Below are 56,685 nucleotides of genomic sequence, written 5' to 3' on the forward strand. Positions count from 1 at the left end.
CGTCTATTCGTCTATTCGTCTATTCGTCTATTCGTCTATTCGTCTATTCGTCTATCCGTTCACATTTTTCATTGAGGCGCTGTTCGGCATCGGTGCCGCGCATTTGATGGGTGTGTGGGGCTATGCGAGGGGCTACGGTGGTGTATCCCCGGGCGTTTGGTCCCCTGCTTTTTGTTGTGCCTTCCAGGACGGTTTTGAGGTCGGCGATGTCGCCGCGCCAGGATAAGAGGGCGTGGCGCAGTTCGTTGCGGATTTCTCGATGGTCCGGTTGGTGGTAGAGGTCGTTTTGTTCCTGGGGGTCGTTGATGCGGTCAAATAGACGGCCTTCGTCTTCTTCAAAGAAGTAGGCGAGTTTCCAGCGTTTGGTGGCGACGGCGCAGGATTTGTAGAGGGTGGCAACGGCGCAGCGGCGGGGGGATTGTTCGCCTCTGGCGAGTGGGGTGAAGAGGTCGAATCCCTGCATGGAGGGGCATTCGGTGCCGGCAGCCGCGAGGAGGGTTGTGGTGATGTCGTTCCAGATGGCGAAGTCTCGCGTTTCTCCTTGCGGGAGGGTGCCGGGCATGCTCATGATAAAGGGGACGCGCCAGGATTCATCGTAGAAGTTGTGTTTGTCGTTAAAGCCGTGGTCGAAGAATTGCTGCCCGTGATCGGATGTGAAGATGATCAGGGTGTTTTCTCGGAGGTTATTCTGGTCGAGGTAGTCCAGGATGCGACCGAGGAGGGCGTCGCAATACGCGGCATACGCATAATAGGTTTTGCGGAGTTCCATGATGGTGTCGCGGTATTGCGGGTCGTAGATGCGGCCAATGGCTTCTCGCCAGTATTTGATGGTGTTTGGGTCTTCACCCGGATGGCATTCGTTTTCGGGTTTGATGCCGAGCAGGCGTTTGGTGTGTGTGGGCTGGTTTTGTTCTTCGCGGTGGGTGTAATTGAGGTCGGGCAGGTTGTCGCAGTTGTCGTAAAAGGTGAGCCAGTCGCCCGGTGGACATTCGGGTGGATGCGGCGCGGGTAATGAGCAGAAGGCAAAGAAGGGACCCGAATCGCGCTTGACGACCTGGTCGATTTGTTCGATGGTTTGTTTGGCGAAAAAGGTGTCGAGAAAGTGTTCTTCGGGTACGGGTGTGGGCTGTTTGTGGCAGTCCTGGGGTGTGAATCCGTGTTTTGGGATGTATTCTCTGTAGTCGTCCTGACCGATGATGATGTCGAAGGTGTCTGGGGTTTGTCCAAAGTGTTGTTTGCCGACCATGATGTTGGTGTAGCCCTGTTCTTTGAGGAGGTCGGGTAGGGTTGGGAAGTGGGTGAGGCGGGTCATGCCGTTTTCCCATACGCCGTGTATGGGGGTGTGCAGACCGGTGATGAGGCTGCTGCGCGAGGGGTTGCATACGGGTGAGGGCGTGTGTCCCTGTGCGAACATGACGCCTTCGGCTGCGAGGCGATCTGCGTGTGGTGAATGGGCAAACGAACTGCCCATGCAGTTGAGGGTGTCCCAGCGCTGGGTGTCTGTTGTGATGAGTAAGAGGTTGGGGCGTTCGGTCATGTGTGTTCCTTTAATGGAAGTTAGTACTGGCCCGAGAGGTCTGGAACGGTGAATTCGAAGCGTTCTTGGGCGTCTGAAAGCCGTTTTTGCATGTCGGCTACGCGATGGGCATAAGAGGGGTCGGCGATGGCGTTGGTGTATTCGTCGGGGTCGTTGACGAGGTCGTAATATTCGTCGCCTTCGCCTTCGCGGATGTAGTGGATGAGTTTTTCGGTTTGGGTTCTCAAGCAGACCATTGTTGGGAAATACGGATAGGGCGGGTCTTCGAAGTATTCGAAGAAGAGGTCTTGTCGAGGTATTTCGCCTGTGTTGGTCAGAAGTGGCCGCAGGGAGTGGCCGTGGTAGTGGTCGGGTACGCCGAGACCGGATACGTCCATGATGGTTGCCGGGATGTCGAGGCTGATTACGTCGGTTTGTTCTACGCGACCGGGGTTGGCGATGAGGTCGGGATAGCGCATGAGATAGGGTACGCGGATGGATGGGTCATACATCCAGCGTTTGTCGCCGAGGCCAAATTCGCCGTGGAAGTAGCCGTGGTCGCTGGTGTGTACGACGAGTGTGTTGTTGGTTTGTCCAATGGCGTCAATTTTGTCGAGTACCCGGCCCAGGGCATCATCTACGCCGCGCACGGTGCGCACGTAGTTGCGCATAAAGGTGTCGTAGCGTTCGTTGTCTCCGTAATTATACGGGCGTTCGCGAAGGGTTCTGGCTTTGCCATCGCGAGATGCGCCCAGGGCATTGGGTTTGGGTAGTTCGTCATCGGAATAGGCATTGGCATGACGCGGCGGTGGGGTGAAGGGTCCGTGAGGGGCTTTGTACCACAGGCAGATTGCCCAGGGGCGGTCGTCGTTTTGGTCGAGAAATTGTTCGACGTAGTCGGCGAGGAGGTCGGTGTTATATCCCTGATGTTTGACTTCTTCACCGTCGATGATAAAGATCGGGTCTTCGTAGTCTCCCTGGCCGCGAAAGCTGACCCAGCGCTCAAAGCCGGGTTTGGGGTCGCCGCCGGGCAGGTCAATGCCTTCGGTTCCGTAGTGTATTTTTCCAAAGAAGCCCGTGCGATATCCGGCTTTTTGTAATTGCTCGGGCCATGTTACGAGGTCGGGGCGAATCGGTGCGCGATTGTGTGCTGCCCGGTGGGTGTGAGGATAAACACCGGAAAGATGGCTGGCTCGGCTGGGCGCGCATAGGGGTATGGCGGTAAAGCCATTGGCAAAGCGGATGCCTTCACGGGCGAGGCGGTCCATAGCAGGTGTGTCGATGAAGGGATGTCCCGCACATCCCATGCAGTCGTGTCGCTGGTCGTCGCACATGGAAAAGAGGATGTTGGGTTGTCTGGTCATTATGAATCTCCGGAAGGGGTTGGTATGTCACTTTTAACAGCTAAAGATAAAGCTTTTTTTCAAGAAAATGGCTATCTCATTCGATACAATATGTTGAGTGAGGGTCAAATTCAAGGGGCGGTCGATACGCTTTGGCATTATATTGAAGCAGATCGCTATGATCCACAGACCTGGGTGGATGCAGGTCCGCGGAGTCCAGATTGTTGGGATCATCCCGCGATTCGCGCAACGCTTTACGAAACGGATTTGTTTGCGATGTGCAGGGAACTGGCTGGCGATTTGAGCGATGATGCAGATCCTTCGACCATTCTGGTGTATCCCAGTGGCAGCGATGAGTGGGCGATCAAGTTACCACATCTGGATGGTTATAATAAGAGCGAGCAGGCAACCGTGGGGTTTACGATTGGTGTGACGGTTTATCTGAGTGATGTGGCGCCGCGTGGCGGAGGTTTTACACTGTGGCCCGGTAGTCATAAGGCTGTTGCTGAATTTTTCAAGTCGCATTCCCTGCTGGGTCTCAATATGCATCATCCCGGCGGCATTGTCGAGCGCGATATGGGCCGCATTTTCGATCTGAATGAACCTGTTGAGCTGGTCGGGCAGGCGGGTACTGCGTGTATCTGGCACGGGTATATGGTTCACAGCGGTACGTCGAATTGCAGCGATCAGATACGGATGGCTCTGGTGAGTCGCATGAGTACAAAAAATTGGGATCTGTTGCAGTTTGAGACGCCGGATGATATGTGGGAATATTGGGAAGTGTGAAGGATGAAGTGTGAAGTATGAAGTGGAAAGGAAGACCGTCATTGCGGCAGGGTGTAAGCCGCAATCCAGTGGGGGTTGGGTAGTTGGGGAAGTGTGAAGGAGAATATTATTATGGATTTTGTAAAGTTGAGCGATGAGCAGCGGGAGTTTTTTGATGCGGAAGGGTATCTGGTGGTGGAGGATGTTCTGGGGGCTGAGGAAATCGCGCGGTTGACGGATGCGTGTGATGCGATGATGGCGTTTTATGATGATAGGGGAAGGGCGTATAAGCAGTTTCGAGATGGGATAGTGGAGGAGCCTGTATTTCGTTCTTTGATTGCCCATTCGGGGACGGTGCCTCTGGTGATTCAGCTTTTGAGTCCAGATATTCATTTGCAGAATACGGCGATTATTTACAAGGATCCAGAGGATGCCGAGACGACGGAGCCGATGCGTTCCTGGCATCGGGATATTGGGATTACGCAGGAGATCGGGCATGCGTATCAGCCGCGTGTTGGGATTAAGGTGTGTTATTGTTTGACGGATTTTCCGGGACCGGATTCGGGGATTACGCGGTTTGCGAGGAGGAGTCATGTGCTCAATGAACCGCTGGGTATTCCGAGAGGTGAAGTGGATCCGCCCGAGGTGGTACAGCCGGTGTGTAAGGCGGGGGATGCGCTGTTTTTTGAGAATCGCATTTTTCACACCAAGTCGCCGAATTTGAGCCATCGCACGTCCAGGGTGGTTATTTTTGGGTATAGTTATAGCTGGATTCGGAATGGTTTTTATTTGGGGAATTTAGATGATGACGTGATCGCAGATTTGAGCGATATTGAGAAGCAACTTCTGGATGTGCAGTTGAGCGATAATCCCAACTTGAGCGCGAGGCCAAATACGTATCCGCTTACCGATTGGGCAGAGGAGCACGGGGTGACGCCCGAGCAGGTTCCGTGGACGGTTGAAGTTTAGGAATAGGAGGAAGCAATGCGCGTTGGGAGATGGATTTTATGCTTCATTTTAATCGGGGCAACAGGTGTATATGCTCAGGAGGCTGAGAGAAAAGGGACGCCGCCCACGCTTGAGAATGTGGCGTATGGACCTTATGAGCGCAATGTGCTGGATTTTTGGAGGGCAGAGTCGGATGTACCAGCACCTGTTTTGATTTTTATTCACGGGGGTGGGTTTGTCGGTGGTAATAAAAGGGGTGTTCGCGGCAGTGTGGTTGTTGAGACTTGTTTGGAAAAGGGCGTTTCATTTGCGGCGATTAACTACAGGTTTAAAAATACTGCACCCATACAGGATATTTTGCGCGATGCGGCGCGGGCAGTGCAGTTTATCAGGTACAATGCCGAGGCGTGGCACGTCGATCCCAAACGCATCGCTTCTTATGGTGGCTCTGCCGGTGCGGGGACTTCGATGTGGCTGGCTTTTCACGATGATCTGGCCGATCCCGATAGTGAAGATCCCGTGCTTCGCCAGTCTTCGCGCATTGTGGCGGCGGGGTCTCGCAATGGTCAGTTTTCCTATGATATATTTCAATGGGAATCTGTGCTCGGTTTGCCTGCTGAGAATTTTTATTCCAGGGATGTCTCGTTTTACGGCCTGGCTACGTTTGATGAAGCTGAGACCGAAAAGGGCAAACAGATTCGGGCGGATGTGGATATGCGCGGGTTGATTACTAAAGACGATCCACCTGTGTTTTTGTTTTGTAGTCAAAGGGGTGGGGTGCCCCAAAATCGCGGTCATTATGTTCATCATCCCAAACATTCAATTGCGATCAAAGAGCGGTGCGATGAAGCAGGTGTGGAGGTGGAGATGTATTTGCCGAAGATGGGATCGCCACCGCCGGGGAATGCGAATCAGGCGATGTTGGCGTTCTTTTTTAAGCATTTGAAGGTTGAGTAAAGGAGGTTGATGTGGCGTTCAAGGTATTGACAGACGCGCAGGTAGCGCATTTTGTGGAGAAGGGGTATGTGAAGTTAGAGGGGTGTTTTGAGAAGGCGGAGATTCAGGATTGGCTCGATCTGGCATATCTGCGTTTGGGGTATGACAGGGATGATCCCACGACCTGGGTCGAAGATCGCATTCACATGCCGTCGATGAATCGGCGGGCAGTTGCCGATCTCGCGCCAAAAGCATGGGATGGGATATGCGATGTGATGGGCGGGGCAGAGCGCATTGAGGGTGAGCCTTCGTGGGGGGATGGGTTTATTATTAATTTTCACAAAGATGCCGATGATCCCTATGTTCCGTCGGCAAAGCATGGGGGATGGCACAAGGATGGCAATTTTTTTCGGCATTTTCTGGATAGTCCAGAGCAGGGTCTGTTGACGGTGGTGGTTTGGGATGATGTGTTGCCCAATAGCGGCGGTACGTATCTCGCGCCGGATTCGATTCCAAAAGTTGCGCGGTTTTTGTACGATCATCCCGAGGGTCTGGAACCGACGGGTTCGTTTGGGAAGATGATTGAGGGATGTGAGGAGTTTGTCGAGGCGACGGGTAATGCAGGCGATGTGTATCTGATTCATCCGTATATGTTGCATTCTGCTGCGCCAAATCCTTCGGGGCGTCCGCGGTTTATTACGAATCCTCCGGTTGCGTTTAAAGAGCCTATGAATTTCAATCGCGAGGATCCCGATGATTTTTCACTGGTGGAGAGAGTGGTGTTGAGGGCGCTGGGTGTCGAGCGATTGGATTACCGCATTACGGGCAAGCGAGAGCGGTATTATACGGAGTTCCGCCGCGAACGAGAGCGCATGCTGGTGGAGCAGAAGGCGCGTTTGGCAGAGCTTGAAAAGGAGGTTGTATGAGTTGATGCGCAGGTGTAGTATTCTGGTGATGGAATCGGGAGAGGGTTTTCCACTCACACGGAGTTTTGAAAAGAGGATTGTTATGGACGCGAGATGTCTGGATTATTGCGTGACCGAAGAGGAGCGGTTGAAGTTTGAACGCGATGGGTTTTTTATTCTTGAGAGCGTGTTGCCAGAGGATCTGGTGGATGAGTTGGTGCCGGTTGTAGATCGGGTGGATGGCGCGTATCGAGAGCGAGAGGGCATGGGGCCAGATCAGCGGTCGAATATGCTGGATTTTATTGGGCAGGATGATTTGTTTTTGGAATTGCTCGATTGGTATAAGACTTTTCCAAAGGTATGGGGGTTGCTGAATTGGAATATTCAGCTTTACCATTCCCACATGATTGTGACGCCTCCTGTTGGTCCTGGAAAGTCGCTTGAGAAAGATGGACCGGGGCTTGGGTTTCACCAGGATAGCGGGCGCCTCAATCTCGATATTGAGACGAATCCGCGTCCGAGGATTTCGCTGAAGGTGGCGTTCTTTTTGACGGATGCATCAGAGCCTGGTCGCGGAAATTTTGTTGTGGTTCCCGGTTCGCATCTGGGCAATGTGTTTCCGGGCGAGAGTCGCTCAGAAATGCCCGAGGGCGGTATGCAGGTGTGTGTGCCGAAAGGTAGTGCGGTTTTTTTTGATCGGCGTATCTGGCATTCGAGCAGTACCAATTATTGGAATTCGCCCAGGCGTACGCTGTTTTACGGCTATAGCTATCGCTGGTTGCGGCCCCGCGATAATATGACGGTGGATCACTTTATAGAGCGTAGTGATCCTATCCGCAGGCAGTTGTTGGGAGCGAGTCCTTCGGGTGGTTTTGGATATACGTCGCCCAAACCCGAAGATGTGCCTTTGAAGACGTGGATTGAGGAGCATTTGGGTGAGAAAGCCGTGGCGGCTTAGTGTTAGTATGTCTGCAGGATATCAGCGAGTGTATCGGTTGTCCATTGATTGATGCTTTTGCCACTGACTTCGGCAGCTGTGGCAATTGCTGCGTGAACTTCTGGGGGAAGGCGCAACATTAGATTGCCAGAATAGGGCTTTTGTGGAGAGCGATTTAATTTTTCACAGGTTTCGAGATAATCTTCCACTGCTTCTTCAAATGCAGTACGCAGTTGTGCAACCGAATCGCCGTGAAAACCCACGATGTCGTTGATGCCCGCTATGTGACCAATAAAGCAACGGTCTTCGTCGCTGTATTCAATACGAGCAGCATATCCTTTATGTGTCATTGTGTTCATGGTGCTATTCCCGCTTGTTGTAAAAAATGTTTGGCATCACGCACTTGATACGGCTTTGCCTCTTTCTGGGGATGAGGGCGATGAAAAGTAGCGACAATTTGATTCAGTTCAAATCTCACGCGCGAACCTCTGCCTTCAATAGTTCTGGCTCCAAGTGCTTTGAAAAGGGATTCGATACGTCTCCATTCCAATGTGGAGGGGACGGGCGTTCTGAAGATGTCGTTTAAGGTGTTCTGGTGTCGTCTGTTCATTGTTTTTATGATATCATAATATGATATCATTGGCAAGTGTTTTGTATAGAGGGAGTGTTTCATGGGATTGCTCACCCGTGATGAGAAACAATTTTTTAAAGACAATGGGTATCTTGTTAAGCGGGATGTTTTGCCCAGGGCATTATTAGAACGCGCTGTGGATGGCCTCTGGCACGGTGTTTGGGCAGACCGCTGCGATCCTCAGACGTGGGTGAATGCGGAGCCGAAAAAGCCCGAGAGCAAGACTCCGGCTTTGCATCGGTCTATTGTGTACGATTACGGTGTGTTTGATATGGCCGAAGAGATGGCGGGCAAAGGGCGGCTGACCGAGTGGGCTGAGCCGACGCCGTTGTTTCGCTATCCCACGGGTATGGATAAGTGGCCAACGCCTTCGGGCGGACATGTGGATGGCTACGGGCAAAAGGATTTGACGGTGGCTGGTTTTACGATTGCCGCAACCGTTTATCTCTGTGATATCAAGCCTCGCTCGGGTGGATTTTGCGTGTGGCCCGGTACACATGCAAAGATGGCGGATTATTTTATGTCGCATTCTTTGCTGAGTGTGAATCGCCAGTTTTTAGATCACAGCGAGCCAGCCACCCAGATTCACATGGGGACGATTATTGATTTGCCCGATCCGATGGAGATCACAGGTCCTGCAGGTACGGTGATTTTCTGGCACGGTTTGATGGTTCACAGCGCGAGTAAGAATTGCAGTCGCAATATCCGCATGGGGTTGTTTACGCGGTTTAAGTGGAAGAATTGGAATGAGTTGCAGTTTGAGACGCCGGACGATATGTGGGAGTATTGGGAGGGGATGTAGTGGGTACATTGGATACAAAGTTCAGATGAATTTCTCGGGAGATACGTCAAAGATGACGGCTAATTTGCGCGCATTTTTCAGACTGATTGTGCGTAGGCCCCGTTCCATGTTGGAAATATGCTGACGGGGTATATTGCCCAATTTTCGGCCCAATTCGGCCTGAGTCATATTGTGATTTTGGCGATAGATTCTAAGGTTGTCACCAGGGATGATTTTAGACTTTATATCTCGATACCAGTTGGTTTCAAAAATATCGACGGTGTCATTGTCGTCATCGGAAATCTGAACGTCATTCCCAAATTCTTCTTCCAAAATTGAAAGAAGTCGATCTGGTATTTCGCCTTTGATATTGATTTCAATACGGGGCGTTTTCACGACTGCCTGCATAATATACCTCAATTGTTATTGTATCCTTTTCCCAATACCAGCACGCAACCCAATGATAGGCAATATGACAATGATATCTTTCTGCACCGAGTTTGCCATAGTTGGGCCAATCGTTTCTGATGGGCCCCTTGTCACGCAAATCTTCAACGAGATTGGCCATCTTTTTTTGAATTTGCTCAGGCATTTTTCGAATATTTCTGAGCAATTTTCTCTTGATGATGACGTTATACATATTAAATTGTAACTATTTAATGGTTACAAGTCAAGTGGCAACCAATCCTGGAGCAATTTTATGATAGATTCTCCTAATATTATTTTTATTTTGACTGACCAGCATCGGCTGTCGGGCGTGGGAGCTTATGGCGAGACGCCTTGTCGTACGCCGAATATCGATCGCCTCGCAGCAGAGGGCATCTTGTTTGAGAATGCTTATACGGTTTATCCGGTGTGTAGTCCGGCTCGGGGGACGCTGCAAACGGGTGTGTATCCGCATACCCATGGCATTACGTCAAATATCCACGAGGTGGGGTGTAGTGTTCACGAGTTGGAGGATCGGCCCGAACTGTTGTCGCGGCGTTTGCAAGCGGTGGGGTATGGGACGGGATATACGGGAAAGTGGCATCTCGGCTCTGAGAAGACGCAGACATTTCAGGGGTCGAATAGGCCATCTTCACCTTCGCGTATCGGATATGAAGGGCAGGATTTTGCCGGGCACGGCGGGGCTGGTTCAAGTTATTCGGATTATCGGGCATGGGCGCGGGCTAAGGGTTATGAGCCGGGCGTGAAGCCCTGGGCTGAGGCGACTACGATGGTCCGCAATGGGGTGGGTGAGTTGACTGTACCAACTGAGGCGACGGTGCCAGCGTATCTGGTGGATAATGTGATTGAGATGAGCAGGTCGTTTCGGGAGCGCGATTTGCCGTATTTTATCAGTTTGAATTTTTGGGGACCGCACGGGCCGTATCACGCGACGGGAGAGTTTGTGGATTGGTATCGGGATGTGGAGATTCCGCCGTGGGGAAATTACGAGTGGCCCTCGCGGGAGATTCCCGGTCCGCATCATTTGAAGATTCACTGGGATAAGGAGAATTTGACGTGGGAAGATTGGGCGATGGCGGTGCGCTATTATTATGCGCGGGTGTCGATGATTGACAGTCAGATTGGTCGGTTGTACGATTATTTGAAGGCGAGTGGGGAATTGGACAATACGGTGCTGATTTTTACGGCGGATCACGGCGAGACGCTGGGCAGTCACGGGGGGTTGCTGGATAAAGGGTGGCATCATTTTGAAGAGACGCATCATGTTCCGATGATTATCCGGCTGCCGGATGGTTCGCATGCGGGAGCGCGCATTTCAGAGTTTGCTTCGCTGGCGGATATGTATCCCACGATTTTGGATCTAGCTGGTGGAGATTACGATGGGGATGCGATTCACGGTGCGTCGCTTTTGCCGCTTGTTCGCGGTGAGGCGACGGACTGGCGCGATGCTGTGGTGACGGAGTTTTTGGGTTTGGGCAATGTGGCTACGTCGATGAAGATGCTGCGTATGGGGGATTTGAAATACGGGTGTAATTTGACGGGGCAGGACGAGTTGTACGATCTGAAGAACGATCCCCATGAGATGAATAATGTGATTGATGATCCCGATTATGCCGATGATCTGGCGCGATTGAAGGCGCGGTTGCAGCAGTGGATGGTGGAGACCAGTGATCCGGCTTTGCGGATGTATCGCTGGCGCGAGCGTGAGGCGATTGGATAGGCGCTCTGGATGGAGGTGTTATGTCAGAAAATAAGGATTGGCGAAATCAGGGGGTGCGGGTAGTGACGGGCGATCAGTTGGATTTTAATACGCCACAGACACCGGGGATGACCCGGGCGGCGGCGATTAATCGCGCGAGTGCAGGTGCTGAGAAGCTGTGGGCGGGGACGGTTGAGATTCATCCGAATGCAAAGACTGGCGCGCACCACCACGGGGCGCTGGAGAGTGTGATTTATGTGGTGAGCGGGAGGGCGCGTATGCGGTGGGGCGATCAGTTGGAGTATATGGCAGAAGCGGGTCCGGGTGATTTTATTTATGTGCCGCCTTATGTGCCGCACCAGGAGATCAATGCCAGTGTGGATGAGTCTCTGGAGTGCGTGCTGGTGCGCAGCGATCAGGAGCCTGTGGTTGTGAATCTGGATATTCCAGTTGTTGAAGAGCCTGAGAAGGTGTATTGGGTGGATCCGATCCATCCGGCTCCGAGAGATGATTAACATTTAGCATTTGAAGAGGTGAGATGGTGAAACGAAAATTGGGATATGTGGGGCTTGGGATGATGGGTGGTGGGATGGCGAGTCATTTGGTTGCGAGTGGCTATGATGTTGCGGTTCACGATTTGCGCGATGAAGCGGTTCAGGTTTTGCAGGAGAAGGGGGCAACGGGGGTGAATACGCCCCGGGCGGTTGCCGAGCAGTCGGAGGTTGTTATTTCTTCGCTGCCGACGCCACAGGCTGTTGAGCAAGTCGCTTTGGGACCGGATGGTATTGTTTCCGGGTTGTCGGAGGGGCAGGTTTATATTGATATGAGTTCGATTGACCCGGATACGACGCGCAAGGTTGGCAGGATTATAGCGGAAAAGGGCGGGTATATGCTGGATGTGCCCGTGGGCAAGGGGCCGGCAGATGCGGCACGGGGTGGATTGACGCTGATGATTGGCGGCGATGCCGATGTGGTGGCGTCCGTGCAAGATGTGCTGGATACTCTGGGCGATGAGCAGTTTTATTGTGGTGAGTTGGGCATGGGTGTGACGACTAAGCTGGTCAATAATCTGGTGTCGTGTTCGGTTGCTACGCTGTTGGGTGAGGCTTTTGCGATGGGTGCTGCCGCGGGATTGGATGTGGGTGTGTTGTGGAATGTGATGTCGAATACGGCTGCAAATTCGTCGCATTTGCAGGGGAGTTTTAAGCGCCGCGCCCTGGTGCGAAATTTTGATCCCTATTTTAAGCTGAGATTGTCGCATAAGGATCTCGGGTTGGCTGCACAGATGGCCGCTTCACTGGGGGCGACAAATTTGATGGGCGCAGCTGCGTATCAGATTCAGACTATAGCGATGGGGATGGGGTTGGGCGATGAAGATCAGACAGCGTCGATTAAGGTGGCGGAGAAGACTGCGGGGGCTGAAGTGAGAAGGGTGAAGTGAGAAGGGTGAAGGTGCGGGGAGTACTTCAAAGAAAAGGAGAACAAAGATGCCAGTTTTGAGCGAGAAGGATTGGGATTTTTGGCGGGAGAATGGGTATGTGGTGGTACACAATGCGGTGCCGCAGGAAAATTTGGATGCGATGGTGGATACGGTCTGGACATTTTTGGAGATGGATCGCGATAATCCGGAGGATTGGTACAAGTACAAACCCTATACGCGCGGGAATCCGTGTTCGATGATTGCGGCATCGGGGATGGTGGAGATTTACCAGCATCAGGCGTTGTGGGATAACCGGCAGTATCCCCGCTTGCATCAGGCGTTTTCCGAAATTTGGGGTACGGAGAAGTTGTGGGTGTCCCTGGATCGCGCGAATATGAAGCCGCCTTCGCGGGCGGATAAACCCGATTGGCAAAATGAGGGCATGATTCACTGGGATACGGATACGTCTGTGCCCAAAGTGCCTTTTGGGGTGCAGGGGGTGTTGTATTTGACGGATACTTCGGAGGATCAGGGCGGGTTTCAGTGTGTGCCTGGGTTTAATAATATTTTTGAGGAGTGGGTCAAGACGCAGCCAGAGGATCGCGATCCCAGGCGGCCCAATCTGGATGATCTGGAAGTGAAGTCGATTCCGGGCAGGGCGGGCGATCTTTTGATCTGGCATCGGTTGCTGGCACACGGCAATGGGCACAATCGCTCGGATAGGCCCCGTCTGGCGCAGTATATTACGATGTCGCCAGCAGAGGGTCGGGGAGAGGCAGAGCGGGAAGAGCGCATTCAGGCATGGCGAGCGTGCAGGCCCACGCCCCGCTGGCCGGGTGATCCGAGGGATTGGGAACACAAGACGCAGGAGCCAGCGAAGTTGACGGAATTGGGGAAGAAGTTGTTGGGTTTGACGTCGTGGAATTGAATGGCTAATGGAGGAATCCCATGGGTGTTTTGACGGAGGCGCAACGCGCGCAATACGAAAGAGATGGGTATCTTCTGGCGTCGGGTTTGATTCCAGAGGATGTGGCAGAACGAGCAGAAGCGGCGATGTGGCGGATTATGGGTATGGTGCCAGATGATCCAGAGACCTGGCATCGAGAACCCGAAGGTGTTGCTGGTTTTCAGGTTGCGCGGGGATTGTCTGTATTTAACGGTCTTCGAGATCGGGATTTGATGGCCTGTGTAACGCCGCACTATTTGAAGGCGACGGCTGAGTTGGTCGGCGAAGATGACGTGCATCCACCTGAAGCGGTTCACACGCAGAATAAAGTTCCGGTCAATGGGGAGTGGTCTTTGCCCAGGGCGCACGTTGATGGCATTCCCAGGGAACACATGCACGAGACGTTTCCCGGTCCTTATCGCATTGCGAGTCTGGTGTTTTTGAGCGATGTGAAACACAAGGGGGGTGGGACGGCGGTTTTTCCGGGATCGCATCGCAAGATTCTCGCGCTTGCAGAGTCGGATCGAGAAAAGTACAAATATCTGTTTCATCTGAACCGGGATATTCCCGGGCTGGAGTTGGGCGATCCGATTGAGTTGACGCCAAAACGCGGGGATGTGTTGTTTTTTACGTATTTATTTGGACACAATGGCACGGCAAATGTGGGTGGGCGTCCGCGCTGGATGATGCGGTATTTTTGCTCTTGCCAGGAATGTCAGACCCGCTGGAAGAAGACGGAAGATTGGGGTCTGTGGTCACCGTGAGGAGCATGTGATGGAATTGACGAAGTCTCAGAAGTTGGAATTTTACAGCGAAGGGTTTTTGAAAATTGAAGGTGCTGTGCCAGGCGTGATGGTGGAGGCGGCGCGGCAGACGATTAATGCGGAGATTGGGAAGGGCGACAGGCGCTCTTTTGGAGATATTCGCGCGATGCCGGTGATTACGGATATGTTTAATGAGACGCCGGCGTTTCCATTGCTCGAATCGGCTTTGGGCAAGGGGAATTTGCAACGCCAGGGCCACGGTGCTGTGAAGCTGAATTTTCCCGCGCCGGTTGGGACGCCGCAACGGGATCCCCAACTCGCGACTGCGGGTCCGCCATTGCGAACGGGTGGGCATCTGGATGGGATTGCAAAGGCGCGCGATTTTTTGAGGGGGACGGCTGAAGAGAGCGGGTATAGTCGGGATTTTACGGCTTTTGCTGTGGTGTATCTGGATGATGTGCCCGCGTCGTATTGCGGCAATTTTACGGTTTGGCCAAAGTCACACCATGTGATGGAGGATGTGTTTCGAGAAAGAGGGCATGAGATTTTGTTGAATTATATGCCCGATGTGACGGTGCCCGAGGGGCCGGTGCAGTTGACCGGCGAGCCTGGCGATCTTATTCTGGCGCATCATCAGATTATTCACACGGCGGCGATTAATGCGTGTCCAGATATCCGGTATGCCGTGATTTTCAGAGCAAGGCATGTAGACATAAAAAAGAATGGCAAGGATGTGTTTATGGATATTTGGCGGGAGTGGGATGGGATTAGAGCGGAGATTGGATAAACGGAGTGTGAGATGGATTTGGGATTGAGAGGAAAAAGGGCGGTTGTTACGGGTGGCAGTCAGGGGATTGGACGTTGCTGCGCGCTGGCGTTGGCGCGGGAAGGGGCGCGTGTGTGTATTGCGGCGCGCACACAGGAGACTTTGGATGCGGTGGTTGCCGAGATCGATGCAGCAGGTGGAGAAGGGCATGCGGTTGCGGTCGATTTGATGCGGGGAGAGAATTGCGAGGTGGTGGTGAATGAGGCTATAGGTGCGTTTGGGGGCGTGGATGTTCTGGTCAATAATGTGGGGGCTGCGCGCAATGCCGATATTTTGGATTTAGATGTGGCGCAGATTAGCGAGGCGTTGGAATTGAAGAGCTATAGTTATTTGCGGATGGCGCAACTGGTGATTCCGCTGATGCGGGAAAGTGGATGGGGGCGCATTGTCAATGTCGCGGGTGGCGCGGGTACGAGTCCTACGCGGGGCAATATTCCGACGGGGGCGGCCAATGCGGTCATTTTGAATATGACGCGCGCGCTGTCCGATGCGGTGTCTGGCGATGGTATTCTGGTGAATGCGGTTTGCCCGGGGTTGACCAATACGCCTCGGGCACGTTCGCAACAAAGGGCGCGGGCAGACCGCGAGGGGCGAGATGTCGAGGCGGTGCTCAAAGACCTGGGTGCGGAGTTGCCCGCCGGACGCATGGCCGAGCCTGAAGAGATCGCCAGTGTGGTTGCTTTTTTAGCGTCTGAGGCGTGTTCTTATGTGTTTGGTAGTTCGATTTATATGGATGGTGGTGGGAGAAGAGGGATGCCGTAGAGAAGTAGGAAGTGTGAAGGATGAAGGGTGAAATGGCGGATGGCAAGCGAGTGCAATAAGCAAAATATCGCTGGACAATGTAACCTTTATCGGGTAGTTTTTGCGAAGAGGCAATCAGATAGTCGAAGAGGTCACGCCTTAGAAGTGCTTAAATTTAAACTCGATCAAGAGGGTAAAAATGGCGATTGAAGCAGTTGAAAAAGAACAAGCTGAACTCAAAGGGCAATTTGATCAATTTGATAAGCGCGTTGAACGTATGCAAACCGATGTTGACAATACCAAAAGCGAATTGACACAAGCTATAAACCGCTTGTTTGACAAGATCGGCGACGTCAACAGTAGAATGGATGCGGGGTTTCGGGACTTACGGGATGAACTAAAACAAGAAATACAATCTGCAAAGCAAGAGTTTGGCAACACGCGCAATTGGCAAATTTCTTGTGTCATTGCTGCCGTTATTGCGGTCTGTGCTGTCGCCGGGCTGCTGATCAAATAATACTTGACATTTCTTGAAAACATGGGACTCGTATTTCTGGACATTGATATCGCCAATCCCGCTCGTTCAGAAGATTTTCAGACCGAGCATTTTTTGATTGACTCAGGTGCCGTCTATTCTGTGGTTCAGCGATCTGTTCTTGAGGCATTGGGCATTCGACCGCATTCTCGTCGAACTTTTACGCTGGCAAATGGCGATCAAATTGAACGCGATTTGGGCGATGCGCTGTTTCGCTACAAAGAACACCGGGGTGCAGCACCTGTTATTTTTGGTGAACCCGGCGATAGCAATCTTCTGGGTGTTGTTACTCTTGAAGCCCTGGGCTATGTTCTGGATCCTCTGAAACGAGAACTTCGGTCTTTGCCGATGCTCCTGGCCAGGCTTGATTATTCGCGGTGAGGTTTGTGATCTGAGGTACAGGACATTAAAAATTATTTAGGAATTCTACAATCCGCTTTGCGGATTTTTTTTTGCCCAAAAGAAAACCGGATGGTTCTGGGGTGTGTCTATATAGGTGAGAGGTGAGAGATGGGATACCATTCGGAGGATATAGATGGTTGAGAAGAATGAGAAGAGAACATCGCTTTTGCCCAGGATTTCGGTGACGAGGCCGGTGACCGTGACGATGTGTTTGGTGGGGTTGATGGTGATTGGGCTGGTGGCTTATTGGCGCATTCCCATTCAGGCATGGGCGTCGGGCAATGACTGGAATCGGTTTTGGGTGGATGTGGCCACAGAAAATGCGTCGGTTCAAGAGCGGTTTAACACCATTGCGCTGCCGATGGAACGACATATGCGTACGGTGAGAGAACTCAGCGATATTTACGCTTTTGCCGGCGATCCGTGGGCAGGGGTTGAGTTGAAATTTCACCGGGGCACGGATATGCGCGAGGCGTATGTTCGCGTGGCAGATCGGCTCGAGCACGCCAGGCTTGATTTGCCCGAGGAAGTGCGCGATCAGATCAAGGTGTATTCGTGGAATCAGGAAACCGATTCCGAGGTGATCTGGACGGGTCTGTCCATTCCGGAGGATATTGTCGATAAGGAGCAATGGGTTCAAACCCATGTTCTCGATCCTATTGAGCGGGTCGATGGTGTGGCAAAGACCAGCGTGTGGGGGTTTGAGAACAAGGAGGTTTTGATTCTGGTGGATCAAGAGCGGTTGCGGACGCACGGTATTGAAACCCACGAGCTTGTGGCGTCGTTGCAGCAGGACAATTTTTCCCTGTCTGGCGGTCAGGTGCAGGAGGGTGGTAAGCGGTTTTACGTGCGGTCTCTGGCGCATTATCAAAGCCTGAAGGAGATCGAGGATATTGTTGTTCAGGGCCGTTATAGCAGTGCGCAGGTGCGTCTGAAGGATGTGGCTGATGTGGTGTATGCTGCGCCGCCGAGAGACCGGGTGTGGCGCGTGGATGGGCAGCGCAATTTGGGTTTGGATGTGTATAAGGAGTCGGGTGAAAATATCGTCGATTTGTGCAAGCGCATTGTGGTCAAAATGGAGGAGATTGAGGCCAATACGCCTGCGGTGTTTCGCCTGTTTTACAGCGAGGGCAAGCTGATAGAAGATTCGATGGACAATTTGAAAGTTACGGGCCTTTGGGGCGGATTGTTTGCGGCGCTGGTGTTGTTGTTTTTTCTGCGTGCTTTGCGTATGACGGCACTGATTACGCTGTCCATTCCGCTGTGTGTGATGATGACGATTACCGTGCTTTATTTTATGGGTTGGTCGCTCAATTTGTTGACGATGATGGGGTTGATGGTGGGGGTGGGTATGGTGGTGGATAATGCGATTGTGATTGTGGAGAATATTTATCGCTTGCGGGCAGAGGGGGAAGAGCCGCGCGGTGCATCTATACACGGGGCCAGCGAGGTGGGGCTGGCGATTACGATGGCGACGCTGACCACTGTGGTGGTGTTTTTGCCGATGATGCTGATGAATGACAGCTTTGATATGAAGTTTCTGCTGTCGAAAATTGGGATGCCCGTGGTGTTTGCGCTGGTGGCTTCTCTGTTTGTGGCGCTGTTGTTTATTCCCCTGGCTGCCCAGCGCTTTGGCGATGCGGTTGTGCGGTCAGATCCAAAGTCCATCGCTTTTGTCCGCCGCATTTATCGGCGCGGTTTGAACTGGGTTATTCACCATCGACGAGATGCGTTTCTCGTGGTGCTGGTTTTGTTTGCCACCATTTATTTTCCATATCAGAATGTGAAGAAGACCGATCAGATGCGTTTTTCTTCGAATCGCGTGACCATTCGCATGTATGGTCCCAGAAATTTTTCGCTGGAAGAGATGGATAAAATTGCGAGCGATCTGGAAGTGTATGTAAATGAGCGTCGGGATAGGTATAAAATCAGAAATGTTATGACGTATTTTCGGCGTGGGTATATCAATTTGCGAATGAATCTCGAGGAGGATCCCCATCAAGAGTGGTGGTATGCTGTGTATCGCTGGGCAGGTGGAGTGATCGGCTTGCCTATTGAGCGGTGGATGACGCGACAAGAGATTATTGACGAACTGAATAAGGAGGTGCCGCGCTATGTGGGATTTCGGGTTGCTGTGGAATCCAGAAATTCGGGTGGGAGAGATCCCTATGTGGGCGTGTATTTGTACGGTCCTGATTTTGAAAAATTAGAAGATATGCTGGGGGAAGTGGAGCGGCGGTTGCAGCAGATTCCATCGGTGACGAGTTTGCAAAGCGATCTGGAGTTTGGCAAAGACGAGATTCGCATTCGCGTGAACCGCGCACAGGCGAAAAAGCACGGTATTCCGGCAGAGCGGATCAGCCGCACGCTGGCATATCAACTGCGCGGTGCGACTTTGCCGCGGTTTCAGACGGATGATCACGAGGTGAATGTGCAACTGATTTTGGATGAATCCGACCGGCAGTCGCTGGTGCAGTTGAAGAATTTTATGTTTGTGACCGATTCGGGTGAAAAGCTGCCTTTGTCGAGTTTTGCAACTTTTGAAGTGGCCAAAGGTCCAGGACATATTTTCAGGCATAATGGTCGCAATCGGTTGCGCGTGCGCGTTTATACGACCAAAGATGATGTGGAAGGGTTGTATCAGGAGGTCGATCGGGTGATGGAGGGGTTCACGCTGCCGAGGGGGTATGAGTGGAACAAAGGCGAGCGGCATTCGCAATACAGCCGGGAAAGTCAGGCGATGACATTTGCCGTGATTATGGCGGTCGTGTTTGTGTTTTTGCTGATGGGGGTGTTGTTTGAGTCGGTTATTTTGCCTTTTGCCGTGATTTTTTCTATTCCATTTTCGTTTTTGGGGGTGTACTGGGGGTTGTGGTTGACAGGTACGACGATGGATTTTATGTCAAATGTGGGGGCGATTGTGCTGATTGGGGTGGTGGTCAACAATGCGATTGTATTGGTCGATATGATCAATCGGTTGCGCCAGACGGGTATGGATCGCGCGGCGGCAATTATGGCGGCGGGTCACAATCGCTTTCGCCCTATTTTGATGACGACCTGCACGACGGTGTTCGGGTTGTTTCCCATGGCGATTGGCAGCAGTACGATGATGGGAATGCCCTACGCGCCGCTGGGGATTACGATGATGGGTGGGCTGATTGTGTCAACGGCGTTGACGCTATTTGTGGTTCCCCTGTTTTACGTTTTACTGGATGATTTGCGCGGGTCATTGAAACGGATTGCCGCGGTGAGTTTCCAGAGGTCTGAGCGATGGGGGGATGACCCGGCGCAGGCGGCGGATTAAAACGGGTCATAGAACCACTTCTCTCCCAAACAGAGGGCTGTGCTATTTTGCGCGGCTCTCTGTTTTTGTTTTGATGGGGAGCTAATTTGCGGGATCGGAAGGCGTATTGGGGTTGTTTAATCGCTCCTGGTCGGCATAGGGATAGAAATTTCGATTTCGCTCAAAGGGGTCGGATGAGGGACCGGGTTGACCGAGACGTCGGCTGTCTTCCAATCCAGTACCGTTCAGGAATAATTCCGCTCTGCGCTGCCGAAAGATCTCTTCTGTCACGGCCTCGACGGTTTGTGGACCGCTGTAGGGTGGTAGCGATGCCCCAATGCCAAGGGGATCACGATCGGGTGTTTTTGTACGGATGGCGTCTATTTCGGCGATCGCTCCTGTGATATTTCCCATCATTGCGTTTGCCTCTGCCCGTATCAGAGCCATTTCGCCGGGCAAATATGCCGGGATGGACGATGTGGCGGTGTTCCAAAAGCCGGATAGCGTTTCAATAGGCAAGGTGTTGGGATTGCTCAGGCGGTCATTTGGCATGAGATAAAATGCAAGTCTCGCATCGTTGCTGTCTGTGACCAGCGTTCCGAAATTATCTCTTGGCGCATAATCATCCGCAACAAAAACCTGGTTGTAAATGGGGTTCTGATTGTCGGCGTCATAAGTATAGACAGATGTTGCCGAGGGATCGATGGTATTGGCGGCTTCAAGTGCGGCTGGATAATTTCCCGCGAACAGGTTATAGCGCGCCCGGTAAGCGTGAATCGTATTTAAGAGATCGAATCCCTGTCCCAGGATATCTGAGTTGAATTGAGCAGATGGTGGCGTAGCCGAGATGGTTTGGAGCGCGTTGTCCAGCAACCGAATCGCTTCGGCAAATACCTCAGACCGCGGCTGGAAAGTGGCCTGTCCATCGGCCTGTACATCTGTTGGTGCCTGTTCAAAAGCCTGTGCGACGAACCCCAGACACATCGCTTTGTAAAGTTGAGAGAGTGCAATAATGCCGCTGCGCGTACCTTCTGATAGTTGCACATTGGGCGCGCTGTCGATCAAATCATTGGCTATTCCGATGACGCGGTATGATTCGAACCAGATCGCGCTGACACCGCTGTTTGCGCCAGACAATGCGTTGAGGCCATCTTCTAATTGTATGAGGTTGGCAAAGGTCGTGTTTGCCGCAAATTCGCGGCTTGTAATTGCCGGATGACGAATGTATGAATCGACATTCTGACTCGCGTAATCTCGTTGCATGCCAATGGCGAGTGCGATAATGCCGTCACTGGTGGTTAAAACGCGCTCTTCCACTGCCTGGTTTGGATTTGTTATGTTTAAATCGCAACCTTGTGTAAAAAAGAGCAGCAATGCCAGGAGAATATACAGGCGACTCGATTTCATATTTTTTCCCTTAGTAGTTCAAACTTATACGGAATGCAATACTGCGCGGGATGGGCACTTCTACGAAGTCAAATCCGCGCACTGCGGTGCGCTGTCCAGCGATGTTGGTTTCCGGATCGTAACCGCTGTAGTCGTCTATGGAAAGCAAATTGCGGCCAATGAGGCTCAATTGAATGCTGCTCAATCCCAAAAATTGGGGCTGCCAGCGATAAGACGCGGATAGTTCGCGCAATTTCACAAAGGATCCATCTTCGATCCATTGTTCAAAAATTCGGAAAACCCGCGAATTATAACCAGAGGGGAGTTCGCCGTTTAATTCGCGTTCGTAGTCTGTTAAAACGCCGAATGCGCTCAATGCGGCCAGGCGTCTGGTAAAATTGAATAAATCGCCACCTATGATGGCGTCCCATTGCATGCGAAATGACCAGTTTTGCCCCAGGGCGACCTGATTGATCCATGAAGCGGTAAAGTCCGGGTTGGGATCGCCAATAATTTTGCGATCAGCCGCTTGTATCGGGAGATTGTTTTCGTCGTTTGCGATATTGCCCTGGGCATCGCGTTCAAAAGCCGTGCTGAAGAAAACTCCGAGGGGTTCGCCGTTGATGGCCGAGACCTGGGAAAACGAATTTGGGATGATCAATCGCCCGCCCTCAATGCCATCGACTTTGTTTTTGTTGGTCGAATACGTGAAGGTCGATTCCCAGCGGAGATTGGGGCGTGCGAGCGGAATCGCGCGCACGAGGAATTCCAACCCGGTATTGTCCATGGTGCCGACATTTTGCAGGGCACGCGAATGACCTGTGGAGGGGGATAATGTGCGGAATAGCAACAAGTCTTCGATGCGCTGATCGTAATAGGTCAGTTCTATGCCCAGGCGATTGGACAGGAGACTAAAATCCGTCCCTATTTCAATTTCCCGCTGTCTTTCGGGTTTGATCGTTCCGCCGAGTTGCGTGCTGGGCACCAGGCCGGGGTTGCCGTCATAAGAGGATGCATTGTAATTGGTCAGGCGGTCATACGGCCCAATGGCTGTTTGACCTCCTGAAGTGCCTATGGAGGCTCGCAATTTGAAGTCTGAAAAGATGTTTTGAAGTGCGCTATTTTGCCAGAAGCCCGTATCTGAAATGAGATAGGAGGCACTCGCTTTTGGATAAAATTGCCAGCGATTATCCGCGTCATAGACCGAGGAGGCGTCGATGCGGGCGGCAGCCGTGACAAAAAGACGGTTGGCGATCCCAAAGGTTTGCTGGATAAATCCGCCATAAATGACCCTTTTGCTCCTGGTTTCGCCCGCGACGACATTTGCACCGCTCGATACGACTTCTGCAACGGGACTCAGATTTCTGCCTTCTGCGCTGAAGTTTTCCCCTTTTTCGTATTGCAGGGTTCCGCCGATTCGCGTGGTCGATTGCACATTGGGAAATATGTCCCGCTGGTATCTGAGGTTGATGTCATTGTTGAGTTGCAGAAAATCGAATACGGCTCTTCGAGAAAAGCCGTTTGCCAGGCCCGGCGCAGAGGTGCCGGTAGGGATAAATGCGATGGCCGTTTGATCGTAGGTATCAATGCCCAGAGTATAGTCAATGCTCAATCCAGATAGCGGGGTTGCATTTAGCTGGGCACTTCCAATATAGCGCGTGATTTCTTGCGTGAAATCATATTGATCAATGACTTCGAGGGGGTTGGCGAGAATGCCGTCGTCCGGATAAGTACCGGTCTCGGGGTCGGGCGTGAGATTATAGGTATTGGGACCAAAAATAAAACCCGTCATCGCGCCGTAGTTCGAATTTAGCCCGCCGTTGGGGATGTCATTGCTTTTGCTAAATACGAAATTTCCTCCCACAGATAAGGCCAACCAGTTCGACAAATTCTGGTCGATGCGCGTTCGGGCACTGATCCGCCGAAACAATGTGTTTTCAATCACGCCTTGATCGGCGAGATAGGACCCGGAGGCAAAATAACGGGTATTGCCAGACCCTCCCGATATCGACGCATAGTGCTCCATTCCCGCGGCGCGTCTAAATATGAAGTCCTGATGGTCAAAGCGTTGCACATCGGAGCCATCGGGATTTTTATTTCCCCTATTATCAACGGTTGCCCGATTTACAGGCAGTGTTTTGCGTATTTTTGACGTTGAGAGACCATAGGTATAGTTTATGCGGGGCTTGCCCTGAGTGCCGCGTTTTGTAAATATTTGCACGACGCCGTTGTTTGCACGCGATCCGTAAAGGGCTGCTGCTGCTGCGCCTTTTACAATTTCAATGCGTTCTACGTCGTTTGGGTTGAGATCGATGAGGCGGTTTTGCGACCCACCGCCGAGGCGGATGAGTTCTGGTGAGTCGTTGTTCACAATGACACCATCTACCACATAGAGGGGATCGGCATCGCCCAGGACGGTACCGGTTCCGCGCAATCGGATGGTTACGCCACCGCCGGGATTACCCGAATTTTGTTGAATGAGCGCACCGGCTAATTTACCGGTCAGCGCTTTGTCGAGGGATGTGGCACCAGTCGATTCCAATTGGCGAACGGTCAGGGTGGAGATGGCATTTCCCAGTTGTTTTTTGCTGGCTGCAACGGAAAGACCTGTGACGACGATTTCATCGAATTGCAAGACATCTACGGCGAGTTGAAAAGAGACTTCCGCAAGGCCGCTGTTTTGGCGAATGGTTTGTCTGGCGGATTTATAGCCCACATAACGCGCTTCGATGGTGGTTTCCGCTTCTGGCTCTGACAAATACAGCGCGAAATTGCCCTGTCCATCGGTGTTCGTGCCAGTTGTTGTGCCGACAACAATGATATTGGCATTGGGCAAGCCCTCGCCTCGCTCGTCGGTGACTGTGCCTTTGATGGTGAGTTGGGCAAAGGCCGAAATGGGGATGCTGAGAGAGAGGCAAAGAACGAAAAATAGTCGAGATGACATGTGCATTTCTCCTTATATTTGGCTGAAAAGTAACTAATTGTTGGGTGGCTGTCACGGTGTTTTTTATTTGCTCAAAGTTGTAATTTTTTTGAAATTCAGAGGATGTCACAAAGAGAATATCACAAAAGGAGAAAGTACCATGAGTGAGTCGAGTAGCGATCCGAGATATACGATGGGGCGCAGTGAGGGGGAGACGGAGCGTTTGATTCAGCAGTCACAACTCTACGAGGCTGTGACGCTGCGTTTTTTTCAGGAGGCGGGTCTGGTTAGCGGGATGCGGGTTCTCGATGTGGGTAGCGGTGCCGGAGATGTTGCGATGGCGGCAGCTGAGTTGGTCGGGGCAGAGGGGGAAGTCGTGGGTGTGGATGTCAATGCGGCGATTCTCGAGACAGCCCAGGCGAGGGTTAGCGAACTGGGTTTTGAAAATATTCAGTTCATAGCGGGGGATGCCCGAACTCTGGATGTGGGGGGAGACTTTGACGCGGTGGTCGGGCGCCTCGTTCTCATGTATATGTCTGATCCCGCGGATGCTTTGAAACAACTCACAAGACACTTGCGCCCGGGGGGTATTGTCGCCTTTCAGGAGGTGGATTTTACGCCTTATGTATCGATTTCTCGTTCAGATACGCCGCTTATGAACAAGCTGGTTGAATGGGGAATTGCAGTGTTTCAACATTCAGGGGCGCATACTGAAATGGGCATGGATCTCCATCGCACGTTTTTGGATGCCGGTTTATCTGCGCCTATTTTGCATTTTGTGGCGCCATTGGGGGGCGCGGAATCGTGGGCCGGGTACGATTTTATTGCCAACGCCTTTCGCAGTCTGGTCCCGCTTATGGAGGAGTTTGGAATTGCGACTGCTGAAGAGGTCGATGTGGATACACTATCAGATCGGATTCGGGAAGAGACCAGGGTGTCGAAACGCCCGCTTCTCTTGCCGCCGCATGTGACTGCGTGGGCACGGCTTGAGACGTAGAGTGTCAGGAGGTTTTTGTGTTGCGAGGTTTTTTTTGTGTGTTTGCGATGGGGTTGGTGTGGGGCTGTGGCGGCGAGCAGGTGATGCAGTCGCAGATGGTAGAGGGAGAGGAGCAGGTTGGACGTCCGCTGAGTAAGTTGGCTGTGCAGACGAGTGCGTCGCATGCTGTGGTGGCGGCGACTGTGCTTCGGGACGGCGCACCTGTGATTTGGGCGAAGGTGGATTTTTCGCGTTCTATTGCAGGGCAGGTGGCAGATTATCAGTGGTCGGGGGTGACGAATGAGAATGGTCGGGCGCGTGTGGAGATTGCATCGGGCGATGTGACGGGTTATTATCAAGCGCGTGCGTCGATAGATGGGAGAGAGATCGGTTCATGGTCGAGTATTCCGATCAATGGCGGGTATGAAGTGATGCTCAATTTGCCCATTGGTGGAAGGATGCGTGTGATGGGTTCCCCCATGCGGATACCGCAACCCGGGGATGCAATCAAAATCGGCTTTATATATGGCACATACCGAAAAAATAGTCTGGATGGGGCGACTCTGGCGGCTCTCCAATTCAACGAAGAGGGGGGTGTGCGCGGTGTGCCCATAGAACTCATCGATGGCGGTGTACCCATAGAACAACTCGCTGAAAAAAATATAAGTGAGACCGAATACGTTGCAGCACTGGCAGAGAAATTGATTACTCAGGAGAAGGTATTGGCAATTGTTGGCCCTAACCGCTCGAGCCAGGCAGTTATTGTCGGGGAAATTGCACAACGCTATGGGATACCAATGATGACGACCAATGCGACCAATCCAATCGTCACTGCTGCGGGTGATTTTGTGTTTATGGCGGCTTTTACAGACGATTTTCAGGGCAAGGTGATGGCTGAATTTGCCATTCAAGAGTTGGGTGCGGGTCGCGTTGCGGTGCTCACGGAGCGTGGAAGTATTTATTCGGAGGGCTTATCGCAGACCTTTGTGGATAATTTTGGCGCGCTTGGGGGTCATGTTGCGGCGCATCAATTCTACATGTCGGGGGAGACCGATTTTGCCTCGCAACTGATCGCTGTCACCTCATCTATGCCAGATGTGGTCTTTATTCCCGGTTCCGTTGTCGATATTCCATTGCTGGTTCAGCAGGCGAGACAAAATTTTGGCCTGACAGCGACTTTTCTCGGAGGCGATTCATGGCATAATGCAGAGTTGCTTACCACGAGTAGCGCGTTTATTGAGGGAAGTTTTTTTAGCGGTTTTTTTTCGTCTCAAGTCGCACCGGGCGATTTGAGTGAAGACGCCCACCGTTTTATTGATGCGTACACGGCGATGTTTGGCGTCGCGCCCGACGGATCGGCTGCACTGGGGTATGATGCCCTGAGGTTGGTAGTCCAAGCGATGCGTCGCACCGATGCGTTGACGCCAATGGCGATTCGCGATGAGATTGCGGCGACAAGGGACTACAGTGGGGCAACGTTTATCTCTGGCTATGACGAAAACCGACATACGACCAAGAGTGCGGTTATCAACCGCATTGTCAATGGGGCGATAGAGTTCTATAAGTTGATAGAGCCGTGATGTTTTAATTTTAAATGAAACACTGGAGGGATCACGATGACCCGATCTGAACTCGCTCATCGCATTTATCAGACTTCTCATTTGACTGGACAATTTACGCTTCGCTCAGGTGCGATTGCGACAGAGTATTTCGACAAGTATCAGTTTGAAACCCGCCCCGAACTGCTCTGCGAACTCGCCGCGCATCTCCAGCCTCTGATTCCCAAGGATACAGATGTTCTCGCGGGTCTCGAACTCGGTGGCGTACCCCTTGCGACTATGCTTTCTCAGTTGTCCGGGTTGCCCACGTGTTTTGTGCGAAAAGAGGCCAAAACTTACGGTACTTGCAAACTGGCTGAAGGTGTTGACATATCTGGCAAGAATCTGCTGGTGGTTGAAGATGTGGTCACTTCTGGCGGGCAGGTTGTTCTTTCCACTCAGGATCTTCGCAACCTGGGCGCGCGCGTTTCACAGGCGATATGTGTGATTGACCGCGAGTCCGGTGGCACAGAGAATCTCGCCAAAGAGGGTATTGAACTTTGCGCGCTGTTTCGGATGAGTGAACTGACGTGACGGTGGGCGCGGAACTTATGAATACCTTTCAAAGGATTGCGGCAGCCCTATCGGCGTATCAGCCCAGTATTCGTTCGGAGACGGATAAAACACAGGCGGCTGTTGCTGCGGTTTTTCATCCGCGGCGGGATGATCTCTATCTTCTCTTTATCGAGCGTGCCACACATCCGACAGACCCATGGTCGGGGCATATCGCTTTTCCCGGTGGGACAGCCGAACCCGATGATTCGGATCTCAAATACACGGCTGAACGCGAGACCCGCGAGGAACTCGGTCTCGATCTGAGCAACGCGCAGTATCTCGGTCGTTTGGACGATGTCACGGGTGCGACGCTGCCCATCCAGGTGGCCTGTTTTGTTTATGCGATTTTTGAAGGCGTTGAAGTTGCGCCCAATGACGAGGTACGCGATGTTTTTTGGACGCCTTTTGCACATTTCGCCGATTCCACGCGGTGGCAGAGGCTCAATCTCGAAGGTTGGCACAATATGCCGGCTATTGATTTGCTCGGTGCCAATCGTCCCGTGCTTTGGGGGCTGACCTATCGCATGGTCGCGCAAATGGCGGGGTTTGCGGGTGTTGATTTGCCCGAAAGGCTATAGAAGTTCGCGTTTTCCAAAATTTGAATTGTTCATTAAGCCGAGGAAAATAATGACTGAACTGAAACAAAGAGCAATACCAGATTGCGTTGAAATATTCCGCGGTGGACAAAAAGATCCCATTCTTGTTCAGCGCGCCAGAGCCGATACCCGCGCCTATATTCATCCCATTGTGGCGCCCGACGGCAATGGCATTCTCACTGAAGATACCCCTTCGCACCATCCCTGGCAGCACGGTCTTTATGTGGGTCTCAACGAGGTCAACGGGGTTGGGTTCTGGACAGAGGGATTACAGGAGCGGCGCAAAGATCAGGATGGGACCTTTCACCCCGACCCGATTAGCAATGCAGGTGTGCATAATAACACTGCTACCTGGACTGTTACCAGCGGATGGCGAGATCCCGATGGTGCGCCTATGCTCACCGAAATACAGGCCTGGTCTTTCAACGATCAGGGCGATACGTACGATATCGATATCACATGGTCCCTTACCGCATCAATTGATCTTACCTTTGGAGAATACGCCTACGGTGGTCTCTTTCTTCGAATGCCTTATAAAAGAGATCTCGGTGGCGAGGCCATCAACAGTGAGGGTCAGACCAATCGCGACGCTGAAGGACAACGCGCACAATGGGTTTCTGTTTCCATTCCCATCGAAGGTCGCACTGACTGGGCAGGCATCGCGATGATGGATCATCCCACCAATCCCGAATACCCCAATCCCTGGCGCGTTGACGGGCAACTCGGCATTGTGCCCAGCCGCTGTATTGCTGGTCCCTGGATGCTGGCACAGGGAGAGACGACCGCAAGCAGGTATCGGTTGTTTATTTTTTGTGGTAGAACGGATACTTCGCGTGTTGAAGAGAATTGGGCCAGTTTTTCCGCGCAGTAAATGATGTGCGTTCTCATTCTACGATTCAGAGAGACTGTTTTAAAACTCATTTTGCCCCTTCTCGGCGATGCGCTATTGCCCTGTCATTCTGAGCGGAGCGCAGCGGAGTCGAAGAATCTGCTACTAAAATAGGTGGAAAAGATGCTTCGGCTACGCTCAGCATGACAAAACGCCGGACATGCCTAACATCAGGTATTAATTTTAAAATAGCTTCTGAGTCTGTTTTCTGCGCCATACAAGCTATAGATTTTCTGTACCTGATCCAATTCTCTTTCTACAATTTTTACGGTGAGTGGCCGGGGGGCAAGGAGTGAGAGGAGTCCCGGTCGCCCGATATGTCGAGAGATGTAGGGTACGACGCCTTCCTGCCGGTAGCGCTGCTGGTGGTGTGGCTCAATTCCCCCTCTGGAACCGAGGATAATTTCGGATATTCGGTTGTCCAGGATCGCCGCGTACAGGGCGATGTCATCGATGTATCCATAGCACGCTGCCTGATGAATACCCCTCTGTTTCAGGAGGTCCAGTGCTTCGATTACGTGCTGTACGTTGGTTGTTGTCGATGGTTCTCCCAGTAGCATGCCGCTGTCGTCCATGCCGACGCTATCGAGGGCCAGGACGGTTGTGCCAGAAGCTATCAGGTGCCGCACTTCACCTGTTTGCAGAGCGCCCTGTTTGGTACGGCTCTGGTGGAGATAGAGGGCTGTATTTTTTGATGCATCCTTTGGCGTCAATAGAAAGGATGAGAGGCCGAGGGCGCCGTAGCGAATTTCTTCTCCAGTGAATTCATCTTCTTCGAATGTTCGGATGGTTTCGGGTGAGATGCGCGGTCTGTTTTCGGGTACTGCGAGGATTTTTGCCACTGTGTCCCGGAGGGCTATCTGCTCGCGTTTCCAATTTTCCAGTTCCTGCGGTATTTCCAACTCGGGCGGTAATCCTTTCAAGATGGATGCCATCCAGCCCCGCATCGCGAACTCCGGTGCTTCATAGCCTTTCGGCGGCAAGCAGGCGAGTTCGTCGGTCGGTACTGGTGCCACATCTATATCGACGACCGCGGTTCCAGCATAGTGCTTGTGGCTCTTATAACCTGATTCAATATCGATTTCGTTTGTATCTGTCCAGTCTCCCAGATAGACTTCTGGCAGGCGTTGTACTGCTTCTGCGTCGAATTTCGGCATGCCCAGATGCTTTTCTACCCAGGCGAAGGCGGGTTTGTTGAGGAAGTAAGGCCGGTGGCCGCCTTTAGGGGTGATGTCGATGTCGAACCGGTCTGCAGCGTCGCAAATGTCATAGACCCGTTGTACTTGTTGGCAGGTTTCCAGTAGTCCACGATACGCATGGGGAGGATAGTCCCATTCTCCGGCGAGGATGAGTGTGGCACATCGGGGGGCACCCATCGCGATTTGTTCCGGCATATCGACATGGTGCTTGAGGCGATAGGGACGCCATTCGCAACTCAGGTCGCCGACGATGTAGTCAAAATGGGTTACCCAGGAGGCGGGCAGGCTGAGGGCCAGGCGGTCGTCCGTGCAGAGGACGTTCATGGTGATGGTGCAGCCGAGAGAGTGGCCCACACAGCCGATTCGATCGGTATCTACTTCGGGACGGATGCAGAGGTAGTCGATGCCGCGGGTGATGTCGTAGGTCATTTTGCCGATGACGGAGCGGCCCACTTCAAAGCACCGATCGATCCTGAAGTCCAGACGGTGACCGCGTATTCCCGGGCGGTTTTCTTCGTCCCGTTCTTCTTCGCCCACAGGGTCGGGGATCAGGCAGATGATGCCCGCTTTGGCGTAGATCTGGCCCGCGTAGTGGTTGTAGAACGCGCTTTTGCTTCCGCCGTGTCCGCTGGGAAAGATGAGGGCCGGGACCGGAAAGGTTACGCCTTTTGGCAGGAAGAGGTGGGCGGGTACAGAGGATCCCGGTTCGGCGTCGTAGATGACTTTTTCGATGGTGAAGTCGTCTCTTTCGATTTTCCCGACTGTGCGGGGACAGAGGGGGCTGCTGGTTTCGGGGAAGTCGAAGATTGCGCGGAGGATGGGGCGCAGTTTGGCGGTGTGAGTTTCCCATTCTTCCCGGGTGCGGGGGAAGGCGTCGCTGATCCGCTGTTCGGGGAGTGCTGCGAGTTTTTCCCGCAGGTAGGTCACGTATTGAGCCTGTACTTTTGCGTGGTCGGGATGTCTTTGTATGTTCATGGTGATCACCTTTCGAGGAAGAAGTTCCGGGAACAAGAAAGTGGGATGTAACCCCCGGGGCAATCAAAAAATGATTGCTTCCGATTTGGTTTCTGCTTGATTTATTTTTCTGGGATCGCGACTTTAGGAGATGAGGGCGATACTGGTTTTTAATACTAATTTGAGAAGGATTATTCGATATGGCAGAACGCAAGAAGTTGTTGATTACAGGGGCAGCGGGCAAGATTGGGACGGCGCTGCGAAAACATCTGCGACACCGGTACGATTTTCGGTTGATGTTTCATTCTCAGATTCCGGACGATGTGGATGAGAAGGACGAGGTGGTGGTTTCGGATATTTCCAATTTTGAGGCTATGGTGGAGGCTACCGCCGGGGTGGATGCAATTGCCCATTTGGCTCTTTTCAGAACCTGGCAGGGGATGCCGAATGCACAGAGGGCACAGGTGACGTTTGATGTGGATATGAAGGGGACGTACAATATCTACGAGGCAGCGCGGATTAATCGGGTGCCAACGGTGGTCTATGCGAGTACGAATCATGTGACTGGTATGAACGAGAAGGAGGGCATTCGTTCGATGCCGGACAAACCCGTGCGTCCGGATGGGATTTACGGGGCTGGCAAGGCGTTTGGAGAGGCTCTGGGACGGTTTTACGCCGATCAGTACGGGATCCGGGTGTTCTGTTTGCGGATTGCCAATTTCAACGGGCTGGATGAACCGGGGCGGGATTATGAGCCGGGACAGTCCCGCTGGTTTAGTCCTCGGGATATCGCTCAGATGACCTGGCGGTGTATTGAGGTAGAAGATTTGAAGTTTGAGATTTTCTACGGGGTGTCTCGAGGTGGTGAGGAGAAGTGGGATTTGTCCAATGCGCGGGAGTTGATAGGGTTCGAGCCAGAGGACGATGGTTCTTTGCCAGAATACCGGGCGAAGTATAAAAAAGCACGAATAGACGAATAGACGAACCCCGCTCCCCTACCCACAATCACTACAAGCTTCGATTAGTAGATTCGTAATAGGAGGAATCGAGTGACTGACGAAGAGAGATACTTGTTCGATTTGCAGGGCTATCTGGTGCTCCGCGGCGTGCTGACGCAGGAGGAGGTAGATGAACTGAACGAGGTTTCGGATCGGGTGTATCCCAGGGATTACTCGGATGGCAACGATTCCAAGGGGCGCCGCGGTATTCGCAATGTCCGCTATGTTTCTCGTTGGGATCCAGCTTGCCAGCGGTTGCTTGATCACTCGAGAATTGTGCCGATTCTGGCGGAGTTTCTCGGTCCCAAATTCCGCATTGACCACGATTATGCCATGTTTATGAACGCTGGTAGCGACAGCGGGAATCTGCACGGTCTGCCGGAACTGGGTACGCATCGGTACTTCCACTATCTGGATGGGCAGGTGCGGACGGGTCTAACTGTCGTGACTTTTATGCTGGCTCCAGCCAGGGCAGGAGATGGTGGGTTTGTATGTATTCCGGGTAGCCACAAGGGCAATTTTCCTCAGAATTTGCCAGAGGATGTGCGTACGCTGAAGAGGGTGCCGCCCTATGTGGTACAGCCCGAGGTGGATGCAGGCGATGCGGTCATTTTTACCGAGGCGTTGACCCACGGAACGAAGGGTTGGCGCGGTACCCACGAACGGCGTGCTTTTCTCTACAAATTCAATCCGGGACACATGGCCAACCATCAGGCGTCCTACGACCCGGCGAACTATTTCGAACCCACGCCACAGCAACGACGGATTATGGGTGCCCCGGCGGTTGGCAGTCGGCCCAATGTGATCGCTCCGGGCTCTACCTGACAGGTGCTGCGTTGAAATAGTCCTCATTTCCAAAATGGGGAAACATTCCGAATCCCGTTTCCCTGTCTCGCTGTTCCCACACCAGGCCGGTTTCGCAATAGCTCAGCGATCCGTGCGCTGGTGGTGAAAACTCGGGGTGTCCCAGTAAGTCGCTTCTGAACCAGACGCTCCGGTGTTGAAAACAAACTCCCTTTTCCAAATTTTCCCGCATAAATTCCACGATGTGAGGAAAGGTGCGCTGGAATTCTGTACCCCGCCCGTATTCGATATGTGTTTTTAGATTCTTCCCCGCGACCTGTATTTCTCCCATTGACATTGGTATCCAGTTTTCTATAAATAGCGCGTCGGTATTCGGATCTACCACTACCCACTTGCGTAGGTGATCGAACCAGACTTCCGCTACAAAATGTCCGTTGAAGCTGTTCACCGCTTCTGTCAAGACCGCACATCGGGCTGGAATGCCGATAGCTTGCGCGCAACTCACAAATGCCGCTGCGTAGTGTACACACATTGCCACTGGCCGTTTTCCATTGTGTCCAATCTGTCCCGGAGCCCAGGCCAACAGGGTTTCGGCATCCCACGGCGCGTACTGTTCTGCTCTTGCCGAACTGGTGTGTTCCCAACTGGATGCCAGCCAGGCCGATAGTGCGCGTACTCGTTTGATTAGCGGTCCTTCATCGCGTGCAGCAGGCGGCAGTATTTGTCTCAGGGATTCAAATCTGGGTGAATCCGCGTTTTCCCATATCATAGGGGGCGGTGGGGGATCTTCTCCTTCAGCCAATCTGACCCGAATGACGTATTCACCCAGGACTGCGTTCAAATATCCCATTCGCTCGCTGCGCCAGGTCTGCCCGCCATCATCGCTTACCGCGCTATCCGGCGCGGGATGTCCCGCTTCCATTGCAAGTGACCAGCCTGCCATTGCCGTGTGGTCGGTCCACAGTTCAAAGGTGTTCTCGCCTTCTTTCAGTTCTGACACCGATATTTCATACCATGAATAGGATCCGGGTCGCATTGGTTTTAGCGCGGCAACTTCCGTACCATTCACCGCCACCCGCAAGGGTGCGTTGTTTTCCGGATAGGGGCGGGCGAGAATATAAACCACCCCCGGCGCATTCGTCGTGGGCAAGATGAGCGTTTTGCGCGCCCGCCGAAAGATCGTTAATTCTTCGCAGAGAGACGGCATCACTCGTCCCTCTTCGCTGTAGTATAATCGGCTCATGTGAATATCTCAGAAAAACAGGCTGTAGATCACTTAAAAGGCGGGAGAGCATAGGAGGGCTGGAAGGCAAAGCGCTTCAGTCCCAGGTGCAGGCGTGCCTGAGCACCTGCACCCAGATGTACCTGGAGATATTTGCCGTTCACTTCGACGGACTGGTCCGCGTCTTCACGGGTTTCGAGGCGGGCCTGGGTAAAGCAGTGCTCGCCAAAGGAACCGGCCTGGAGCAGTACGGCTCGGCTCTCCACCGGATCGGTATTTACCAGCGATACACTGACCTGGTCGGCGCTGACCCGGTCAACCAGAGCCGCGATGTGTTCGGGCAGTCCCGGGCGGTGGCGTTGCGGGTCAAAATAGCGCAGGTGGGCCTGTAGCATGCCGCCGTTGTATATGGCCGCAGGCGTGCCCATGGCCATTTGGATGAGGGCTTCGGGTAGCACTGGATTGAGTTTCTGGAAGTGGTAGCATTCGCGCGTTTCCGGGTCGCTGTCATCGCTTTCCAAACGCTCCAGGCTGCGGCAGATGCTGGAATAGGTCGAGTCGAAGACCTGGTCGAGGTAGGCGGGATTTTTGCCTTCGGTAAAGGCGAACCAGGCTTTTGGGGGGCAGATACCGGCCTTGGCAGCGCCCCAGTCGGGTGGCAGGCCCACAAAGCCTTCGCGCCCCGGGAAGATCTCATCGAGACGGGCCAGGTCCTCGGCGCTCTGGCTCAGGTAGTACAGGTGGATGTACAAATGGGGATCGGGGGGGCGGAAGTCGAACCAGCCGCGGTCACCGCGCCGTGCCGGTACCCGGAATTGGCCGTTCTCTTCGCGCCGGTTTTCCCAGAGCATATCGAGTTGTGAGCGGGCCAGGTCCAGATGCGACATGTCGCCGGTCATGAGCAGGGCGCAACTGCCAGCCACGAGGGACGGCTCGACAATATTGCGCGCGCCATGCGGCCAGCGCCAGCCGTAGTACCCGCCCCACCACTTGCCGTCCATCAACTCGCCGATGATGCCGTTGGGACCGATATTGTCGGGCATGATGCCATCATTGGCGGCGCAGCGAGCTTCCCAGGCTTGCAAATAATCCAGTACCCACTGCCGGTACTTGTCTTCGCCTGTGTAGAGGTACGCGTTGGTAATCAGGCTGGTGGCACTCAGGTTGAGGGGCACGTCGCCGCGGGTCATGCGTTGATTGATCTGGTCGAGTACCCGGGCGAAGACCCGGTCGTCGGTCCAATCGACTTTGAAGAGCGGGTCAGAACGGTCAGCACCTTCTATGTCTTCATACGGAGCGAGGTACCCGGAGAGAATGGGGCGGTGGTATTCCCAATCGGTCCGGGTGGTTACAAAGCGAGGTCCTTTGCTGCCGTTGAGGGGCGAGCGGATCATGCAGTGCTGGGTATCCCAGTTGGGTGCCAGCGGATCCTCGCCAGTGTACATGGCGGCATAGCGCAGGGCGCGGGTGCGGTCAATGTGGTTTTTGGGGTCGGCCATGGCCAGATAGTAGATGTAGGTATAGCTCTCGGAGTGGTGGAACCAGTCGAAGCCTGTGACGAATTCCCGATCCACTGTGCCGTAGTTGGCGTATTGATAGGTGATGGCGTCCCACTCTTTGCGGGCGATCCTGTGGATGTGATCGCCACCGCCCAGCAGATAGAAGAGGGGGAATGAGAGGAAGGCCTCATAGCCGTTGTCTGTGCCGTCCATGCTCGTCCAAACCGTGCGCTGGATCAGGGTGCCGTCCGGGCGGGTGCTGTGTTCGACAAAAGGGTGGGCAGCGCGGTCCATTATCGCTATTAGTTGGCGCTGGCGCACAGCCCAGTCGGGTGGTTGTTGGCGCGTTTTTGCAGTGAGTATTGCACAGGTCATTTTACTGTCTTTCGGGGTAAAGTTTGATGCTTTCTGCTCGCGTGTCGTTGGCATGGTAAAATAAAGATACCATATTTTTTATCAAACGCTAAATTACACTCTGTTTGGTCAAGCTGTTCGACCAGTATGTGCGTTACACTTCTACGGGAGGTATGTATGAGCAATGATCACGAAGACAGAGCATCGCGTATTCGCGTTACGGGGTTGACTGCGATACCGATTGGCGTGAAGGGATATGTCAAGATCGAGACGAATGTCGGGATTACGGGTTGGGGTGAGATCAATAATATGGAGACAAGGGTGACCTGCGCGCTTGCAGAGTCGCTTTCCGAGTTGATTATTGGAGAGAATCCCACGCGTACGGAACATCTCTGGCAGCGGATGTTCCGCGCACATCGCAATATCCGCAACGGCGGTTTGATGGTTCACACGATTTCCGCAATTGATATGGCGCTGTGGGATATCTGTGGCAAGCTGCACGGGGTTCCGGTGTATCGCCTGTTGGGTGGTCCGTGTCGGGATAAGATATGGATGTATCCAAGTCCAAAGGCGATTAAGACCGGGCCGGGTGGTGCCCAGTATTTTGCGGGTACGCCTGCCGAGATTGAGGCAATTGTTCAGAAGATTAAAGATGCGAGGGAGAAGGTGGGACACGACGGTGCCGTGATGTTCGATGCACATAGCTGTTTGCCACCACCTCTGGTCAGGCAGTTTGCGGGCTATTTGAAGTCCGATGATTTGCTGTTTTTGGAAGAGGCGTGGGTGCCGGGAAATATAGAGAATATGAAGAAGGTTCGCGAGATGGTGCCGGTGCCCCTTGCGACGGGTGAGCGGGATCGAACGATCTGGGAGGTGCGGGAGATTTTGGAGGCGCAGGTGATTGATGTGCTTCAGCCGGATTGCGGTCACGGTGGGGGGATTACCCAGATGAAGAAGGTGGCTGCGCTCGCCGAAGCGCATTTTGTTCCCATTGCACCGCATTGCACGATGTCTCACCTGGGTTTGACGGCGAGCCTGCATGTGGCGGCGTCGGTGCCGATGTTTTTGATTCACGAGGGGTACGCGGGTGTGCTTCCCGAAGATGTGGCGATTAAGACCTGGGAAATGGATGACGAAGGTTATGTTTCTTTGCCCGAGGGACCCGGGCTGGGCGTTGAGGTCAATGAAGCGCGCGCAATTGAAGTGGGTAAGAGTCCAGCGCGTCCATTCGAGTGGCCGAATGCGAGGCTCCGGGATGGGGCGGTGTCAGATTATTGATAGAGGAGCAGGCTGATGAATACGGATGCGAGGAAGATCTACGACGAGGCGATTGTGATAGATGGCCTGAGCATTAGCAACTGGGAGAGCGATGCGGTGTTCAGGCGTTTGCGAGCTGGCAATATCACCGCTATCAATGCCACGGTGGCTACGTGGGAAAATTTTTTGCAGACGATGGCGCATCTATCGGTGTGGATGCGGCGCTTTCGCGAGCGCGATGACATTTTGCAGGTGAAAGAGACGGCTGATATTTATGCCGCCAAAGAGCAGGGGAAGACTGGGATTATTCTCAGTTTTCAGAATGCCTCGCCCATAGAAAACGAACTGGATCGCCTGGGGCTGTTTCTCGCTCTCGGCGTGCGGGTGATTCAACTGACCTATCACGAGACCAATTTGCTGGGTAGCGGTTGCTGGGAGCGAACCGATGGCGGTCTGAGTAATTTTGGCGTGGATGCGGTGCGCGAAATGAACCGGCTCGGTATTGTTATTGACCTGTCGCATGTCGGTCCGAAAACGACGATGGACGCTATTGAGATGTCCGAGCAGCCAGTCGCCATTACCCATGCCAATGCGCGCAGTTTTTGCAATCATCCGCGGAATAAGGAAGAGGATGCGCTCAAGCTTCTGGCCGAAAAGGGGGGCGTTGTGGGTGCCACATCTTATGCCCATTTTCTTCCCAAAGGATTCGATTCGACTGTCGAGGATTTCGTCGATGCTATCGACGATATGGTGGAGCGGGTCGGTGTTGATCATGTGGCTATTGGGACGGATTCCACACACGATCAGCCGCTCGAGTTCTGGCATTATATCGGTTCGCAGCAGGGTACGAAGTTTCCCTCGACTTTTGCCGATGGCTCGGTGCCATATACCGAACTGAGCTTTCAACCAAAGGGGATTGATAGCCCGGCAGAGTTTCCCAATCTGGCTGAGGCACTCGTCAATCGCGGGTACAGTGCCGAGGATATCACCAAACTTTTGGGTGGAAATTGGATGAATCTGTTCGAGCGGGTGTGGAATGTTTGAAGTAGCATAAGATCGAGGGTTTTTCGATTCTAATAACAGGAGAAGGACATGATCGACAATATCCACAAAATTGCCCTGGTCAGCGACGATATCGAAGGCGCCGTGCGATTTTATACCCGGACTCTGGGCCTGGTGGAAATTGAGCGCTTTCACAACGAGGATGACGAGGATTTCGTCTTTTTGCAGGCCGGAGATATCATTCTGGAACTGATGCCCCAAAAGACCATGGACGCAGAAGTGGGCTTTCACCACATATCCTTTAAGGTCGATAGCGTTGACGACAGCGCCCGGGAACTCGAGGACAAGGGCGTGGATATTGCCGTGGAGCCTTTCGACGCCGAAGGAGCCGACATCCGGCTGAGTTTTTTCAAGGGGCCGAATGATGTGCTCCTGCAATTGTTTCGGCGCGAATCCGATCACATCTGAATTGAGAGGTTTGCTATGAAAGTGGGTGTGTATTCTTCGATGTTCGGGAATGATGATCCGCCGCGCCTGGAGAGTGTGGAAAGCTATATCCAACTGGCGTACCAATTGAAGCTGGATGTGATCGATTTCCACAGCGGGCGCGGATTCCAATCGAAGCAACCGGCGTACTTGCTCGAGGTGAAGATGCAATGTCTCCGGTACGGGCTGTCAATCGGGTACCTGGCTTCGGGTGGGCATTTTGTGGGGTCTGATGCGGATCTGGCTGAGAAACTGGTCCAGGCGAGAGCAGATGTGGATACGGCGGCGTTTATAGGTGCGCCCATGATCCGGCTGTTTTGTGGGCCTCCGCTGGAAGATGCCGAAGCGCAGAGGCGGGAAATCCGGTGTTTTCAGGATGCGGCCGATTATGCCGCAGAGAAGGGGATTGCTGTAGGGCTGCAGAACCATCCTTCTACAGGGGAAGATGTGCTGCGGATTCTGGAACAGACAGATCGGGACAATTTTACGCTTATTATGGATACTGGACAGTGGGTCGGATCGCCCGCGCGGAACCATGGAGTGCCGGATCCAGAGGTGGATATCTATGCGTTTATGGAACAGACGGCGCCATATACGTCCCACGTTCGGGCCAAGTTTTACAAGATCGATACGGGGGAGGAGGCGTGGCTGGATTATCCGCGGATTATTCAGATTCTGAAGAATGTGGACTTCAACGGCACGGTTTCGGTGGTCTTTGAAGGCAAGGATTTGAATGCGTGCGACGATACAGAGGTGATCCGACTGGCGGTTGCCCACCTGCGGGCGGTGATTGCAGGTGGGGATTGAATATTCTTTAATACTTTTCTCCATATCTTTCGATCAGGTCTTCATTCCATTCAATGCCGAGGCCGGGCGCGTCGTTCATAATGACATGTCCGTCTTTAAATTCTAAATCGCCTACCATATCTGTGCTGAAGTTTCGCAGGTAATTTTCCACTACCAGTCCATTATCTACTGCGGCGACTAAGACGCAACCCAGGGCTCCCTGCCCATGCGGGGCCATTTGCAGGTGATGGGCGCTGGCCATGGCCGCAATTTTCATCCATTCACTGATTCCGCCACAGTTGTTTGGATCGGCCTGGACGATGCGTACACCGCCGCGTTCGATCAGGTCGCGAAATCCCCAGCGCGTGGCTTCGTTTTCTCCACTGGCAACCGGATAGTCCAGTGCCTCGGCGACGAGTGCCGAGCCTTCGAGATCATCCGGGCGCACGGGTTCTTCATACCAGTAGGGGTCGTAGGCTTCGATCATGCGTCCAAATCGAATTGCGGTATGCGCGTCCCAGGCATTGTTCGCGTCGATCATCAGGGCGATGTCGTCGCCTATGGCTTTGCGTACGGCATGCACTCGTTCTGCGTCTTCTTTCAATGTGATGCCGGGCCATCCCACTTTCATTTTTACTGCTTGAAACCCCTGGCTTACATAGGTTGTCATTTCTTCGCAGAGTTCTGGTATTCCTTTGCCCTCTTCGTAATATCCACCTGCGGCATAGGCCCACAGTTTGTTTTGTACGCCGCCGAGCAATTTCCACACGGGTTGATTGAATGCTTTGCCTTTTAAGTCCCAGAGGGCGTTGTCGGCTGCGCTGATTGCGTTGATGTATTCGCCTTTGGCTATGGGTTTGCGCGTGCCGCCCATGAATAGTTTTTCCCACAAATACGCGATTCGCATGGGATCTTCGCCGATCAATTTTTCTTTTAGGGTGTTCAGTTTTGTCCGCACGGATCCCGAACACATGGTCATGCCTGTGAGGTCCTCATTTGTATAGATCTCCAATCTGGCGCGGGACTTGGAGCGCGTGGTGACAATCGAGTTCCAGAATGGTTTCTCCAGGTGTTGTTTTACAACTGTCATTTTGATATCTGTGATTTTCATTGTGGTCTCCTGTTAATAAAACTCTGAAGATATGGTGGTTTTGCCGCAGCAATATAAAGTGCATCCCGAGCGCGACAATGGAAATCTCACCTGTTCTGGTATTGCTTGTGCTGTTCTGGGTGCGAGGTTATCATACTTCACAATGGATTTTTTTGAGGACAAATTGCCAAGGAGGTCAGGGGTATGAAAAAGAGATCTATTACAGCAACCCCATCCGAAATTATCGTCGAGCAACTCGCCGCGCTGGGCGTGCAGTATGTGTTCAATAATTCTGGGTCTCGGGAGGCTCTCTTTTTTGACGCGCTCCACATAAATCCCAATGTTCACGGTATTCTGGCACTTCACGAGGGTAGTGTGGCCGCGATGGCAGGGGGATATACGCAGGGGAATCTCGATCCGGCTGTGATGGTCGTCCATCTGGGTGCCGGGTTGGCACAGTGCTTGGGACAGTTGATCAATGTCTGGAGTGGAAGCCTGCCCGTGGTGGTGCTCACGTTTGCGGGGGATACGGGGAGTTATGGAGACAGGGTGGGTCTGGATTTGACGCATAATGTGGGGCCGACTTCGATTGCAGAGCCTTTTACCAAGGCGAGCTGGACGGTGATTGAATCGGATGGCTTGCCGCAGGCGATTGAGCGCGCACTGCGGGTTGCCAAAACACCGCCGGTCGGTCCGGTTCATCTCGCTGTTTACGATCGGTTGCTCGGAAATGATATGGTGAGTACAGAGATTATTGAGGGGGAGATTCAGTCTGTGCGGGCGGGTTATCCGGCAGATGAGGATGTCGAAGCCGTTATTCGCGCGTTGTCCGATGCCCAACGGCCGCTGTTTTATGTTGGGGACGGTATTTGGAAGAGCGGGGCAGAGGCGCGGGTTATGGCGTTGGCCGAGCAGTATGGCTGCCCGATTGCGGGTACATGGACGGAGATGCGCAGGACTCCGCAAAGCCACAGCCTGCACTGCGGGCGGATCGCAGAGGCTATTGCCGAGGTGTCACCCGATCTGATTGTCTGCATTGGCGTGCGTCACAATGGTCGCGGAAAACTCCAGGATTTCGATGCGTTGTCGGGGGCGCAACGCCTGATTGGGATTGGGCCAGATGTCGAGAATTTTACGAATCTTCCGGGATTGGATCTCGCGATTTTGGCAGATGAGTTCAGGACGCTTGAATGTATTGAGCGCGCTTCGCCTCAGGTGTCTTTTGCCGAGCGTCTCGCCCGCGCCGAGATGCACGCTGCTTCACTCCACGCAAAGCGAAAAGCAGCGGCAAAGCGCGTGGCACAGGAGGCCGGGCAAGTGAGACCCTATGTGCTGGTGGATGCAATTGATAGGGGGCTGGAGAGGTTGGGTGGTGGTTTGATGATGGTCGAGCAATACGCTTTGCCAATAGATAGTCGAGGAGATGCGTATGGCGCGGGGCGCAATGCCTATGTCCGGGCGGCTGGGGGATCGGAGGGTTATGGGATTGGTGGTACGATTGGGTTGAAACTGGCGGTGCCGCACAAGCCCGTGGTTGGGCTGGTGGGCGATGGGTCGATGTATTATGCCGATTCCGGGCTTTGGACTGCTGCCCACCACCAGATTCCAGTGCTTTTTGTGATTCCAAATAATCGGTCTTATGGGATTGTGGCGACTAATTTTGAGCGGGCGGGCGGTGTGATGAAGGAGACGGGAGAATATCCGGGCGTGGTTCTGGATGGGATTGATCCGGTGAAAATTGCAGAGGGGTTTGGTGTGGAGGGGATGCAGGTCGGTGAAGAGTCGGATCTGGATGGTGCTATTGCGCGGGGATTGGATGTGGTGGAGGGCGAAGAGCGACCCTTTTTGCTGGATGTGAAATTGCCCCTTGGGCTGCCCGAGGGCGGACGGGCGGCAACGCCTTTTCATCTCACAGAGATTCGGAGTAAGGCCAGCGCAGCGTAATGGGTAATGGGGTAAATTTGAAAGTTTAAGTTGCATATTGTCACATCGTCGGTTATTTTAGGTGCTATGATTAAGCGCGAGATTACACCCTGTCTGGTCGAACTTTTCGAAAAATATCCGTTTGTCACTGTGACTGGACCCCGTCAGTCCGGCAAGACGACCCTTTGTCGTGTAGCTTTTCCGCATCTGAAGTATGTCAACCTGGAAGCTCCCGATCAGCGGGAATTTGCCGAGTCCGATCCCAGAGGCTTTCTCTCTCATATCGGCGAGGGTGCCATTTTGGACGAGATCCAGCGCGTGCCAGAGCTTTTGTCCTATTTGCAGGTCTATGCCGACGAACAGCGCAGAAATAGCCTTTTCGTGCTCACGGGCAGCGAGCAGTTCAGGCTCTCCGATGCCATTAACCAGTCCCTGGCAGGGCGCACAGCACTGCTTCGCCTGTTGCCGTTCTCACTTGCAGAACGCCGAGGAACTGGCGCGAGCGAAAGCTTAGATGATATTTTGTACTCTGGTTTTTATCCCCGCATTCACGATCAGAAACTCGAGCCGCGTCAAGCTCTTGGCGACTATTTCGAGACTTACGTCGAGCGCGATGTGCGCCAGATTGGAGAGATTCGCAATCTTTCCAGTTTTCGTCGCTTCGTTCGCTTGTGTGCCGGGCGCGTGGGGCAATTGGCCAATCTCTCTGCGCTGGGTGCAGACGCTGGCGTTTCTCACACTACGGCGCGACACTGGCTGACGGTCCTGGAAGCGAGCTATGTGGTTTTTCAACTTCCGCCGTTTTACGCCAATATTCGCAAGCGGCTGGTCAAGTCTCCCAAGCTGTACTTCTACGATGTTGGGTTGGCGAGCTATCTCATAGGTATTGAGCATGCCGGGCAGATTGCCACCCATCCGCTCCGCGGTGTGCTGTTCGAAAATGCGGTTGTTGTGGAGACCCTCAAGCACCGTTTCAATCGGGGCTACCGGTCCAATCTGTCTTTTTTTCGGGATGCTCGGGGGTTGGAGTGCGATCTCTTGTATGAGAATGGTGATGGTATCTGTGCTATTGAGATCAAGTCCGGTGCTACGATTGCCTCCGACTATTTCAATGCACTCAACCGGATTACAAAGGTACTGCCGCAAATTTCCGGCAAAGTAGTCGTCTATGGAGGTGCAGACCGGGAATCTCGACGAGATGGTGAGGTGGTGCCGTTGTCCGGACTGGATGAAATGCTCGAACAGTTTGAGCTTCAGAGACTGTGATCGCGCAGTGCGCGATTGCGTTTTACTGTGAATCCCTTTTACTTCTTTTAGGAGATAGTTTTATGTCACTTAAAGTTGGCGTTGTTGGTATGGGTGGTGTTGGCAATCGGCATGCAGGCTGTCACGCAGAAGACGATCTTGCAGATCTCGTTGCTGTGTGCGATGTTGTCAAAGAGTCCGCGGATAAGGCTGCGGAAAGACACGGGGTCAGGGCTTATTATAGTCTCAAAGATATGTTGGAGAATGAAGACCTGGATATTGTCGATGTTACTACTGGGGGAAATGAGAACGGCAGTTGGCACTATGAACCGACGATGGAGGCTCTCGCCGCTGGCAAACACGTTTTGTGTGAAAAACCCCTGTCCAACGATATTGATGAAGCCCGCGATATGGTCGCTTATGCCGCAGAACAAAATCAGTACCTCGGCTGCAATCTCAACCATTATTTTTCTCAACCTGCGGACAAGGCGCGAGAATATATCGCAGAAGGCAAAGTGGGCGAACAAATTTACTGTATTCACAAGATGGGTTTTGCAGGTGGTGAAGCGACTTATAGACCAGGCAAAGGACCGAAATCGTGGGGGCATCCCTATTTTCATGTTAAGGCTTTTCTCACGCATCCTTTTAGCGTGATGCGAGATTTTTGCGGCAATATCACCCATGTGCAGGCATTTTTCGATCGTCCCAGTTTTCGCAAGCAGGCGGGCGATCTGATGATTTCCCTCAATAGTATTCACATGCGTTTTGAAAGCGGTGCTATGGGTTATTTGCTGAGCCAGCGCGGCGATGTCACTTTTGGTCTGGGCGGCTGGTGGAGCGTTGAAGTGGCGGGTACGCTCGGGACTTTTTGTATTGAGAACTGCGTTGAAAAAATCACTTTCTGGCCCGCGCCTGGCACAGCGCCTATGCCGGAGAATATGTCGCACGGTGCCGCGCCCGATCCCATTGTCGATGATACGGGGATTACTGACTTTGGCTCCACTTTTCCCAATCGCATCCACGCTTTTCTCGAGGATGTCACCAACGGTGTGCCCAGAGAAGAACTCCGCGCTTCAGGTCACGATGCGCTCGCTGCCCTCGAATACACATGGGCGGCGATTGAATCCTATGAAAATGGCGGTGTGCTCGTCACACCCAATCCCCTGCCTTTGCTCAAACGAGATCCGATGACTTAAAAATCAAAAACGGGACCAGATTCAGGTGTCCCGTTTTTTGCGATAGTCTTTGTCAGTGGTGTATGAAGGCGAGTGAAGGGTTGTACTACTGCGGTAGCAGGTCAATGCTTCCTGTGTAACATCAGTGATGTAATTGGAATCGTTTCAATGGCAGATGGTGTATAGGCCGATAGCGGAAGGATTTCTTTGATGGGTGGGCGTTGAAGAATATCTACAACCATATCTCTCAGTGCATCGGATAGGTCGTTCAGGCCCGTCAAGGGGAAACTCCGAGGCCCTATATTCGTTTGTTGCGTCAAAATCGAATAGTCGAAAAATGTCAATCCAACAGCTTTGCGTTTGGCCTTATCAATCCGAAGTAGAATATGATCATTCAGCGCAATGCCTGTTGCTTTAACATTGGGTTCAAATGACACATACAGTGTATCACTTTCTCTATCATAGTTGAAATTGGGTTCATTCATATTGTCAGAATCTCTTTTTGGTACGCTGTGAGAATATAATTGTTCGCAATCTCATGGCCGTTTACTTCCCGAAATTTAAAAAGGACAATGGCGACGATATGCGTATTGTCTCCGACCAGATCGTCAAAGGGTTTACTGTATCGGTATTTATGAAAATTCAAGGGTTCTTGTTTGCGTTGCCCTAGTCGAATTGTATCCCGAAGATGTGCTTCAAAATCCCGCATTTCAGGATGGTTCCAGGGATCAATAATGTGCTCCCATCTTTCATCGGTAAGATAGATGATGTTGCCGTGTCGATCTTTAACCGCCCATCGTCTGCCGATAGCCATGCAATTTCCTATTCACACAATGAAGAAAAATAGCTGAAAAGTCAAGCATGTTGCGTTCATTTCACGCTGTTCAACTTGAACATATTGTTCATTAATACCTGCAATTTCCGGGTTGTATTTTACTCTTGCAAATTCCATACCAGTCCCTTTTGTAGATTAAGAAATAGTTGTAAAATCGGTGCAAGGGGCTTATGTTATCACATTCAAAGAATATCCAATCTCTTTTAACAAAGGAAGTAGCTATGAATCTAAGGGAAGAAATCAAAGACGATATCGCGATTATTACCCTTACAGGTGAACTGATGGACGGTCCTGATGTTATGCCGTTTCATGACCACATCAAGCAACTCGTTGCAAGTGGTACCAATCGCGTGATTGTCGATTTTTCTGCTGTCAGATGGTTTGGCAGTGCGATGCTCGGGGTTCTCACCGCATCTCTGGCGACGGTTAAGGCTGCAGGTGGCGATTTGCGTCTGGTGGGTATTACCAGAAGAATCGAGAGCATTCTCATGGTTACGTCTCTGGCTTCGGCTTTTCAAACGTTCAGGACGGTGAACCGCGCTATGGTCAGTTTCAGGCATGAGTAAACGACCATCCGCAGAGCGGATGGCTTTTGACAATTGACGATGTCACATTCTGGCCTCACCCGCAGTGTTCGATTGTATCCGATTTATGCCCCTCTCGCGCAGGCGTACTTCTGGTTGCCTGTCTTTTTTCTCTATTTCAACCAGCACATGCCCATTGAGCAGGTGCTGCGCCTCGAAGCTATTTACTATGTCGCCGTTGTTATTCTCGAAGTGCCTTCCGGGTATTTGTCCGATATCCTGGGTCGCCGTCTGACCCTTCTAATTTCTGCTGTTTCAGCAATTTTTGCGTACGCTCTCTTTTTTGCGGGTGGGTCTTTTGACGTTTTTGTGCTGGCGCAAATTGGTTTGGCTGCAAGTATGGCCTTTCGATCTGGCACGGATACGTCGTTTCACTACGATCTGCTCAAATGTTTGGGGCGAGAAGACGCCTATCCCCAGCGCGAAGCGCGCATTACGCGGAATGTTTTTATTGCTTCAGCAGGTGCCGCGCTTCTTGGGGGTGTAGGCTCTATCTATGCTTTGCGCGTTGCTTATGGTTTTTCTTTTTTAACGGCGTGCGTGGCTTTTGTGCTGGTTTTGTTATTTGCCGAACCCGACCGGGAGCCCAGTTCTGAGCGACAGGCGTCGGGTTTTTTTCCCCAGATTCGCGCCTGTCTCGCGTATCTCAGCCAGCCCGTGCTCGGGTGGTTGATGTTGTTTTCCGTTTTTATGACGGTTGTCAATCATATCCCCTATGAATTTTATCAACCCTATATCCAGTTGCTCGGTGCCCAGGCTCCCACGCCGTTGCTTACGGGTTTACATACGGCGCTGACGATGGGTATTGCCGCGTGGTTTGCAAAACAGAGTATTCGCCTGCGCGATCATTTCGGTACCCGGTCAGCACTTATGCTCAGTGCAGGGGTGCAGGTTGTTCTCATTTCATTGATGGGGTTCTTTTTTCACCCTGTTGTTGCGCTTTTGTTGGCTTTCCGGTCTGTCCCTCGCGCGCTTATGATTGCGCCTCTCAATGCTGCGACTGTGCCGCGTTTGCAACAATACCATCGCGCGACATATCTTTCGATCCAGAGTCTGATTGGGCGTTTGTCATTTTCGCTTTGTCTTGCTCTTCTCGCTGGTGTTTCAGAAGGTTCGGATATTGGGCTGTCGCATACGCTTTTGCACTGCGCGGTCTTTGCCATTGCGGGGTGTGTCGTTCTCGCTGTTCTCGCTGTTGTGATTCCCAGGTCGCAGTGGCGATTGACGAATTAAAAATTAAAAGTCAGGGTTTGGGAACTGAGAGATTGAGTGGTTAGGCGGACTGACCGCTGACTGCTGATTGCTGGAGGTTTTGATGATGAACTCATTTCTTAGAAAACCGAATTTGTTATTTATTTTTACCGATCAACAGCGCGCGGATACGATGCGGTGTTATGGCAATGATCATATTGATACGCCGCATCTCAATACGCTTGCGGATAAGAGTTTTGTCTTTGAGAATGCCTATGTCAGCCAGCCCGTGTGCAGTCCCTCGCGTGCCACGATGTTGTGCGGTCTCTACCCGCATACCGCGCGCGTGCCAGCGTGCAATGTTCCGTTGCCTCGAGATGTGCAAACCATTGCGGAGATGGTGTCTTCGGATTATCGCTGTTGTTATAATGGCAAGTGGCATCTCGGCGATGAAATTTTTCCGCAGCACGGTTTTTCCGAGTGGGTTGGTACCGAGGATTCGTATCGTCGCTTTTTTTCGAGTTCTGAACGCCATGCATACCGCAGTACCTACCATCATTTTCTCGTGGAAAATGGTTTTGATCCCAATTCCGAATCCGAAGGCCAGCGCGTTTTTTCCCGCCACGTTGAAGCGAGTATGGATGAACCGTTTACCAAGGCGTCTTTCCAGGGCGACCGCGCTGCCCAATTTATACGCGCCTGTGGCGATGATCCCTTTGTGCTGGCTGTTTCTTATCTGGAGCCGCACCCACCGCATACCGGCCCATTAAACGATTATTACGATCCTTCAGAACTTCCCGTTGGTCCCGCGTTTCGCCAGAAGCCGCCGGCTAATGCGTCTCTTCTCAATCGCGTTTTGTCCGCTTATTATATGGAGTCCGAAGAATACGGTTACGATCTTCGCACAGATGAGGGCTGGCGTGCTGTTCGCGCGCGCTATTATGGCAATGTTACGTTGATTGATCGCTCTGTTGGCAAGATTCTCGCTGCGCTCGAGGAGAGCGGGCAGGCGGATAATACGATTATTGTGTTTACCAGTGATCACGGCGAGATGGTGGGTGATCACGGCATTTTGGGGAAGACTGTTTTGTACGAGGAGTCCGTCAAGGTTCCGCTTCTCATGCATGTGCCCTGGTTATCCGATCAGCAGCGTGTGATCGGGGGGAATATTTCACATATTGATCTCGTGCCTACGCTTCTGGATTTGATGGGTGAATCCATTCCCGATCATTTGCAGGGTGAGAGCCGCGTGTCCGCGCTGGATGGCGATGCGACACTATTGGAGAATGATGTTTTTATTCAGTGGAACCGCAATGATGGACATCCGCGTCCCGGTGAGGCTGAGGTCAATCCCGCTATGAGTACGCCCTGGCGATCTATCATCTCTGCCGAACGCTGGAAACTCAATCTCAGCGCGCACGATCAGTGCGAACTATACGATCTGAACGCCGATCCATACGAAACTGTCAATTATTTCGACGATCCCAAATGCAGAGATCGTATTCGAGACCTGACCGAGCGTATTCGTCAATGGCAGATGCAGACAGATGATAGAGTTCTGTTGCCTGAGATTTAGAAGGAGGTTTGTCTTGTTTACCAAGCGAGAACAATTTGCCCGTGATGGGTTCTATGTGTTCGAGGATATTCTCGATTCTTCTCTGGTGGATCGATTGCAGCGCCTTAGCGATGATGTACTCTCGGAACAGGAGCCGGAGCATTTTGAGATGCATCGCACGACCGGGAGTATGGTCATGATCGATTGGGCTATGGCTTATCAGTATCCGGTTATGGCTGCACTCATCGCCCATCCCAATGCGCTCAATGCGTTGAAACAGCTCGGGTTTGATGAACCAAAGTTTGGGCATGGACGCATTATCAGTAAGCCGCCGCATAGTCCACCGCTGTTCTGGCATGAAGATGGTCGTTTTTGGGATGATCCGGTAAGCTATACGACGCAGCCCATTCAGTGCTTTTTGATGTATTATCTGACCGATACGATACCGCAAAATGGGTGTTTGCGCGTGGTCCCGGGATCGCATCTCAAGCGTCATTCATTACACGACGAGATTTCTCCGAGCCATACAGATGAGCTAAGAAAATTTGCCGATCCGGACGATCCGGGGTTTTCGCGGGTGGATGATGAGATCGATGTTCCCGTTAAAGCCGGCGATCTCGTGATGGGTTATGGCAGTCTGTTGCACGCTTCGCATGCGAATCAGACAGATCAGCGCAGGACTGTGCTCACGATGTGGTACTATCCGGACTTTGTCGCTTTGCCCGAGCGCACACAGGCTACGGTCGCTCTGGCAGAAGGCAATAACAGTGATGCTGTGTCATCGTCTGAGTTACAGGCTCTGATGGAGCCGCTTAGAATCTCGTATGATGGCGAGGCAGAGCCGATAGAGATACAGTGGATACCGGGTGAGGGGTTGAAGTGAGAAGATGCCCAATTTGAAAAGAGGTTAGTTATGCCAAAAGTCCTTCTCGCGTCTAATAAGCGCGTCCGAGATAGCTATTTTCCGCCGGCAGAACTCGCCCGTCTCGAGACCTTTGCCACATGGGATTGGTTTGAGTGCGAGGGTGGCAATATTTATGAAGCCCATCGCGACCCCGGAATTATTGCGGGTTTAATTGATTGTATTGGGGATGCGGATGCTGTTGTCGTGTGCTCCGGGTGCCCCAAGATCGATGCCGAGGTGCTGGATAATGCGCCAAATTTGAAGTTGGTTGGCGAATTGGAAGGCGACCGCTTTGCCGCGCGCATTGATCTCGATGCTGCCTGGGAACGCGGTATCCGCACGGTTGATACGACTCAGGGGTCGTCTTATCCAGTTGCCGAATGGGCGCTCGCGCTTATCCTGATCGCGTTGCGCAATGCAGGGGCGGCTTTTCGCCGCATTATCGCTGGCGATACCATTGGTGCTAAGAACCGCGATATGCGCGGTATGTTGACCGACAAGCGCGTGGGTCTTATTGGGTGTGGGCATATGGGCCGCCGTCTCATTTCTTTTTTGCGTCCTTTTAATACGGATATCTGGGTTTATGATCCGTATTTGTCCCGCGATATTGCCGAGATTGTGGGTTTTACGCAGACTTCGATGGATAAGATTTTTGCGGAATGCGATGTTATTGTCTGCGTTGCCCCGCTTACACCGCGCACCAGAGGTATGATTGGGAAACGCGAACTCGATCTCATCCAACCCGGGTCGGCTTTTGTCAATGTTTCGCGCGGCGCGATTGTCGATTCAAATGCTTTGATCGAACGCCTCAAGAGAGGAGATATTACCGCGGGTCTCGAGGTTTTTGATCCGGAACCTATTCCCCCCGATAGTGAGATTATTCACCTTCCCAATGTGTTTTTAAGTCCGCATTTTTCGGGCCATACGGGCGATGATTATCCCCACTTTTTCAAACTTATGGTCGATGAACTCGATCGCTTTTTTCAGGGCCATGAGACGTGGTTTGATCTCACGCCACAATCGCAGGCCAATCGCAGAGGCGACTGATTGCTTTTTCAAGTTTCGCGTTTTGGGTATATTTAAATCAACTATATTGGGAGATGTTATGTTTCGCCTCTTTCTCGCAACTGTCTGCGTCATTTTGATGGCTTGCCAGAATTCACCAGAACAGAAAGCCGAACCACCCCCTCAGCGCCCGCAATTTACCGCGGCAGATATTGAAAAGGGGAAGGCTCTGTACACAAAATACGGGTGCGCGGTTTGCCATGGTCGCAACGGTCATGGCAATGGTCAGATCGCGCGTACTCTGAATCCAAGGCCCCGCGATTTTCACGATCCAAAGGTTTATAAATACGGGCGTTCGGTTGAGGCTGTTTCGCGTACGATACTTAAGGGCGCGCTCAATGAACGGGGCATGGGTATGCCCGGCTATCCCCAAATCCCGGAGGAAGAACGCAGGGTTATTTCCATTTTTATTGTTTCGCTGCAGAAATGAGATTGTGTATAAAAAGTGGGATATTTTTTCTGACCCTGATTCTGCTTGGGATGGGATGCAGTGATCGGGATATTTCTTCTGTTTCCATTAAAAACGCATGGGTGCGGCAGAATATTCCGCGTCAGACGATGACTGCGGCTTATTTGGCTATTCACAATCGCGGTGCTGCAACTGCGCTCATTTCTGCTTCTACGCCTGCGGCTGAGGTTGCCGAGATTCACGTTATGACGACGGATGGCAATATTATGCGTATGAAAAAAATTGACCGTTTGCCGATTCCAGAAGATGGTTCAGCGACTTTGCAGCCGGGGGGTAACCATCTCATGCTTATCGGTCTCAGACGCGATTTGGCTCCGGACGATTCTCTTGCGCTTACGCTCACTTTTGCAAATGGTCAGGTGGAGACAGTTCGAGCACCTGTTGTTTCTTTTCGGAGTGAAGGGCGCAGATGAATACGATCCGCAGTACAGGTTTAGCTACTTTGCTGTTGCTATTTATGGCCTGTAAACCGCTTGAGCGCACGCCGCAGTCCGATCCCGATCTCACCCTTTCTGCCGATCCCTTTCCTTTTGGCGGCGATTTGACGCTTGTTGATCACGATGGCAATTCTTTCCATTTGGCAGATCAACAGCGTCCGTTTCTTCTCTTTTTTGGCTATGCGAGTTGTCCCGATGCGTGTCCTCAAACGATGGCGCGGCTTGCGAGTGCTTATACGATTTTAGGCGAGGATGCACGCGATCTCAGGACGCTTTTTGTGAGTGTTGATCCCGGGCGCGATTCACCCGAAATGCTCAAATCTTATTTGTCGCATTTTGACGTGCCAGCTATTGGTCTTACAGGGGCGCGGGATAGTATTGATGCGGTGGTTAAGCGCTATGCCGCTCATTATGAGGTTGGCGAGCAGGGTTCTGCGGCGGGGTATCTTATCGACCATTCCCTCTATACCTATCTCATTGACCAGAACGGCGATTTGCGCTTCTTTTTTCGCTCGTCTCACACTGCCGAAGAAATCGCGACTGTGGTTCGTCAATTGTCCAAGTAGATTCGCACCGAGACTGCGAAGCATCTGGAATAAGGAAATTGGAAACTGCTTGAGGGGAAATTCTCTCACAGGTTGTGAGAGAATTAGAACACAGTCCAATATAGCACAGGCTGTTGCCATATTGAGCAAGGTCGCACAGGGTTGAAAGTTAATGACAACCATAAGTCTTACTATACCCGATTCACTTCACGCAACGGTCCGTGATATTATCGAGCGTGAAGGCATGTCGCTCGAACAGTTCATCATGTTGGCGATGGCTGAGAAGGCGTCGGCAATTGCGACAGAAACGTACCTTGAAGCGCGTGCAAAGCGAGGAAGCAGAGAGAAATTTTTGGCGGCAATGGCAAAGGTAGCGGACGTAGAACCGTCAACAGATCAGGATCGGATTTAGTTTGGGGTGAGAAGCCGATTGATCCTGGATTTAGTTTCAAAGCAATATGAAGACTACATGATGTGTGGCTTCAAAAGTAAATGTGCTACTACACCATGTCATGCTGAGGAAGCCGATAGGCTGACGACGCATCTGTGACCCATGCACACCGTTCAAGCAGCAGAGGAACTGCTATCGCAGTTGTATCCCGCTCCTTCGACTACGCTACGCTCAGAATGACAGGCGCATTATATTGTGCATAATGCGTAATATCAGTTACTCACGAAAGACAATTAATGAGACTCGAATTGTACCGACAACATTTAGGCTATGAACTCGCAAGTCTGCCCGATGTGCGATATCAAAATATCCAAAGCTATGCACTGACAACGGGTGTCTTGGTGCGAAAAATTATTCAGCACTTTAAGATAAACAGCATCCGTATAGCGGATTTTTATGACCAAGGAAAATACCACCAACTAGAAAAAGTGCTCGGAGCATTAATACACTATGCCAGATTTGAGCCACATTATAGAAACAAAAATTATATGTCCCAAAACAACAATAATGACAAAGACAATATTGTGCGGCTCAAATCTGACACAAAAGAACTCTCTATTAGCTTAAATGATTATTTCGATATCTTGTCTCGTTTTGCCCATGATGATTTATTTATTACTCATCATTTTTTTTCTAGCTTGGTTACACTCTTGACCGAATGTGTTAAGTATCCACTCGGAAAGGTTAGTAGTGGCGAGTATCAAAATTTTATATGTGATTTTGCTGATGATGCTTTTGGGGTCGTATCAAAACTGGTTGAGTCAGGAACTATTCAAATCCCACAAAATCTGGAAATATTCTGTTACCAGGATGCTATTCTTGATCCCAATGACCCTTTTAACAGTCAACAATTAGAGCCTGCCCACATGTCGTGTGCCTCTTTTATAAGAGGTTTCAATGATCTCGGTCATCGTTTTCTTATAGGCCATGGGACAGAAAATTTTTATGGCATAACAGAATATGTATACCGGAGACATTGGAAAAGCGAAGAATTTCATACCCTTGTAATTCCATTTGAGGATTTACTCAACATGTCCAGGGTGATAAAAGCCAAGGCAAGAGAGGGGGCTGTGTCGCCTTGAACATGGTTCCTCCACCATACACACAGAAAGGATCAGCAAGATGGGCGAAATAATAGGGCCGATCAAAATATCTGCTGACCGTGTAGGCATAACCTCCATAAGTTCTTTGCGAGGACTAGGAGACAGTAGTGTATCTGCTATAGCTAAAAAAGGGGAGGCAGTGTTAGTGTCGTTCAAGGTCCACAAGGGCGGAAAGGATTTGGAGTGTGAAGAACTCATCAAAATTCTTTTGGATATGGTTGCTGCCGCATATCATCATCAACCAGAATCGAAGGAAGAATCAGCGAAATACGCCTATCTAAGGCAGGTAACACAAATTTCTTAGAAGGCCGTTTTAAAAATCATTCTGGGAGCGCAGGCTTCCAGCCTACATGCGCTGTTTTCGTCCATTTTGTTCGCATATTCGGTTCCAAATTGACGCTATAATGCTTTGTCTATGCAGGTCTCTGAAGGTTTTCAAACAGCTTCTAAATCTCAAACCAAGAAGTTTTCAGTCTCTCTCATCCATTTTATACATCTTCAGCCCTCAAAAGCGGAAAGGAATAGCATTTGTATGAACACCTATAATCCGTACAAAGATTTTACTGATCGCCTGAAGTTGCTGAGTAGTAAACATCCAGATTTGATCACAACTACACTCAGTAATATCTTCACCATGCGCCTCATTGGGAACAAAACTCATGGTGATCTGGCAGAAATAGCAATCGCTGAATTTATCAATCAATACATGTACGACTTTCAATCAATTCACGTAGGTAAAGATCTCTACCGGGCAAAGTCAAAAGAGGAAGACATTAAGATCATCAACGAAATCACCAAAGATGAGTTTCCCGTCAGTCTTAAAGCCTACGGGGATGGCCCCCTTCAGCTCTCCACCGACAAGAATTTCCGCATGTTTCCAAGACTGGAACAAGAGGGTATCGAAGTTAAAGAACGAGTTGCTATTCAAAAAATTTTACAAGACCCTGCTTTCGTTGAATTTCGCAACATCAATGTGCTACCGCTGATCTATGACGAAAAGAATCAACGTTGCAATATACTTGTTTTCGATTATAACCGTGCGATAAGTGAGACTGCCCGCATCACAAGAGAGGAAGGGACAAGAGGGAGAAAGCATCCTGTATACCGTTTTTATGATATATTTGAGAACTATATATGCGAGGTTCGTTATGGCGATGCTACTGCAAACGCGCTTCAACGGGGCCTGTGGACCCATACTAAGAACGGACTGAAATATTTTGATAGCATTACCGGTGGGTGGATCGACTATTCACACAATCAGTTCCTTGTCAAATTATTTTCTCATGCGTTGGTTTCATCAGAAGATGGACACATATCAGCACTTGAGAAAGTCCAAGAAGATATTGCACAATTAAAACAGAGATCGGGGGTAAGAATATAATGCTAACTTCTCTCTTTGACGATCTCGTGCTTGATGCACCTCCCACAGAGGGAATCAAATACGCGGGGTCTAAGTTGAAACTTCTTCCGCGTATTCTGCAATTGGTGAAAAAAGTTGATGCAAGGACGGTTTTGGATGGGTTTTCGGGTACGACGAGGGTGTCGCAGGCACTTGCAAGGCTGGGTTATACGGTTGTTTGCAATGATGTTGCGGTGTGGTCGAAGGTTTTTGGGACGTGCTATTTGCTGAATGAAAAGAGGCGAGAGGATTACCAACCACTGATCGATCATCTCAATGCGCTTCCGCATGTGGATGGGTGGTTCACGGAGCACTATGGGGGCTATGCCAATGACGGATGTGCGATACAGAGGGATGGGCGCAAGAAGCCGTGGCAAATACACAATACCCGTAAATTAGACGCGATTCGAGAGGAGATCGACGCGCTGAAGCTCGATCCGGTTGATGAGGCTGTGGCGCTTACGAGTCTGATTTTGGCGCTGGATCGCGTGGATAGCAGTTTGGGGCATTTTGTTTCTTATCTGAAGGATTGGTCGCCGCGTTCTTATAAGGAGCTTGTGCTGAAGGTGCCGAATATTTTTTGTTCATCAGGGGAACATCAGGTATGCCAGAGGGATATTTTTGATCTCGTTCCCGATATATCTGTTGATCTGGCGTATTTCGATCCCCCTTATGGATCAAATAACGAGAAGATGCCACCGTCGCGGGTGCGGTACGCTTCGTATTACCATGTGTGGACGAGTGTGATTTGTGCCGATAAACCGGCTCTTTTCGGGAAGGCCAATCGCCGTAGGGATACATCGGATACTGTGGCGGCGTCTGTTTTTGAGGCGTTTCGGCGGAATGATGAGGGGCGTTTTATTGCTGTTGAGGCGATTGAGAATCTGATTGAGGCGACGCGCGCGCGATGGATTATTCTATCGTACAGTTCTGGCGGGCGGGCGACTGCGAGAGCGTTGAACGATGTGTTGCGGCGCAATGGCGAGATAGTGGATGTGGTTGCGCTCAATTACAAGAAGAATGTGATGGCGGGGATGAAGTGGACGAATGAATGGTTGAGGGATGCAGAGGAACCGAACCGGGAGTTTTTGTTTTTGCTCGAGAAAAAGGCGGTCTGATAAATACGATGTCTCCAATTCTCTTTGAATACGGGCCGATTCGCATCGGCGTTTATGGCGTGATGCTCGCGGTTGGTTTGATTTGTGCGTCGTGGGTACTCAAACGCGAGTTTCGGCGTCGGGGGCTTGATCCCTCGTTGTCAGATCGCATTGCATTTGTCGCCGTGATCGGCGGTATTGTGGGGAGTAAAATTTTTCACGTTCTTGAGTATCCCCACGCGTTTGTGGCCGATCCTTTTGGCACGATTTTTTCCTCGGTGGGTTGGGCCTGGTACGGCGGGCTTTTG

General features: G+C 51.9%; 58 protein-coding genes (1 of these 58 only partly in view). 44 read left to right on the forward strand and 14 right to left on the reverse strand.

What is annotated here, in order from left to right:
* Positions 1-43: 43 nt before the first annotated feature.
* On the reverse strand, positions 44-1,537 hold the full coding sequence (locus F4Y39_15345; protein ID MYC15095.1) for a sulfatase-like hydrolase/transferase: 1,494 nt from the start codon (positions 1,535-1,537) through the stop codon (positions 44-46).
* A gap of 20 nt (positions 1,538-1,557) precedes the next feature.
* Entirely contained in the window at positions 1,558-2,880 is a 1,323-nt protein-coding gene (locus tag F4Y39_15350) for a sulfatase-like hydrolase/transferase (protein ID MYC15096.1), read from the reverse strand.
* Here F4Y39_15350 and F4Y39_15355 point away from each other — a divergent pair.
* The 5 genes from F4Y39_15355 (at position 2,806) to F4Y39_15375 (ending at position 7,371) form a co-directional block, all read left to right on the forward strand.
* Complete coding sequence (locus F4Y39_15355) at positions 2,806-3,645, forward strand: phytanoyl-CoA dioxygenase family protein (GenBank protein MYC15097.1); 840 nt, start codon at positions 2,806-2,808, stop codon at positions 3,643-3,645. The genes F4Y39_15350 and F4Y39_15355 overlap by 75 nt on opposite strands.
* A gap of 111 nt (positions 3,646-3,756) precedes the next feature.
* Positions 3,757-4,593: a phytanoyl-CoA dioxygenase family protein gene (locus F4Y39_15360; protein ID MYC15098.1), complete on the forward strand. Its 837-nt coding sequence runs from the start codon at positions 3,757-3,759 to the stop codon at positions 4,591-4,593.
* A gap of 15 nt (positions 4,594-4,608) precedes the next feature.
* A complete protein-coding gene (locus F4Y39_15365) occupies positions 4,609-5,529 on the forward strand; it encodes an alpha/beta hydrolase (protein MYC15099.1) in 921 nt (306 codons plus the stop codon).
* 11 nt (positions 5,530-5,540) lie between these two features.
* Positions 5,541-6,434 carry a hypothetical protein gene (locus F4Y39_15370; protein ID MYC15100.1) on the forward strand — a complete coding sequence of 298 codons (894 nt, stop codon included), beginning with the start codon at positions 5,541-5,543 and terminating at the stop codon, positions 6,432-6,434.
* 82 nt (positions 6,435-6,516) lie between these two features.
* A complete protein-coding gene (locus F4Y39_15375) occupies positions 6,517-7,371 on the forward strand; it encodes a phytanoyl-CoA dioxygenase family protein (GenBank protein ID MYC15101.1) in 855 nt (284 codons plus the stop codon).
* 2 nt (positions 7,372-7,373) lie between these two features.
* Here the strand turns inward: F4Y39_15375 and F4Y39_15380 are convergent, their stop codons facing one another.
* Entirely contained in the window at positions 7,374-7,709 is a 336-nt protein-coding gene (locus F4Y39_15380; GenBank protein ID MYC15102.1) for a type II toxin-antitoxin system HicB family antitoxin, read from the reverse strand.
* Complete coding sequence (locus F4Y39_15385) at positions 7,706-7,960, reverse strand: type II toxin-antitoxin system HicA family toxin (protein MYC15103.1); 255 nt, start codon at positions 7,958-7,960, stop codon at positions 7,706-7,708. The genes F4Y39_15380 and F4Y39_15385 overlap by 4 nt, the downstream gene beginning before the upstream one ends.
* A 61-nt stretch (positions 7,961-8,021) precedes the next feature.
* On the opposite strand from F4Y39_15385, the gene F4Y39_15390 reads away from it, so the two are divergent.
* Positions 8,022-8,783, forward strand: a complete 762-nt coding sequence (locus tag F4Y39_15390) for a phytanoyl-CoA dioxygenase family protein (GenBank protein ID MYC15104.1) — start codon at positions 8,022-8,024, stop codon at positions 8,781-8,783.
* 21 nt (positions 8,784-8,804) lie between these two features.
* On the opposite strand, the gene F4Y39_15395 is transcribed toward F4Y39_15390, so the two are convergent.
* Together F4Y39_15395 and F4Y39_15400 are read right to left on the reverse strand one after the other, a co-directional pair.
* Entirely contained in the window at positions 8,805-9,170 is a 366-nt protein-coding gene (locus F4Y39_15395; protein ID MYC15105.1) for a helix-turn-helix transcriptional regulator, read from the reverse strand.
* Positions 9,139-9,402, reverse strand: a complete 264-nt coding sequence (locus F4Y39_15400) for a hypothetical protein (GenBank protein MYC15106.1) — start codon at positions 9,400-9,402, stop codon at positions 9,139-9,141. Before F4Y39_15400 ends, F4Y39_15395 begins: the two co-directional genes overlap by 32 nt.
* Before the next feature lie 60 nt (positions 9,403-9,462).
* On the opposite strand from F4Y39_15400, the gene F4Y39_15405 reads away from it, so the two are divergent.
* The 10 genes from F4Y39_15405 (at position 9,463) to F4Y39_15450 (ending at position 19,846) form a co-directional block, all read left to right on the forward strand.
* Positions 9,463-10,929 carry a sulfatase-like hydrolase/transferase gene (locus tag F4Y39_15405; protein ID MYC15107.1) on the forward strand — a complete coding sequence of 489 codons (1,467 nt, stop codon included), beginning with the start codon at positions 9,463-9,465 and terminating at the stop codon, positions 10,927-10,929.
* A 20-nt stretch (positions 10,930-10,949) separates the two neighbouring features.
* On the forward strand, positions 10,950-11,423 hold the full coding sequence (locus F4Y39_15410; GenBank protein ID MYC15108.1) for a cupin domain-containing protein: 474 nt from the start codon (positions 10,950-10,952) through the stop codon (positions 11,421-11,423).
* A 23-nt stretch (positions 11,424-11,446) separates the two neighbouring features.
* Positions 11,447-12,349 (forward strand): NAD(P)-dependent oxidoreductase, encoded by a 903-nt coding sequence (locus F4Y39_15415; protein ID MYC15109.1) that lies wholly within the window; start codon positions 11,447-11,449, stop codon positions 12,347-12,349.
* 46 nt (positions 12,350-12,395) lie between these two features.
* Positions 12,396-13,256: a phytanoyl-CoA dioxygenase family protein gene (locus F4Y39_15420; protein MYC15110.1), complete on the forward strand. Its 861-nt coding sequence runs from the start codon at positions 12,396-12,398 to the stop codon at positions 13,254-13,256.
* A gap of 20 nt (positions 13,257-13,276) precedes the next feature.
* On the forward strand, positions 13,277-14,038 hold the full coding sequence (locus F4Y39_15425; protein ID MYC15111.1) for a hypothetical protein: 762 nt from the start codon (positions 13,277-13,279) through the stop codon (positions 14,036-14,038).
* A 10-nt stretch (positions 14,039-14,048) separates the two neighbouring features.
* On the forward strand, positions 14,049-14,825 hold the full coding sequence (locus tag F4Y39_15430; GenBank protein ID MYC15112.1) for a hypothetical protein: 777 nt from the start codon (positions 14,049-14,051) through the stop codon (positions 14,823-14,825).
* A gap of 12 nt (positions 14,826-14,837) precedes the next feature.
* The gene (locus F4Y39_15435; protein ID MYC15113.1) at positions 14,838-15,626 is read left to right on the forward strand and encodes an SDR family oxidoreductase; all 789 of its coding nucleotides are present in this window, start codon (positions 14,838-14,840) and stop codon (positions 15,624-15,626) included.
* Positions 15,627-15,804: 178 nt separating this feature from the next.
* Complete coding sequence (locus tag F4Y39_15440; protein ID MYC15114.1) at positions 15,805-16,122, forward strand: hypothetical protein; 318 nt, start codon at positions 15,805-15,807, stop codon at positions 16,120-16,122.
* Positions 16,123-16,143: 21 nt separating this feature from the next.
* Positions 16,144-16,521, forward strand: coding sequence for an aspartyl protease (locus F4Y39_15445; GenBank protein ID MYC15115.1), 378 nt, complete (start codon positions 16,144-16,146; stop codon positions 16,519-16,521).
* 154 nt (positions 16,522-16,675) lie between these two features.
* Positions 16,676-19,846: an efflux RND transporter permease subunit gene (locus tag F4Y39_15450; GenBank protein MYC15116.1), complete on the forward strand. Its 3,171-nt coding sequence runs from the start codon at positions 16,676-16,678 to the stop codon at positions 19,844-19,846.
* A gap of 81 nt (positions 19,847-19,927) precedes the next feature.
* Here the strand turns inward: F4Y39_15450 and F4Y39_15455 are convergent, their stop codons facing one another.
* Positions 19,928-21,232: a RagB/SusD family nutrient uptake outer membrane protein gene (locus F4Y39_15455; protein ID MYC15117.1), complete on the reverse strand. Its 1,305-nt coding sequence runs from the start codon at positions 21,230-21,232 to the stop codon at positions 19,928-19,930.
* 10 nt (positions 21,233-21,242) lie between these two features.
* Positions 21,243-24,161, reverse strand: coding sequence for a SusC/RagA family TonB-linked outer membrane protein (locus F4Y39_15460; GenBank protein MYC15118.1), 2,919 nt, complete (start codon positions 24,159-24,161; stop codon positions 21,243-21,245).
* 133 nt (positions 24,162-24,294) lie between these two features.
* Between F4Y39_15460 and F4Y39_15465 the strand changes: the two genes are divergently transcribed.
* The 5 genes from F4Y39_15465 (at position 24,295) to F4Y39_15485 (ending at position 28,730) form a co-directional block, all read left to right on the forward strand.
* A complete protein-coding gene (locus tag F4Y39_15465) occupies positions 24,295-25,131 on the forward strand; it encodes a class I SAM-dependent methyltransferase (protein ID MYC15119.1) in 837 nt (278 codons plus the stop codon).
* A 410-nt stretch (positions 25,132-25,541) separates the two neighbouring features.
* Positions 25,542-26,690: an ABC transporter substrate-binding protein gene (locus tag F4Y39_15470; GenBank protein MYC15120.1), complete on the forward strand. Its 1,149-nt coding sequence runs from the start codon at positions 25,542-25,544 to the stop codon at positions 26,688-26,690.
* 36 nt (positions 26,691-26,726) lie between these two features.
* Complete coding sequence (gene pyrE, locus F4Y39_15475; GenBank protein ID MYC15121.1) at positions 26,727-27,242, forward strand: orotate phosphoribosyltransferase; 516 nt, start codon at positions 26,727-26,729, stop codon at positions 27,240-27,242.
* Positions 27,243-27,259: 17 nt separating this feature from the next.
* On the forward strand, positions 27,260-27,841 hold the full coding sequence (locus F4Y39_15480) for a CoA pyrophosphatase (protein MYC15122.1): 582 nt from the start codon (positions 27,260-27,262) through the stop codon (positions 27,839-27,841).
* A gap of 49 nt (positions 27,842-27,890) precedes the next feature.
* On the forward strand, positions 27,891-28,730 hold the full coding sequence (locus F4Y39_15485) for a hypothetical protein (protein MYC15123.1): 840 nt from the start codon (positions 27,891-27,893) through the stop codon (positions 28,728-28,730).
* 188 nt (positions 28,731-28,918) lie between these two features.
* On the opposite strand, the gene F4Y39_15490 is transcribed toward F4Y39_15485, so the two are convergent.
* Complete coding sequence (locus F4Y39_15490; protein ID MYC15124.1) at positions 28,919-30,922, reverse strand: hypothetical protein; 2,004 nt, start codon at positions 30,920-30,922, stop codon at positions 28,919-28,921.
* Between the two features lie 179 nt (positions 30,923-31,101).
* Between F4Y39_15490 and F4Y39_15495 the strand changes: the two genes are divergently transcribed.
* Together F4Y39_15495 and F4Y39_15500 are read left to right on the forward strand one after the other, a co-directional pair.
* Positions 31,102-31,881, forward strand: a complete 780-nt coding sequence (locus F4Y39_15495) for an NAD(P)-dependent oxidoreductase (GenBank protein ID MYC15125.1) — start codon at positions 31,102-31,104, stop codon at positions 31,879-31,881.
* Positions 31,882-31,950: 69 nt separating this feature from the next.
* The gene (locus F4Y39_15500; protein MYC15126.1) at positions 31,951-32,724 is read left to right on the forward strand and encodes a phytanoyl-CoA dioxygenase family protein; all 774 of its coding nucleotides are present in this window, start codon (positions 31,951-31,953) and stop codon (positions 32,722-32,724) included.
* Here F4Y39_15500 and F4Y39_15505 read toward each other — a convergent pair.
* Entirely contained in the window at positions 32,717-33,946 is a 1,230-nt protein-coding gene (locus F4Y39_15505; protein ID MYC15127.1) for a transglutaminase domain-containing protein, read from the reverse strand. The two genes, F4Y39_15500 and F4Y39_15505, sit on opposite strands and share 8 nt — an antisense overlap.
* Before the next feature lie 29 nt (positions 33,947-33,975).
* Positions 33,976-35,853, reverse strand: a complete 1,878-nt coding sequence (locus tag F4Y39_15510; protein ID MYC15128.1) for a hypothetical protein — start codon at positions 35,851-35,853, stop codon at positions 33,976-33,978.
* Between the two features lie 72 nt (positions 35,854-35,925).
* Between F4Y39_15510 and F4Y39_15515 the strand changes: the two genes are divergently transcribed.
* The 4 genes from F4Y39_15515 to F4Y39_15530 are packed head-to-tail and all read left to right on the forward strand — an operon-like array spanning position 35,926 to position 39,330.
* Entirely contained in the window at positions 35,926-37,056 is a 1,131-nt protein-coding gene (locus F4Y39_15515) for a mandelate racemase/muconate lactonizing enzyme family protein (protein ID MYC15129.1), read from the forward strand.
* Positions 37,057-37,071: 15 nt separating this feature from the next.
* Positions 37,072-38,079 carry a membrane dipeptidase gene (locus F4Y39_15520; GenBank protein ID MYC15130.1) on the forward strand — a complete coding sequence of 336 codons (1,008 nt, stop codon included), beginning with the start codon at positions 37,072-37,074 and terminating at the stop codon, positions 38,077-38,079.
* Between the two features lie 48 nt (positions 38,080-38,127).
* Positions 38,128-38,505 (forward strand): VOC family protein, encoded by a 378-nt coding sequence (locus tag F4Y39_15525; protein ID MYC15131.1) that lies wholly within the window; start codon positions 38,128-38,130, stop codon positions 38,503-38,505.
* 15 nt (positions 38,506-38,520) lie between these two features.
* Positions 38,521-39,330, forward strand: coding sequence for a sugar phosphate isomerase/epimerase (locus F4Y39_15530; protein ID MYC15132.1), 810 nt, complete (start codon positions 38,521-38,523; stop codon positions 39,328-39,330).
* Between the two features lie 7 nt (positions 39,331-39,337).
* Here F4Y39_15530 and F4Y39_15535 read toward each other — a convergent pair whose 3' ends face one another.
* The gene (locus F4Y39_15535) at positions 39,338-40,420 is read right to left on the reverse strand and encodes a mandelate racemase/muconate lactonizing enzyme family protein (GenBank protein MYC15133.1); all 1,083 of its coding nucleotides are present in this window, start codon (positions 40,418-40,420) and stop codon (positions 39,338-39,340) included.
* A gap of 183 nt (positions 40,421-40,603) precedes the next feature.
* Between F4Y39_15535 and F4Y39_15540 the strand changes: the two genes are divergently transcribed.
* The 3 genes from F4Y39_15540 (at position 40,604) to F4Y39_15550 (ending at position 44,763) form a co-directional block, all read left to right on the forward strand.
* Positions 40,604-42,343, forward strand: a complete 1,740-nt coding sequence (locus tag F4Y39_15540; GenBank protein MYC15134.1) for a thiamine pyrophosphate-binding protein — start codon at positions 40,604-40,606, stop codon at positions 42,341-42,343.
* Between the two features lie 66 nt (positions 42,344-42,409).
* On the forward strand, positions 42,410-43,588 hold the full coding sequence (locus tag F4Y39_15545) for an ATP-binding protein (GenBank protein ID MYC15135.1): 1,179 nt from the start codon (positions 42,410-42,412) through the stop codon (positions 43,586-43,588).
* Between the two features lie 62 nt (positions 43,589-43,650).
* Complete coding sequence (locus F4Y39_15550; protein ID MYC15136.1) at positions 43,651-44,763, forward strand: Gfo/Idh/MocA family oxidoreductase; 1,113 nt, start codon at positions 43,651-43,653, stop codon at positions 44,761-44,763.
* 101 nt (positions 44,764-44,864) lie between these two features.
* Here F4Y39_15550 and F4Y39_15555 read toward each other — a convergent pair whose 3' ends face one another.
* Positions 44,865-45,227 carry a DUF2283 domain-containing protein gene (locus tag F4Y39_15555; GenBank protein MYC15137.1) on the reverse strand — a complete coding sequence of 121 codons (363 nt, stop codon included), beginning with the start codon at positions 45,225-45,227 and terminating at the stop codon, positions 44,865-44,867.
* Entirely contained in the window at positions 45,224-45,556 is a 333-nt protein-coding gene (locus F4Y39_15560; protein ID MYC15138.1) for a hypothetical protein, read from the reverse strand. Before F4Y39_15560 ends, F4Y39_15555 begins: the two co-directional genes overlap by 4 nt.
* 191 nt (positions 45,557-45,747) lie before the next feature.
* On the opposite strand from F4Y39_15560, the gene F4Y39_15565 reads away from it, so the two are divergent.
* From F4Y39_15565 to F4Y39_15630, 14 genes are all read left to right on the forward strand, one after another.
* Complete coding sequence (locus tag F4Y39_15565) at positions 45,748-46,143, forward strand: STAS domain-containing protein (protein ID MYC15139.1); 396 nt, start codon at positions 45,748-45,750, stop codon at positions 46,141-46,143.
* 39 nt (positions 46,144-46,182) lie between these two features.
* Positions 46,183-47,394 carry an MFS transporter gene (locus tag F4Y39_15570; protein ID MYC15140.1) on the forward strand — a complete coding sequence of 404 codons (1,212 nt, stop codon included), beginning with the start codon at positions 46,183-46,185 and terminating at the stop codon, positions 47,392-47,394.
* Between the two features lie 82 nt (positions 47,395-47,476).
* Positions 47,477-48,928, forward strand: a complete 1,452-nt coding sequence (locus tag F4Y39_15575; GenBank protein ID MYC15141.1) for a sulfatase-like hydrolase/transferase — start codon at positions 47,477-47,479, stop codon at positions 48,926-48,928.
* Complete coding sequence (locus F4Y39_15580) at positions 48,900-49,790, forward strand: phytanoyl-CoA dioxygenase family protein (GenBank protein ID MYC15142.1); 891 nt, start codon at positions 48,900-48,902, stop codon at positions 49,788-49,790. The genes F4Y39_15575 and F4Y39_15580 overlap by 29 nt, the downstream gene beginning before the upstream one ends.
* A gap of 30 nt (positions 49,791-49,820) precedes the next feature.
* A complete protein-coding gene (locus F4Y39_15585; GenBank protein ID MYC15143.1) occupies positions 49,821-50,858 on the forward strand; it encodes a hydroxyacid dehydrogenase in 1,038 nt (345 codons plus the stop codon).
* Positions 50,743-51,306 carry a cytochrome c gene (locus F4Y39_15590; protein MYC15144.1) on the forward strand — a complete coding sequence of 188 codons (564 nt, stop codon included), beginning with the start codon at positions 50,743-50,745 and terminating at the stop codon, positions 51,304-51,306. The genes F4Y39_15585 and F4Y39_15590 overlap by 116 nt, the downstream gene beginning before the upstream one ends.
* Positions 51,303-51,758, forward strand: a complete 456-nt coding sequence (locus tag F4Y39_15595; GenBank protein MYC15145.1) for a copper chaperone PCu(A)C — start codon at positions 51,303-51,305, stop codon at positions 51,756-51,758. The genes F4Y39_15590 and F4Y39_15595 overlap by 4 nt, the downstream gene beginning before the upstream one ends.
* Positions 51,755-52,348: an SCO family protein gene (locus F4Y39_15600; protein ID MYC15146.1), complete on the forward strand. Its 594-nt coding sequence runs from the start codon at positions 51,755-51,757 to the stop codon at positions 52,346-52,348. The genes F4Y39_15595 and F4Y39_15600 overlap by 4 nt, the downstream gene beginning before the upstream one ends.
* Before the next feature lie 151 nt (positions 52,349-52,499).
* Positions 52,500-52,739 (forward strand): toxin-antitoxin system HicB family antitoxin, encoded by a 240-nt coding sequence (locus F4Y39_15605; GenBank protein ID MYC15147.1) that lies wholly within the window; start codon positions 52,500-52,502, stop codon positions 52,737-52,739.
* A gap of 275 nt (positions 52,740-53,014) precedes the next feature.
* A complete protein-coding gene (locus F4Y39_15610; protein MYC15148.1) occupies positions 53,015-53,860 on the forward strand; it encodes a hypothetical protein in 846 nt (281 codons plus the stop codon).
* A gap of 40 nt (positions 53,861-53,900) precedes the next feature.
* A complete protein-coding gene (locus F4Y39_15615; GenBank protein MYC15149.1) occupies positions 53,901-54,185 on the forward strand; it encodes a hypothetical protein in 285 nt (94 codons plus the stop codon).
* A gap of 228 nt (positions 54,186-54,413) precedes the next feature.
* Complete coding sequence (locus F4Y39_15620; GenBank protein MYC15150.1) at positions 54,414-55,262, forward strand: hypothetical protein; 849 nt, start codon at positions 54,414-54,416, stop codon at positions 55,260-55,262.
* A complete protein-coding gene (locus F4Y39_15625) occupies positions 55,262-56,398 on the forward strand; it encodes a DNA methyltransferase (GenBank protein ID MYC15151.1) in 1,137 nt (378 codons plus the stop codon). Before F4Y39_15620 ends, F4Y39_15625 begins: the two co-directional genes overlap by 1 nt.
* A protein-coding gene (locus tag F4Y39_15630) for a prolipoprotein diacylglyceryl transferase (GenBank protein MYC15152.1) crosses the window boundary here: on the forward strand, positions 56,332-56,685 show its 5' end (the start). The gene runs 468 nt beyond the window's last position; 354 of the gene's 822 nt are visible here — the first part of the coding sequence; its start codon is at positions 56,332-56,334; the stop codon falls past the right edge of the window. Before F4Y39_15625 ends, F4Y39_15630 begins: the two co-directional genes overlap by 67 nt.

The organism is Gemmatimonadota bacterium, assembly GCA_009838845.1.
Classification (GTDB): Bacteria; Latescibacterota; UBA2968; order UBA2968; family UBA2968; genus VXRD01.

Coding starts and splice junctions, on each gene's coding strand:
- F4Y39_15345 (MYC15095.1), bottom strand. CDS start 1,537: ATGACCGAACGCCCCAACCTCTTACTCATCACAACAGACACCCAGCGC.
- F4Y39_15355 (MYC15097.1), top strand. CDS start 2,806: ATGTCCCGCACATCCCATGCAGTCGTGTCGCTGGTCGTCGCACATGGA.
- F4Y39_15350 (MYC15096.1), bottom strand. CDS start 2,880: ATGACCAGACAACCCAACATCCTCTTTTCCATGTGCGACGACCAGCGA.
- F4Y39_15360 (MYC15098.1), top strand. CDS start 3,757: ATGGATTTTGTAAAGTTGAGCGATGAGCAGCGGGAGTTTTTTGATGCG.
- F4Y39_15365 (MYC15099.1), top strand. CDS start 4,609: ATGCGCGTTGGGAGATGGATTTTATGCTTCATTTTAATCGGGGCAACA.
- F4Y39_15375 (MYC15101.1), top strand. CDS start 6,517: ATGGACGCGAGATGTCTGGATTATTGCGTGACCGAAGAGGAGCGGTTG.
- F4Y39_15380 (MYC15102.1), bottom strand. CDS start 7,709: ATGAACACAATGACACATAAAGGATATGCTGCTCGTATTGAATACAGC.
- F4Y39_15385 (MYC15103.1), bottom strand. CDS start 7,960: ATGAACAGACGACACCAGAACACCTTAAACGACATCTTCAGAACGCCC.
- F4Y39_15390 (MYC15104.1), top strand. CDS start 8,022: ATGGGATTGCTCACCCGTGATGAGAAACAATTTTTTAAAGACAATGGG.
- F4Y39_15395 (MYC15105.1), bottom strand. CDS start 9,170: ATGCAGGCAGTCGTGAAAACGCCCCGTATTGAAATCAATATCAAAGGC.
- F4Y39_15400 (MYC15106.1), bottom strand. CDS start 9,402: ATGTATAACGTCATCATCAAGAGAAAATTGCTCAGAAATATTCGAAAA.
- F4Y39_15405 (MYC15107.1), top strand. CDS start 9,463: ATGATAGATTCTCCTAATATTATTTTTATTTTGACTGACCAGCATCGG.
- F4Y39_15410 (MYC15108.1), top strand. CDS start 10,950: ATGTCAGAAAATAAGGATTGGCGAAATCAGGGGGTGCGGGTAGTGACG.
- F4Y39_15415 (MYC15109.1), top strand. CDS start 11,447: ATGGTGAAACGAAAATTGGGATATGTGGGGCTTGGGATGATGGGTGGT.
- F4Y39_15420 (MYC15110.1), top strand. CDS start 12,396: ATGCCAGTTTTGAGCGAGAAGGATTGGGATTTTTGGCGGGAGAATGGG.
- F4Y39_15425 (MYC15111.1), top strand. CDS start 13,277: ATGGGTGTTTTGACGGAGGCGCAACGCGCGCAATACGAAAGAGATGGG.
- F4Y39_15430 (MYC15112.1), top strand. CDS start 14,049: ATGGAATTGACGAAGTCTCAGAAGTTGGAATTTTACAGCGAAGGGTTT.
- F4Y39_15435 (MYC15113.1), top strand. CDS start 14,838: ATGGATTTGGGATTGAGAGGAAAAAGGGCGGTTGTTACGGGTGGCAGT.
- F4Y39_15440 (MYC15114.1), top strand. CDS start 15,805: ATGGCGATTGAAGCAGTTGAAAAAGAACAAGCTGAACTCAAAGGGCAA.
- F4Y39_15445 (MYC15115.1), top strand. CDS start 16,144: ATGGGACTCGTATTTCTGGACATTGATATCGCCAATCCCGCTCGTTCA.
- F4Y39_15450 (MYC15116.1), top strand. CDS start 16,676: ATGGTTGAGAAGAATGAGAAGAGAACATCGCTTTTGCCCAGGATTTCG.
- F4Y39_15455 (MYC15117.1), bottom strand. CDS start 21,232: ATGAAATCGAGTCGCCTGTATATTCTCCTGGCATTGCTGCTCTTTTTT.
- F4Y39_15460 (MYC15118.1), bottom strand. CDS start 24,161: ATGCACATGTCATCTCGACTATTTTTCGTTCTTTGCCTCTCTCTCAGC.
- F4Y39_15465 (MYC15119.1), top strand. CDS start 24,295: ATGAGTGAGTCGAGTAGCGATCCGAGATATACGATGGGGCGCAGTGAG.
- F4Y39_15470 (MYC15120.1), top strand. CDS start 25,542: ATGCTCAATTTGCCCATTGGTGGAAGGATGCGTGTGATGGGTTCCCCC.
- pyrE (MYC15121.1), top strand. CDS start 26,727: ATGACCCGATCTGAACTCGCTCATCGCATTTATCAGACTTCTCATTTG.
- F4Y39_15480 (MYC15122.1), top strand. CDS start 27,260: ATGAATACCTTTCAAAGGATTGCGGCAGCCCTATCGGCGTATCAGCCC.
- F4Y39_15485 (MYC15123.1), top strand. CDS start 27,891: ATGACTGAACTGAAACAAAGAGCAATACCAGATTGCGTTGAAATATTC.
- F4Y39_15490 (MYC15124.1), bottom strand. CDS start 30,922: ATGAACATACAAAGACATCCCGACCACGCAAAAGTACAGGCTCAATAC.
- F4Y39_15495 (MYC15125.1), top strand. CDS start 31,102: ATGGCAGAACGCAAGAAGTTGTTGATTACAGGGGCAGCGGGCAAGATT.
- F4Y39_15505 (MYC15127.1), bottom strand. CDS start 33,946: ATGAGCCGATTATACTACAGCGAAGAGGGACGAGTGATGCCGTCTCTC.
- F4Y39_15510 (MYC15128.1), bottom strand. CDS start 35,853: ATGCCAACGACACGCGAGCAGAAAGCATCAAACTTTACCCCGAAAGAC.
- F4Y39_15515 (MYC15129.1), top strand. CDS start 35,926: ATGTGCGTTACACTTCTACGGGAGGTATGTATGAGCAATGATCACGAA.
- F4Y39_15520 (MYC15130.1), top strand. CDS start 37,072: ATGAATACGGATGCGAGGAAGATCTACGACGAGGCGATTGTGATAGAT.
- F4Y39_15525 (MYC15131.1), top strand. CDS start 38,128: ATGATCGACAATATCCACAAAATTGCCCTGGTCAGCGACGATATCGAA.
- F4Y39_15530 (MYC15132.1), top strand. CDS start 38,521: ATGAAAGTGGGTGTGTATTCTTCGATGTTCGGGAATGATGATCCGCCG.
- F4Y39_15535 (MYC15133.1), bottom strand. CDS start 40,420: ATGAAAATCACAGATATCAAAATGACAGTTGTAAAACAACACCTGGAG.
- F4Y39_15540 (MYC15134.1), top strand. CDS start 40,604: ATGAAAAAGAGATCTATTACAGCAACCCCATCCGAAATTATCGTCGAG.
- F4Y39_15545 (MYC15135.1), top strand. CDS start 42,410: ATGATTAAGCGCGAGATTACACCCTGTCTGGTCGAACTTTTCGAAAAA.
- F4Y39_15550 (MYC15136.1), top strand. CDS start 43,651: ATGTCACTTAAAGTTGGCGTTGTTGGTATGGGTGGTGTTGGCAATCGG.
- F4Y39_15555 (MYC15137.1), bottom strand. CDS start 45,227: ATGAATGAACCCAATTTCAACTATGATAGAGAAAGTGATACACTGTAT.
- F4Y39_15560 (MYC15138.1), bottom strand. CDS start 45,556: ATGGCTATCGGCAGACGATGGGCGGTTAAAGATCGACACGGCAACATC.
- F4Y39_15565 (MYC15139.1), top strand. CDS start 45,748: ATGTTATCACATTCAAAGAATATCCAATCTCTTTTAACAAAGGAAGTA.
- F4Y39_15570 (MYC15140.1), top strand. CDS start 46,183: ATGTCACATTCTGGCCTCACCCGCAGTGTTCGATTGTATCCGATTTAT.
- F4Y39_15575 (MYC15141.1), top strand. CDS start 47,477: ATGATGAACTCATTTCTTAGAAAACCGAATTTGTTATTTATTTTTACC.
- F4Y39_15580 (MYC15142.1), top strand. CDS start 48,900: ATGATAGAGTTCTGTTGCCTGAGATTTAGAAGGAGGTTTGTCTTGTTT.
- F4Y39_15585 (MYC15143.1), top strand. CDS start 49,821: ATGCCAAAAGTCCTTCTCGCGTCTAATAAGCGCGTCCGAGATAGCTAT.
- F4Y39_15590 (MYC15144.1), top strand. CDS start 50,743: ATGATTATCCCCACTTTTTCAAACTTATGGTCGATGAACTCGATCGCT.
- F4Y39_15595 (MYC15145.1), top strand. CDS start 51,303: ATGAGATTGTGTATAAAAAGTGGGATATTTTTTCTGACCCTGATTCTG.
- F4Y39_15600 (MYC15146.1), top strand. CDS start 51,755: ATGAATACGATCCGCAGTACAGGTTTAGCTACTTTGCTGTTGCTATTT.
- F4Y39_15605 (MYC15147.1), top strand. CDS start 52,500: ATGACAACCATAAGTCTTACTATACCCGATTCACTTCACGCAACGGTC.
- F4Y39_15610 (MYC15148.1), top strand. CDS start 53,015: ATGAGACTCGAATTGTACCGACAACATTTAGGCTATGAACTCGCAAGT.
- F4Y39_15615 (MYC15149.1), top strand. CDS start 53,901: ATGGGCGAAATAATAGGGCCGATCAAAATATCTGCTGACCGTGTAGGC.
- F4Y39_15620 (MYC15150.1), top strand. CDS start 54,414: ATGAACACCTATAATCCGTACAAAGATTTTACTGATCGCCTGAAGTTG.
- F4Y39_15625 (MYC15151.1), top strand. CDS start 55,262: ATGCTAACTTCTCTCTTTGACGATCTCGTGCTTGATGCACCTCCCACA.